This is a genomic window from Micromonospora saelicesensis, from assembly GCF_900091575.1.
Taxonomy (GTDB): Bacteria; Actinomycetota; Actinomycetes; order Mycobacteriales; family Micromonosporaceae; genus Micromonospora; species Micromonospora saelicesensis.
The window spans coordinates 1-55,956 of sequence record NZ_FMCR01000002.1 but is presented as its reverse complement, the minus strand read 5'-3'; the positions used below and the strand labels follow the sequence as shown (position 1 = coordinate 55,956).

Here is a 55,956-nt window from a genome sequence, read left to right as displayed (position 1 = left end):
CAGTCGTTCCCCCACGGCGACGGCGGCGAGATCCTCGGCCAACCGGGCCGCGTCGATGCCGCAGGAGAAACGGTGTTCGGTCACCGAGACCTGCTCGATGAGGCACGCGTCGGGGCGTACCTGCACCCAGCTCCACCCCTGTGCCGGCCCGTCCACCCAGCGGACGTGCAGCCCTCGCACGATCGGGTCGGCCACCTGCCCGGCCACGTACGCCTCGACCGCCGCAGCGCGGGTCAGCGCGCCGAGGTCGTTGACCGGCCCGGTACGCCCGTCCGGCAGCCGGCCCAGGATGTCCCGGAAGCCCACCGGCGCCGGTTCGGGCCCGGCGGCGGTGACCCCGCCCGCGGCGTAGGCGCGCGCGTCGATCACGTACTCGACCAGGCGGCGGCCATGCTCGGCGGCGCTCAACGTGGGCGTACCGATCCGCAGAACGGGCAGGCCGACGGCCGCGCTCACCGCGTCAGTGAGTCGCTCCACGCGCTGCTCCGCCGAGCCGGGAGACGGCACCGGGCCGATCTGCACGGCGACGACCGGACGGCCGGTGTCGGCGGCGTAGACAACGAAGTCGAAGCTGGCGCGGCTCGCCGAGGTCCACTGGCTGCCAGTGACACCGGGTGGGCGGCCCTGGACCAGATCAGTGAGCCGGCGTGCCGCCAGGACCCGATGGCCGGCGCGGCTGAGCAGCCCGTCACGTCCCGCCTCGGCGGGCATCGCCCGCAGCCAACCGGGGTCGTCGCTCCCGATGCTCGTCATCTGCCTGATCCATCCGCCGGTCGGTCGAGCCGGGCCGAGTCTAGGTGGTCGATCATGGCCCACCGACTTCCGATGTGACGGGGATCACAGCAGCGCCGATGTTCCAGGAATGGCCACCGGGTGTATCCAGCAACCGCCGGTACCGGACCGGCCCGGAGGTGACCATGTCGCGACAGCAGTTCGGCTTCCTCGCCGGGTTCCTCGCCGTGGCGGTCTGGGCGCTCGCCGGCGTCGGCGTGACCGCCCTGGCCGTCCTCGCCGGCCTGCTCGGCTGGCTGGTCGTCCGGGTGCTCGACGGCGACCTCGCGGTGACCGGTCTCGGCGACCGCCGCGCCGACGCTCGGCGGCGCCGGTGACCACCCGCCCGTCCGCGGGGACGAACCCCGGCACCGGACTGGCCGCCGGGACGACCGGTCCGGAGCGCCGCCCGGGCGACACCGCGGACGTCGCGCGGATCGCGGTGCAGGCGGCCAGCCTCGTGCCGGGCGTGTCCGTCGTCCGCCCGGCGGCGGTCCGCCTGGATGACCGGTCCGTCGGACTCGACCTGCACCTCATCACCTGGTACGGCCACAGCGTGCCGACGATCGCCGAGACGGTCCGGGCGGTGGTCACCGACCAGGTGGCCGCCCAGACCGGGCTCAGCGTGGCGGTGGTGACCGTCACCGTTGACGACCTGCTCGTCCCCGGCGTCGACTCCTCCGGCGTCGGCACCGCCACACCCGAGGACGGCTGAGATGCGCACCGCCAACCGGATCGCCTCGTTGCTGCTGGCCACCGCCCTCCTTCTCGGTGGCGCCGCGGCGGCCGTCCAGGCGTTGCTGCTCACCCTGCACCGACCGACACCGCTCGACACCAGCGGCTGGCTCGACGCGCTGAGCGGCACCCGGTGGCGCGACCCCACCGTCCGGGCCGTGGCCGGCGGGGCTCTCCTGCTGGGCCTGGCCATCCTCGTCGCCCAGCTGCGCCGCTGGACGCCGGTCCGCCTGCGCGCCGACGAGCGCGACGGCTGGTACCTGCACCGGCGCTGTGTGGAACGGCGGCTCGCTGACGCCGCCAGCGCGGTGCCGGGCGTCCGCCGCGCCCGGGTCCGGGTCCGTCGACGCGGCGGCCAGTGGCGCCCCCGGGTCCGCGCGACCGGCGACCCGGCGGCCCGGGCGGAGATCGAGTTCGCCGTGCACCAGGAGTTGCGCCACCTCACCGCACCCCGCCCCGCCCGGATCGACGTCCGGCTGCTGCCTCGGCGACGGCCGGCGTGACCAACGCCGGGCACCGACTGCTGTGGACCATCATCGCGCTGCTGCTGGTCGCGGGCGGCGCGGCGGCGCTGACGGCCAGCCTCGGCACGTTGCCCGGCGCTGACCCGGCGGCGGTGCTGCTCAGCGCCGAACTGGTCGACCGGTGGCGGGCGGCCGCGCCGTGGAACACCCTGGCCGCGGCTGTCGCCGGAGCGCTGTTCGCGCTGGCCGGGCAACGCCTGCTGACCCGGGAGCTGCGGGGCCCGGACGGCACGCTGCGCGGCACCCTGAGCCACCCCGGACGCCGGCCGGGCCGGACCCGGCTGGCCACCGACGTTCTCGCCGACGCACTGGCCCGTGACCTGACCGGCAACCCCGGGGTACGCCGGGCCCGGGTGGTGCTCACCGGCGCGCCACCGCACCCCGACGTGTGGATCCGGGTGGACCTCACCGCCGACGCGCCGACCGCCGGCGTACGCGAGCACGTACGCGCCGCGGTCCGCCGATTCGCGGCGACGACCGACTGCCAGCCCGCGCACCTCGACGTGACCGCCCGCATCGAGCCCGGCCGCCCCTGACCCGACGCCGCACCGAGGGGCATGATCGGTGTCGGCGGCGAACGGAGGTACGCGGGTGCGGGTGGTGTCGCTGGTGCCGTCCCTGACCGAGGCGGTGGCGCTGACCCTGCCGGGAGCGCTGGTCGGGGCCACCGACTGGTGCAGCCACCCGGCCGGGCTCGACGTGGCCCGGGTCGGCGGCAGCAAGTACCCCGATCTGGACCGGGTGCGCGCGCTACGTCCGGACGTGGTGCTGCTGAACGTCGAGGAGAACCGCCGGGCCGACGCGGAGGCGCTACGGGCGGCCGGCGTACCGGTGCGGGTCACCTATCCGCGGACCGTTCCCGGCGCGTTGACCGAGCTGGGCGACGTGCTGACCGAACTGGGCGCGCCGACGGAGCCGGCCTGGCTGCGGGCCGCCCGGCGGGCGTGGGCCACACCACCCCGGCTGACGACGACCCGCCGCGCGGTGGTGCCGGTCTGGCGTCGGCCGTGGGTGGTGCTCGGCGGCGACACGTTCGCCGGTGACGTGCTGCGCCGCCTCGGCGTGGTCAACGCCTACGACGAGCACCCCGAACGCTATCCCCGCCCGACCCTCACCGAACTACGCGAACGAGAGCCCGACCTGGTGGTGATGCCCGACGAGCCGTACCGCTTCACCGCCGACGACGGGCCGGAGGCCTTCCCCGGCGTACCGTGCGCCCTGCTCTCCGGGCGGCACCTCACCTGGTACGGCCCGTCCCTGGCCGAGGCGCCCGCGGTGCTCGCCGACCAGCTGTCCCGGCCGGTACTGGTCGGCTGACCCGGGCCGCCGCCCAGCGGTCGGGACGCGGCCCGGCGGCTCAGCCAGCGGCCCGGCGGCTCAGCCGTCGGTTCGGCGGCGGGCGGCCAGGGTGCTGGCGCCGATGGAGACCGTCAGGGTCAGCAGCACCACGGCCAGGGTCAACCAGACCGGCAGCTTGCCCACCGGCGTCTCGGCGAGAATCAGCTTCAGCCCGGCGAAGGCCAGTAGCAGCGCCAACCCGTACCGCAGGTAGCCGAAGTGGCGCAGCAGGCCGGCGAGGCAGAAGTAGAGGCTGCGCAGCCCCAGGACGGCGAACGCGGTGGCCGTCCAGACCAGGAAGGTGTTCGTGGTGATGGCAAGGATCGCCGCCACCGAGTCGATGGCGAAGACCACGTCGGTGGCCTCGATGGCGACGAGCGCGACCAGCAGCAACGTCGCCACCCGTCGACCGGCCACCCGGGCGGTGAACCGGTCGCCGTGGTAGCGGGCGTCGGTGGGCACCAGCCGCCGGAACAGCCGGACCACGACGTTGCGTTCCGGGTCGACGTCCGGCTTCCCGCGTACGGCCAGCCGCCAACCGGTCCAGATCAGGAACGCGCCCAGCACGAACCCGGCCCAGGCGAGCCGGTCCAGTAACTCGGCACCGGCGAAGATGAACAGCAACCGGAAGACGAGTGCCCCCACGACACCCCAGAACAGCACCTTGTGCTGATAGCCCGGCGGCACCTGGAAGTAGCCGAAGAGCAGCGCGAAGACGAACACGTTGTCCACCGAGAGCGCCTTCTCCAGCAGGTAGCCGGAGAAGTACGCGATGGCCGGGTCACCGCCGAGGCCCCACCAGACGACCAACCCGAACAGCAGACCCGCGCCGATCCAGACGGCGCTCCACAGCAGCGCCTCGCGGAGCTCGATGACGTGGTTGTCCCGGTGCAGGAGCACATCCACGGCGAGCAGCACCGCGATCACCGCGCCGACCGCCGCCCAGGCCCAGAGCGGGACCGCGACCGTCGCCTCAGCCACCGACGCCCTCCGCATCGACCACCGCGCACCGCCCGTCAACCAGGCCGGCGGCCCTTTCCGAGCCTAGGTGAACGCCCGACCCGGCATCGGGCGGTCCACCGAAGTCGGATCGGGCACCACTACGGCGACCTGGTGGTTCCCAGGGGCAACGGCTGAGGCTCTGGACGGGCGCCGCCCCTGCTCAGGCGACCGGCATCACCTGGCGGGGGTCGGAGATCGTGTCGTCGGCGTCGTAGGCGATCGCGTTGGTCACCCGCACGACACCACTGACCTGCCCCGCGAGTCGACCGGCGAGGTCGACGGCGGAGCGGCGGTCCAGCCGACCGGCCAGAGTCACGTCACCGTGGCGGACCTCGACCGTGACCAGTCCATCCCGCACGGCGAGCACCCGGCGGAGCACCTCCTGGACCACGTCCTCCCGAATCTCGGCGTCCGACCGCAGGTGCACCCGCAGCAGGTCGGCACGACTGACGATCCCGACCAGCCGGCCCAGGTCGTCCAGCACGGCAGCCGTTTGACCTGCTCGCGGTCCATCAGCCGGGCAGCGGCGGACAGCGTCGCCTCCGGATCGGTGGTGACCGCCGGCGCGGTCATCAGGTCGCCGGCCAGCAGGGCGGCGCTCTTGCCACGGGCACCGCGCCGACGGCGGCTCTCGAAGACCCGTCGCAGCGCCGGATCACCGGCGCGCTCGACCCGGTGCAGCAGATCAGCCTCGGACACCACCCCCAGCACCCGGCGGAAGTCGTCGATCACCGGCACCGCGCTGACACCGTGGCGCAACAGCACATCGACGATCTCCCGGTACGGGGTCTCGGCCACCACGGTCTCGACCTCCCGGGTCATCACGTCACCCACCTGCCAGGTCCTCATCACGACCTCCCTCTCCTGGTCCAACTCGGACGCTACGACCGAGCGCCGACGGTCGTCAGGGCCGCCGGACCGGATCGGAGGGGGTCGAACGTCCCGCCCGGTTGCGGTCTGTCGGCCCTGCCGCCGAGAACGCCGTGGGCGTCCACTGGAGATGCCACCGGGAAGCGCGGTGCGAAGCTGAGAAGGGACGTGGAGACCATGATCGCGACGATCGAGCGGGTCACCGCCGATAACACCGCTGCCAAGGCCGGCACCGCTCACGAACGGGCCGTCCGGTACATCCTGGCCGGCACCCGGCTGGCGCTCGGCTGGATCTTCCTCTGGGCCTTCATCGACAAGATGTTCGGCTTCGGGATGGCCACCGAGTCGAAGAACGCCTGGATCAACGGGGGCAGCCCCACCAAGGGATTCCTGACCTTCGGCGTGACGGGCCCGTTCAAGGATCTCTACGCCGGGATCGCCGGTGCCGCCTGGGCGGACTGGCTCTTCATGGTCGGCCTGGCCGGGATCGGTGTCGCGCTGCTGCTCGGCATCGGCATGCGGGTCGCCGCCGTGGCCGGTGGGCTGCTGCTGGTCATGATGTGGACCGCCGTTCTGCCTCCGGAGAACAACCCCTTCATGGACGACCACCTGATCTACGCGGCGGTGCTGGCGGTCCTGGCGCTGGTCAACGCCGGCGACACCTGGGGTCTCGGCCGGGTGTGGGCGAGACTGCCGATCGTCCGGCGGATGCCCTGGCTGCGGTGAACACCGCACACCCCCTGCGGCGGGCGTCACCAGCATCGGTGACGCCCGCCGCGTCGTCGTCCCACCGCCCGGGCCCGAAGGGCCACCGGGACCGTCGGTGCACGACCGGCGGACGGGGCCGCGGAGCAGGTTGCGGGTCCGCCGCACATCGGTGAGGGGTGATCCGGCAGGATCGACGGTGACCGGACACATCACCCAACACGGCAGGAGATCCCCGCATGACCCAGGCAGCAGGCGCCCAGTCGGGCAAGCCCGAGGTTGGTCCGATCGAGGGTGCACCGCCGGCCGACCTCGTGATCGAGGACATCACCGTGGGCGACGGCCCGCAGGCCGAGCCGGGCCAGTTGGTCAGCGTGCACTACGTCGGCGTGTCGCACTCCACCGGCGGCGAGTTCGACTCGTCCTGGAACCGGGGCGAGGCGTTCGACTTTCCGCTCGGCGGCGGCCAGGTCATCGCCGGCTGGGACCAGGGCGTCGTCGGCATGCGCGTCGGCGGTCGCCGTCGCCTGATCATCCCGCCGCACCTGGGGTACGGCGACCGGGGCGCCGGCGGCGTCATCAAGCCGGGCGAGACGCTGGTCTTCGTCGTCGACCTGCTCGGCGTGAGCTGACCGATTGTCGGGGTCGCCGGCCCACGTCGGCGGCCCCGCGTCCGGGTACGAGGGTGGGAGCCCACTCGCCGTCGGGGTCAGGCGGCCAGTTGCAGGTCCGTGGTTGCGACCACCGGGCGACGCGCGGCCTCCATCGGCGAGGTCAGCTCCAGAATCGGCATCACGCGGTGCAGGCCGCTGACGCGCAGCACCCGCGCCACCACCGGGCTCGGGTCGACCAGGACCAACTCGCCACCGCAGGCCCGCACGCGCAGATGCGCCGCGAGCAGCGTGCGAACGCCAGCGGCGGAGAGCAGCCGCAGCCCGGACATCTCCAGTTGAAGCACCGGGCGGGCCGGCGCGGACCACAGCGCGGACCGGAACGCGGCCACCGTGGCGATGTCGACCTCGCCGGCCACCCGCACGAGGACCATCTGGTCACCCACGCTGACCTGCACGTCCAGCCGGTCGCTGTGCTCTTCCATGCCCAGAAATCTAGCCGCCACCACCGACACTTTCGCCCCTCCGCGGAGTGATTCCGGGTACGCCCAGGGGCATACCCCGAGGCGCTCCACCTCCCTCTCGGGGTGGAGTCAGGGGCCCGCGCGGCGCGCCGCACGCGCTCGGAACCCGGGGGTCGGCCGGCATTCGGGTGGAGAATAGGCCGATGCTGATCCCCCGGCCCCGGCCGCCCCGGCTGATCCGCCCCGTCCGCGAGCCGGCGACCAGCCCTCCGGCGCTGGCCGGGCCATGGGCCCCCACCGACCGTCGGCTCGACGAGGCCGAGTTGCTACCCCTCCCCGCGGGCGCCATCGGCCCCGAGGACGTGCTGATCGACCGCTCCGGGCGGGTGATCAGTGGCGACGAGGACGGTCGGCTCTGGTGGTGGCCCGTCGACGCGCTGGCCGGCACCCCACCCCAACTGCTGGCCGAGACCGGGGGTCGTCCGCTCGGCATCGAGCTGGACCCGTCCGGTGAGGCCCTGGTGGTCTGCGACGCGTACCGCGGATTGCTGCGGGTCACCCCGGACGGCGCGGTACGCGAACTGACCGGAACGGCACCCCCGGTGCACCTGGCCAACAACGCGACGGTGGGCCGTGACGGCACCATCTACTTCACCGACAGCTCCGACCGGTTTCCCGTCTCGCACTGGAAGCGGGACCTGCTGGAGCACCGTCCCAACGGTCGGGTGCTGGCCCACCATCCGGGTAGCGGCCGCACCGAGGTGGTGACCGACGGGCTGTACTTCCCCAACGGAATCGCGCTGACCCCGGACGAGTCGGCGCTGATGCTGGTGGAGACCAGCACCCACCGCCTGCTGCGGGTCGAACTCGGCGGCGGTGTGCGGGTCCTCGCCGACCTGCCCGCGTACCCGGACAATCTTGCCTCGGTTGGCGACGGGACGTACTGGATCGCGCTGCCCAGCCCCCGGGTGCCGATCGCCGAACGGCTGCTGCCCCATCCGCGGCTGCGCCAGATCGCCGCCCTGCTGCCCGACGCGATGCAGCCGCAGCCACGCCGCTACGGGCTGGTAGCGCTGGTCGACGACGCGGGAACGGTCCGCCGGACACTGCACGGTCCGAACGGGCACTACTCGATGATCACCGGGGTACGCCAGCACGGCGACCACCTCTGGCTGGGCAGCCTGACCGGGTCCGGGGTGGCCCGCGTACCCCTGGGGTGATGGCGTGATGGCCGCGGGCGGCGACAGGGCCGGTCCGCCGTGGTGGCGGGCCGACCCTGTCCTGCCGTCAGTGGTGTCTCAGCGGCCGCTGACCGAGGGCGCAGGCGCGGGCGATCCGCCGGCCACCGCGCCCGGGTGCGCCGGGGCTACCGGCGCGGGCTTGAGCCCGGGCGGCACCGGCAGGGCGCTGCCCCGGGCGAACTCGTCCCAGCTCACGTTCCACGCGGTCCAGCCGTTGCCCGGCTGTAGCTCCACCTCGGTGCCCTTGACGGTGACCAGGTCGCCAACCTGCGTCACCCCCATCAACCAGTTGGCGGCGGTGGCGGAGACGTTCGCGCAACCGTGCGAGACGTTGGTGTTGCCCTGGTCCCCCTCCGACCAGGGGGCGGAGTGGATGAACTCGCCGCCCCAGGTGTAGCGCTGGGCGTCGTCGACGTCGACCACGTAGCCGCCGTCCGGCTCACCCCGGGTGTCGAAGGTGACCCGCTCGTGCTTCTCCATGATCACCATCTTGCCGCTGGAACTCGGCGTGCTCGGCTTGCCCAGGCTGACCGGGATCCGGCGGACCTGCTTGCCGTCGCGCAGCACGGTCATCTGCTTCGTGGCGTTGTCGATCTCCAGCGAGACCTGCCGTCCGATCTTGGAGGTCGCGGTCCGCTCGGCGTCGCCGACCAGTTTCTTTCCGATCGGCAGACCTTCCAGACCGGCCCGGACACTGATGGTGGTCCCCGGCTTCCAGAAATCGGGAGCCCGGTAATAGACCTGACTTCCATCCTCAAGCCACGACCAGGTGCCCGGTTGCGGTGGATTGGTCTTTACGAACAACCGCCGCTGGACATCCGCCCTGGCCTCTTTCGGAATTCCTGGGTCGAAAGCCACCGTTACCGGCATCGCCGTGCCGTACGTCCGATTGCCGTTGAAATAGAGTGTGCTGGTGATCTGCGGCTTGGTCGATTTGGCCATCGTCGTGAAGGTGGTGGTGCGGGTGGTGGTGGCACCGGAGTCACCGGTCGCGGTCACCTCGGCGGTGTAGGTCCGTCGTGGTTGCAGCGGGGCGCTCGGCACCCAGCCGGAGCCGTCCTCGCGCGGCTCGGCGTTGACCTGCTTGCCCTTGTCGTCGGTGAGGCGTACGCCGGTGACCCTCCCACCCTTGACCACCGTGCCCACCTCGGCGCTGACCGGGACGTCCCGGGCCTTGTCCCCCGGCGTCACAGCGAGTTCCGGTGGGGCGGCGTGCTTCTTGGCCGAGCCGGTCGCCGAACCCCGGTCGGCGGTGCACGCACCCAGGACGAGTGGTGCGGCTGCGATGGTTACCGCCAACAGCGTCAATCGCCGCCTAGACGTCATGTTTCAGTCCCCCCGTTTTCGACTTCCCTCCGCCATATTCTTGCCCGCCCGAGGGGACCATTCGCGGCATTCGGAAATAATCGGCGGCGCATTTATCGACGCATTTTCCGACAATGCTCCGCTTGGCCGGAACAGGGGTTCAACCGACCCTTGTCATGTGTTTTGCTCCGCTTGAGCGACGCAACGTCGACTGTCCGAATGGCGGGGTGGTGGCATCTGGGGGTGGGCTCGGCGCGCACCGACACAGGGCGTCGGCCGCGTGGGGAGGACCCGCTCCATGATCGACTCGACTTCATGGAAGTCGCGGCATCCGGGTCGCCCTAAAACCGCGACTTCCATGAACCCGAGTGGATCACCCCGCGTCGGGCCGGGCGGATCGGGCGGCGTGGTGGGCACGGGAAGTAGAAGGTCAGGCCGGGTGGCGCACCTCGTGGGCGGACTTTTGTCAGTTGAAGCGAAACTTCCGGCGAACGCGACAAAGCTTTGCCTTCGTCCGGAGGCAAGGGTAAGGTCTCGATCTAGATAGAGGGTTGCCCATTCGTCGATCAACTTGCCGCCACCTCTGCCGGGTCGCCGCGTTCCGCTCCCGATGGGTCCGGGCCGCACCCGCGCCGTCCCTCACCGTCCAGCCGGAGCCCGCCTCCGGCCGGTTCGGCACGCCCGGCGGACGGCAGTCAGGTCGACCGCCGCCGACGGCGTACCAGCCGTCAGGAAGGGACCACCACCATGGATCAACAACTCAACCGACCGGGGCCGACGCCGGCGTCCGAGCCGGTCAGCCGGCGTGGAGTGCTGCGCGCCGCGACCGTCTCCGCGGCCGCTGTTGGCGCCGCCGGTCTGCTCGGCGGCCCGGCCGTCGCCGCGCCCGCCGCTTCCACCGGGCAGGCCCAGGGCCGCCGCCGGGTGCCGGTGGACCGGATCAGCATTCAGCTCTACACGCTGCGTGATCAGCTCGCCGCCGACCTGCCCGGCACTCTGGACGCACTGCGTCGGATCGGCTACCGGCGAGTGGAGCACGCCGGTTTCGTCGGACGCACCGCCGCACAGTTCCGGGCCGCGCTCGACGAGGCCGGGCTGCGTTCCACCTCCGGCCACGTCGGCATCCCGCAGCCGTTCGACGCCGCCACCTGGGAGCAGGCTCTCGCCGACGCCAACGTGGTGGGCTGCAAGAAGATCGTCCACCCGTACTTCGGTCGGGACGCGAGCGGCCAGCCGATCCGGGACCCCGCCGTCTACCGGGCCCTGGCCCGGGACCTGAACCGCGCCGGTCGGCTCGCCGAACGCGCGGGGCTCGACTTCGGCTACCACAACCACCAGCTCGAGTTCGTGCCGCTGACCGGCGGCTCGACCGGGTTCGACATCCTCAGCTCACAGACCGATTCCCGGCTGGTCCACTTCGAGCTCGACCTCTACTGGACCTGGCGGGGCGCCCACGACCCGGTCGACGTGATCCGGGCCAACCGCGGTCGGATCCGCCAGGTGCACGTCAAGGACCTCGACGTCGAGGGTGGGTTCGCCGACCTCGGCGACGGTGTCATCGACTTCGGCCGCATCTTCGCCCACGAGCGGGAGGCCGGCATCGAGGAGTACATCGTGGAGCGTGACGACGCGGGCACTGCGCCGCGCTCCCCCGCCGACGCCCTGGACACCGCTCGCGTCGGCTTCGACTATCTCGCTTCACTTCGGTACTGAAACCACCCCGGGGGACTCACCTGATGAACAGGACCGCATTCGCGTCCGCCCTGCTGCTGGTGACGGCCGGTCTGGCCGTACCACCGTCGGCAGCGTCCGCAGCGCCGGCCGCGCCGCCGGACAGCAGCTTCCAGAAAGTGACACTAAACGACTTCCCGGGCGAGCCGATGAGCCTCGCCGTTCTGCCCGACCTGCGGGTGCTGCACACCTCCCGCACCGGTGAGGTCCGCATCCACGACCCGCGCACCGGGCTGAACACCCTCGCCGCCGACATTCCGGTGTACGAGCACGACGAGGAGGGGTTGCAGGGCGTCGCCATCGACCCGAACTTCGCCCAGAACAAGTGGGTGTACCTCTACTACTCGCCGCCGATGGACACTCCGGTGGACGACCCGGCGACCCCCGGCGTCAACGAGGGGGACGCGCCCGAGACCGGCACCGAGGCGGACTGGCAGCGGTTCAAGGGCGCGCTGCGGCTGTCCCGGTTCAAGCTGGACGGGATGAAGCTCAACCTCGCCAGCGAGCAGCAGATCATCGACGTGCCCACCGACCGGGGCATCTGCTGCCACGTCGGCGGCCAGATCGACTTCGACAGCAAGGGCAACCTGTACCTGTCGACCGGTGACGACACCAACCCGTTCGCCTCCGACGGCTACATCCCGATCGACGAGCGGGCCGACCGCCACCCGGCGTACGACGCCCAGCGCACCTCGGCCAACACCAACGACCTGCGCGGCAAGCTGCTGCGTATCAAGGTGAAGGCCGGTGGTGGTTACACGGTGCCGGCCGGCAACCTGTTCAAGGCCGGCACGGCGCAGACCCGCCCGGAGATCTACGCGATGGGGCTGCGCAACGCGTTCCGGTTCGCCGTCGACAGGCGCACCGACAACGTGTACGTGGGCGACTACTCCCCGGACGCCTCCAGCCCGAACCCGGAGCGCGGGCCGGCCGGGCACGGCCGGTGGATGCTCGTCGACAAGCCGGCGAACTACGGCTGGCCGTACTGCGTGACGCCGACGATCGCCTACCGCGACTACGACTTCGCCACCGGCGAGTCCGGCGCCAAGTTCAACTGCAAGCGCCCGGTCAACGACTCACCGCGCAACACCGGCAAGCGCGTGCTGCCGCCGGTCGAGCAGCCGGAGGTCTGGTACGCGGCCGCCCCCTCGGCCGAGTTCCCGCAGCTGGGCACCGGCGGCATCTCTCCGATGGGTGGCCCGGCGTACGACTACGACGGAACCAGCACGTCGCGCACTCGCTGGCCGGCCTACTACGACGGGGTCCCGCTGTTCTACGAGTGGTCCCGCGACTACATCAAGGAGTTCCGCCTCGACGAGGACGGCGACGTGACGGACATCCGTCCGGTGGCGCCGTCGCTGGTGGTGGACAACCCGATGGACATGGAGTTCGGCCCGGACGGCGCGCTCTACGTGCTGGAGTACGGCGACGGCTACTTCGCCGAGAACCCGGACGCGCAGCTGTCCCGGATCGACTTCGTCCGGGGCAACCGGACGCCGATCCCGAAGATCAGTGGCACCCCGACCGTTGGGCAGGCCCCGCTGACCGTCGCGTTCTCCAGCGCCGGCACGACCGACCCGGACGGTGACAAGCTCAGCTACGCGTGGGACTTCAACGCGGACGGCTCGGTGGACAGCACCGCTCCGAACGCGAGCTGGACGTTCCCGGAGAACGGCTCGTACATGCCGACGCTGAAGGTCACCGACCGCACCGGACGGTCCGCCTCGGCGTCCCTGCCGCTGGTGGTCGGGCCGACCGCGCCGATCGTCGAGTTCGTCACCCCGGAGGCCGGGCAGCCGTTCCAGTTCGGGCAGACGGTCGCGTACGAGGTGAAGGTCACCGACGACCTGCCGGTGGACTGCTCCCGGGTGAAGGTCACCTACGTGCTCGGGCACGATGAGCACGGGCACCCGCTCTCCACCTCGACGGGTTGCTCCGGGACCATTCCCACCTTCCTCGACGGTGGGCACAGCGGCGCGGACAACCTGACCGCGGTGTTCGTCGCGGAGTACACCGACGCCCCGACCGACCCGGGCGTACCCCCGCAGTCCGCTTCGGCGACGGTGGTGCTGGACCCGACCCCGGTGGCCGGTCTGGCCGGCTGATCAGTTCAACCACGACAGTGGCGGCGGCCGGATCACTCCGGCCGCCGCCGCACGTCGTTCAGCTCCACGTTCTCGCCGGCACCATCGCCGGGACGTCCAGACGGCGGCCGGTCAGCTCCAGTCGCTGTCCACGTGGTTGTCGCGCCACCGTCCGCCCACCGGCGGGGTGTCCAGTCGCATCCCCTCGTCGGCGTTGCCGGCCAGGTCGTTGTCCTCGACCCGGCAGTCAACGCAACTGCCCCGCTCGGTGATCCACAGCCCGTGCGTCTGGGTCGGGTTGTCGTGGTTGTCCCAGACCCGATTTCCCCGGATGGTGGCCGAGTCGAACGGCGCGTCGATGGTGATGCCGGCCCGCAGCTTCGGCGCGGCGGCCAGTTCGTACCCGCATCCCGGCGGTGGCACGTCCCCGCTCCACGCGCTGAACGCGTCCGGGCGGACCGGGGCGAGGGTGAGTTCGTCGCCGGTGTTGGAGGCCACCGTGGCCACGGCCTTTCCGACCCGTAGGACCTTGCCCCGGTGCCCGTCGTGCGGCCAGTTGGCCGACCGGTCCACCAGGCACCGCTCGCTGTAGTGGACGGCGTCGCCGGTACCGCCGGTGCCCTCGCCGTACTGCCGTCCGTTGTTGCGGATCCGGTTGTTCAGCAGCACCGCGTCGGTCATCTGGTGGTCGATGCGGATCGCGTCGAGGCCGTTGCCCCAGAACTCGTTGCTCTCGATCACCACGTCCCGCACCGAGCCCCGGTAGCCGCGCCCGAGGTCGTGGGAGTGGTAGCCGTGCCGGCCGTTGCCGCTGATCCGGTTGCCCCGGACGGTGTACGGGCCGGGGCTGTTGCCGATGCTGACCCCGTCGCGCAGGTTGCCGTCGATGACGCAGTCGGTGAGCAGCCCACCCCGGCCGGCCACGGACGAGGTGCCCTGCGACGACACGTCGAACCCGGCCTCCAGGTTGCCGGTCATCGTGCAGGCCGAGACGATCAGACCGTCGGCGCCCCAGTCGGAGATGCCGAAGCGGTTGCCCTGACTGTGGCAGCCGACGATGCGGTAACCGCGGGGCGGTTCCCAGTAGTCCTTCTGCAGTTCCAGGAAGATCCCGTTGGTGCCGTTGGCCAGGGCGGTGCAGTTGGCGATGGTCAGCCGCTCCACCGCTCCCCAGCCGCCGATGCCGATCCCGATTCCGGCGCCGCCCATCTGCTCGCCGTTGTCCAGTCGGCCACAGCCGACCACCACCACGCCGTCGATCAGGGAGTCCTGGAGGAAGTCGCAGCCCAGCCCGGTGGCCGCGGTGTGGTGGATGTAGAGGTTGCGGAACACGCCCCGCACCACGTACTGGAGGCCGAGGCCCTTGGCCAGGTAGTTGTACTCGGCCATGGCGACGCCGGAGCCGTCGATCTGGAAGTCGGAGAAGGTGCAGTCGGCGATGTGCCGGTCCCGGTCGGCGCCGTGCTGCACTGTGGTCCAGAACGCCAACGGGGTGGGGTCGGCCCGGTTGCCCTCGTTGCTGAGCATGAACCGGGTCGCCGCCGGGCCGGCCCCGATCAGTGACACACCGCTGCGCCACACCGTGCCCGCGTCCCGGATCGAGTAGATGCCCGGCGGGCAGTAGATGACCCGGGCCCGTCCGTCCGAGGCGTAGCCGGCGCCGAGGCGGTCCACGAGGGCGGCCAACGCCGGCTGGTCGTTGGTCGCGCCGTCACCGGTCAGCCCGTACTCCAGCGCGTCGCAGTACAGCGGCGCGCCGGCTGAGGCGGGCCGTCGTACCCGGACCGAGTTCAGTAGCAGCTCGTTCGCCACGGCCACGGGCGGGCTCCCTTCGACGCGTTCGGTGCGCTCCGGCGGGGCCGACTTCCCGGTGACGCCGCCGGGAAACCCTGGCCGGATGACACCGCCGGGGAACCCCGGACGTGCGCCGGCCCCGGCGCCACACGGGCAGCGCCGGGGCCGAGGGGGTACGCGTCAGACGGCGGCGATGAGCAGCGCCGGTCGCTCCACGCAGTCGGCGACGTGCCGCAGGAAGCCGCCGGCCACCCCGCCGTCGCAGACCCGGTGGTCGAAGGTGAGGCTGAGCTGGGTCACCTTGCGGACGGCGAGCTGCCCGTCGACCACCCACGGCTTGTCCACGATCCGCCCCACCCCGAGCAGGGCCGCCTCGGGGTGGTTGATGATCGGCGTGGAGCCGTCGACGCCGAACACCCCGTAGTTGTTCAGCGTGAAGGTGCCACCGGTCAGCCGGGCCGGAGGCAGGCTGCCGGCCCGCGCGGCGGCGGTCGTCGCCGCCAGTTCGGCGGCCAGCTCGGCGGTGGTGAGCCGCTGGGCGTCGCGCAGCACCGGCACCAGGAGCCCCCGGTCGGTCTGCGCGGCGATGCCGAGGTGCACCGCGGCGGACTGGACGATGCGCTGCGCCTCGGTGTCGACCCGGGAGTTGAGCTGCGGGAACCGGCGCAGCCCGCTGAGGCAGATCCGGGCCAGCAGGGCCAGGATGCTCACCGGCGCGTCGGGCGTCGCGGCGTTGATCGCGGCGCGGGTCTCCAGCAGCCCGGTGGCGTCCACGTCGACCCAGATGGTCACCTCCGGGATCTCCCGCCGGCTGCGGGAGAGCTTGTCGGCGATCACCTTGCGGACGCCGGTCAGCGGGACGATCACGTCACCGTCCCCGACCGGGGCCGACCCGACCTGCGGGTCCGGCACGGCGGCGAGCCGGGCGGCGGGCGCGGTCAGCGCGGCCTCCACGTCGGCGCGGCGGATCACGCCCCCGGGTCCGGTGCCTCGCACCGTGTCGAGGTCGACGCCGTGCTCGCGGGCCAGCCGCCGCACGATCGGCGAGATGACCAGGGCGGCGGTAGGCGGCGCCGGGTCGCCGGAAGCGGCACCGGCAGCCACCCCGATCGGGCCGACGTCGGCCGGTTCGGGGGCCACCGCCAGGCGGGGCCGGCGCCGACGGCGGGTGGCGGTGCCGTGGCCGGTGCCGTACCCGATCAGCACGTTGCCCGAGCCGGCGCGCTCCTCCTCGCGGTAGGTGGCGTGCCCGGCGGGCTCGTCCCCCCCGTCCAGCGGCGCGATGGTGATCAACGGCTGGCCGACCGGGCGTACCTCGCCGGCCGCGCCGTGCAGGGTGACCACCCGCCCGGCGTACGGGCAGGGCACGTCGACGACGGCCTTGGCGGTCTCCACCTCGACCACGCTCTGGTCGACGGTGACCACGTCACCCACGGCGACCCGCCACTCGACGATCTCGGCCTCGCTCAGCCCCTCGCCCAGGTCGGGCAGGAGGAAGACCTGCGTCCGTTCGACGGTGGTCATGCCGCCGCCCAACGCGCGTCCGGCTGGTCGTCCCACTGGAGGCGGGCCACCGCGTCGAGCACCCGGTCCACGCCGGGCAGGTGGGTGTGCTCCAGCATCGGCGCCGGGTACGGGATGTCCAGTCCGGCGACCCGCAGCACCGGGGCGTGCAGCGCGTGGAAGCAGCGCTCCTGCACCCGGGCGGCGATCTCCGCGCCGACGCCCGCGAAGCCGGGCGCCTCCTGGATCACCACGCACCGGCCGGTACGCCGGACCGAGGCGGTGATGGTCTCGTCGTCGAACGGCACGATGGTCCGCACGTCGACGACCTCAAGGTCCCACCCCTCCTCCCGGGCTGCCTCGGCGGCCTCCAACGCGACCGGCACCGCCGGCCCGTACGCCACCAGGGTGGCGTCGCGTCCGGGCCGGCGCACGACGGCCCGGCCGAACGGCTCGTTGCGGGTCGGCAGAGACGCCTCGGCGCTGGCGAAGTAGAGCTTCTTGGGCTCCATGAAGACCACCGGGTCGGGGTCCTCGATCGCCTCGCGCAGCAGCGAGTACGCGTCGTCGACGGTCGCCGGGGTGACCACCTTCAGCCCGGGGGTGTGCGCGTAGTACGCCTCGGACGAGTCGCAGTGGTGCTCGACCCCGCCGATCCCGCCCGCGTACGGCACGCGGATGACGATCGGCACGCTCAGCGCGCCCCGGGTGCGGTTGCGCAGCTTCGCCACGTGCGAGGCGATCTGCTCGAAGGCCGGGTACGCGAACGCGTCGAACTGCATCTCGACCACCGGGCGCAGGCCGGACATGGCCATACCGACGGCGAAGCCGACGATGCCGGCCTCGGCGAGGGGGGTGTCGAAGCAGCGGTTCTCGCCGAAGCGGGCCTGGAGGCCGTCGGTGATCCGGAAGACGCCGCCGAGCGCGCCGACGTCCTCACCGAAGACGACGACCCGGTCGTCGGCGGCGAGCGCGTCGGCGAGCGCGGTGTTGAGCGCCTTCGCCATGGTGGTGGCCATCAGGCGTCACCCTCCTCGGCGTGGGCGGCGGCCAGCTCGGCGCGGACCTGCTCACGCTGTTCGATCAGTTGCGGGGTGGGCTCGGCGTAGACGTGGTCGAAGAGGCTCAGCGGGTCGACAGTGGGCTGCTCGTTCATCCGGGTCCGCAGCTCCGCCGCGTACGCCTCGGCCTGCTCGGCGATCTCCGCGACCGCCGCGTCGTCGAGCACGCCGCGGGCGCGCAGGTAGGTCTCCAGCCGGGCGACCGGGTCCCGGTCGCGCCAGGCGTCGACCTCGGCGCCGTCGCGGTAGCGAGTGGCGTCGTCGGCGTTGGTGTGCGGCTCCATCCGGTAGGTGTGCGCCTCGACCAGGAACGGTCCCTTGCCGGCCCGGGCGTGGGCGACCGCGCGGGTGAGCACGGCGAGCACCGCGACCGGGTCGTTGCCGTCGACCTGCTCGCTGGGTACGCCGTAGCCGACGCCCTTGTAGGCCAGCGACGGCGCGGCGGTCTGCCGCGACAGCGGGACGCTGATGGCGTACTTGTTGTTCTGCACGAAGAAGACCACCGGCGCCTTGAACACGGCGGCGAAGTTGATCCCCTCGTGGAAGTCACCCTCGCTGGTGGCGCCGTCGCCGATGAAGGCCAGCGCCACGGTGTCGCGACCCTGGTACGCCTCGCCGTGCGCCAGCCCGGCGGCGTGCACGCACTGGGTGGCGAGGGGCGTGCACTGCGGTGCGGTGTGTACCTCGGTCGGGTCGTAGCCGCAGTGCCAGTCGCCGCGCAGCAGGGTGAGCACCTCGACCGGGTCGATGCCTCGGGCAACCAGCGCCATCGACTCGCGGTACGTGGGGAAGACCCAGTCGGTGTCGCGGACCGCGAGGACCGCGCCGACCTGGCACGCCTCCTGGCCCCGAGAGGACGGGTAGACGGCGAGCCGGCCCTGCTTGGTCAGGGCGGTCGCCTGGGTGTCGAAGCGGCGGCCGAGCACCATCCGGCGGTACAGCTCGCGCAGCACCTCGGCGGGTGGTTCGGGGTAGTCGGCGCGGGCGGGCAGCGGCGTGCCGTTCTCGGCGAGCAGGCGGACCGGCTCGGCGTCTGGCAGCAACGAGCGCGCCGGGTCGGGCGGGGTGACCGTTCGACGGGTGCGCGGGGATGCCCTGCGGACCGCCTGGGGAGTGGTCGTCACGGCGGAACCTCCTGGGACGTGTGGTGAGCCTATGCTTCCGCTTGTGGATGATTGACTCAAGATCGACACAGAAGGCGGGACGGTTGGCATGCGGAGGACCCATCAGTGAGCCAGGAGACCGCCGACGAAGCGAGCCGGGGCGCGGGAACGGGACGATCGGCCCGAGCCCTGGACGAGGTCGACCGGCGGATCCTCGACGAGCTGGTCCGCGACGGTCGGACGTCGGTGCGCACCCTCGCCGAACGGATCCACATCTCCCGCACCAACGCGTACGCGCGGGTGGAGCGGTTGCTGCGCGACGGGGTGATCACCGGGTTCCGGGCCCAGGTGGCGCCCGAGGCGGCCGGACTGGGCACCTCGGCGTACATCGCCCTGACCATCGAGCAGAACACCTGGCGGGAGGTGTCGGCCGAGCTGGCCCGGGTGCGCTACATCGAGCATGCCGCGCTGCTCGGCGGTGACCACGACGTGCTCGCGTTGGTGCGCGCCCCGGACAACGCCGCGCTGCGCGACGTGGTGCTGGGCCGGGTGCAGAGCATTCCCGGGGTGCTGTCCACCCGCACCTGGCTGGTCTTCGAGGAGTTCGACGGGCTCGGCAGCCCCTGGGCGTGACCGCCGGGCTCAGCGCTCCGGCGGGGCCTCCAGCCCGTCGCGGTCGGCCAGCTCCAGCAGTGGTTCCAGCGAGTGCCGGTCACCGTCCAGGCCGGCGTGCGGGTCGCCGCGCTCGGCGAACCGGGCCGGCATGCTGAGCACGTCGAAGTCCTCCGGTCGGACCTGGTCCAGCTCCGACCAGTCCAGCGGCGCGGAGACCAGCGCGGCCGGCGTCGGCCGGATCGAGTACGCCGAGGTCACCGTGTGGTCGCGGGCCATCTGGTTGTAGTCGACGAAGACCGGCCGGTCCCGTTGCTCGCGCCACCAGGTGGTGGTGACCAGGTCCGGCAGCCGGCGCTGCATCTCCCGGCCCAGCGCGAGCACCGCCCGACGGCAGTCACCGAAGCTCCACCGCGGCTCGATCGACAGGTAGACGTGCAGCCCTCGACCGCCGGTGGTCTTCGGGTAGCCGGTCATGCCCAGCTCGGCCAGGAACGCCCGCACCTCGTGCGCCACCGGCACTACCTGCTCGAAGCCGACGCCGGGCATCGGGTCCAGGTCGATGCGCAGCTGGTCGGGGCGTTCCACGTCGGCGGCCGTGACCGGCCACGGGTGGAACCGCAGGGTGCCCAGGTTGGCCGCCCAGATGACCACTGCCAACTCGCTCGGCGCGACCTCGTCTGCCGTACGGCCACTGGGGAAGGTGATGTGCGCGGTCCGCACCCACTCGGGCGCGCCGGCCGGCAGCCGCTTCTGGTAGAACGCGTCGCCCCGGTTGGTCTGCCGGGTGGCGATCGTCGCGCCCTCGAACACACCGCGCGGCCAGCGTTCCAGCATGGTCGGCCGATCCCGCAGCGCGCGCAGGATGCCGTCACCCACCGCCAGGAAGTAGCGGACCACGTCCAGCTTGGTCAGCCCACGCTCGGGAAAGTACGGCTTGTCGGGGCTCGAGACGCGGACCAGCCGCTCCCCCACCTGGATCTCCTCCGCCGCCGTGGCCACGCCACCGAGGGTACGACGCGCAGGCGCGCTCCACGGTCACCGAGCGGACACTGGTGCGGCGCGGCGCCGGTGGAGCTGCCCGTCGACGGTGAGGTCGCCGCGCTCGATCAGTCGATCAGCAGCACGCCGACCACGATCAGTGGCAGCCCGACGAAGAGGAAGATGCCGACCCCGGTGAGCACCCGCCCGCCGCCGGCAGTCTCGCGCTCCCCTGCGGCGCCGAAGATGGCGCGCGGGCCGAGCATGCCGATCCGACTCATCGTCAGGTCACCCGTCACACCGAGGAGCCCGCCTACCACTATCAACGCGATGCCCAGCCGGGTGGTGTACTCGCCGCCGGCGACCGCCACCCAGATCCCTGCCGCGACCGCGACCAGCACCCCGGCGATCACGAACAACAGAAGGGCTTCCCGCAGACCTCGCACGATAGTCATCGTCGACACATCCCCACCAGTCGCCCTGCCCACATTGTTCCGCATCGAACCGTCGTGGCGCTGCCCCGAAGCCGACAACTGTGGCTGGCGATTTAGTTATGTCAATCCCTTCTACGGTGGGGGTGGCGCGACGCCGACCGGACACGGTTACCGTCGGCGGTGCCCGGGTAGGGGGGCCGCATGGCGGAACTGGCAACCCTCTGGATCGTCCGACACGGCGAGAGCACCGCGAACGTCGCGGCGACGCACGCCGAGGCGTCGGGCGCGGAGCTGATCGACCTCACCCACCGCGACGCCGACGTGCCACTCTCCGCGACCGGAGAGGAGCAGGCTCGGGCGACCGGCCGTTGGCTGGCCGAGCTGCCGGACGCGAGGCGCCCCGACGTGGCGGTGGTCTCGCCGTACCTGCGCGCGGTGCAGACCTCGCGGCTGGCGCTGGCCGGCACCGACATCCCCGTCCACCGCGACGAGCGGCTGCGCGACCGGGAGCTGGGCATCCTCGACGGGCTGACCGGGCACGGGGTGCGCCAGCGCTACCCGGACGAGGCCGACCGCCGGGAGCGGTTGGGCAAGTTCTACTACCGGCCGCCGGGTGGGGAGTCCTGGACGGACGTGGCGTTGCGGCTGCGGACGCTGCTGGGCGACCTGCGCCGCGACCACGAGGGTTGCCGGGTGCTGCTCTTCGGCCACGACGCGCTGGTCTTCCTGCTTCGCTATCTGGTGGAGGGATTGACCGAGGACGAGCTGATGGCGCTCACCCGGCAGGACGTCATCGCCAACTGTTCGATCACCGAGTGGTCGGCGGACGGCGACGACCGCCTGGCCCTCACCGCCTTCAACGACGTCGCGCACCTGCGTCAGCAGGGCGCCCAGCCGACCAGGGAGGACGAGATCCATGCCGAGCCGGTCTGAGGTGAAGGTGATCACCCCGGCGTTGCTGCGGGACTGGGCGCTGCCGGTGCCGGTCGGTGGAAAGGAGAGCCGGGGAACGGTGCTGGTGGTCGGCGGTTCCCGCTTCACGCCGGGCGCGGTGCTGCTCGCCGGGGTGGCCGCGTTGCGCGCCGGTGCCGGGGTGCTCCAGCTCGCCGCCGCCGAGTCCACCGCCGCCGCGCTGAGCATCCAGGTGCCCGAGGCGCTGGTGATCGGTCTGCCGGAGACCACCGACGGCGCGGTGGCCGCCGACCGGGACGGCCAGCTCGGCGACCTGGTCGCGCAGGCCGACGTGGTGGCGGTCGGCCCCGGTCTGAAGGCGATCGACGAGACCAACCGCCTGCTGAGCCTGGTTCTGGAGGCGGCCCGTCCGGACACGTCGCTGGTGCTCGACGCGTACGCCCTCGGTGCGCTCAGCCACGCACCGGACCTGCTGGTCGGCTCGGGTCGGCCCGTGGTGCTCACCCCCAACGTCACCGAGGCCGGGCACCTGCTCGGACGGGAGCCGGGTGACGACCTGGACGCTGAGGCGGCCGAGTTGGCCGCGCGGTACGAGGCGGTCGTGTCGCTGTACGGGCACGTGGCCGCCCCGGACGGTCGGGGCTGGCGGGAGGAGAGCGGCGACGCCGGGTTGGGCACCTCCGGCAGCGGGGACGTGCTCGCCGGGTTGCTGGCGGGCCTGCTGTCGCGGGGTGCCGACCCCGCGCAGGCGGCCTGCTGGGGCTCGTTCGCGCACTCGGTGAGCGGGCAGCGGCTGATCCCCCGCTACGGCCGGATCGGCTTTCTGGCTCGGGAGTTGCTCGACGAGATCCCCCGCACCCTGGCGATGGTCTGAGGCGGTTTCACCTGTTTCCGCATTTCGGCGTCGGGGTACCGGAACCCCACCAGCCGAGACTTTTCAGGGAGGTCATACCGGTGTCGACCGATGCCATCGTCCTGCTCAAAGAGGACCACAAGGAAATGCGTCGCCTGTTCAAGGCCTTCCAGGACGCCGAGGAGGGGCCGGCGAGCCAACGGCAGAAGTTGGTGGACCAGATCCTGGAGGCACTGACCGTGCACACCTACCTGGAGAACGAGGTGATGTATCCGGAGGTCCGCCGGCTGCTGCCCGACCTGGAGGACGACATCCTCGAGTCGTACGAGGAACACCACGTCGCCGATGTGCTCTGCGCCGAGCTGGCCAGCATGAACGCCGACGACGAGCGGTTCAACGCCAAGACGACGGTGCTGATCGAGAACGTCACCCACCACGTCGAGGAGGAAGAGCAGGAGTGGTTCCCCAAGGTCCGCGACGCGCTGGGCCGCAAGCAGCTCCAGGAGATCGGCGAGAAGATGATCGCGCTGCGCGCGGACGCGCCGCGTACCCCCACCGCGCCGAAGGCGATCAAGAAGGCGCTCGATGCGGTGACGGCCTGAGGCACCCGCTCACACCGAAGGGCCCGGCACCATGCCGGGCCCTTCGTCGTGCACCACGGGTCAGCTGCCCGATCCCGGCTCGGCCATCCGGCGGTGCTGCTCGGACTTGAGCTTGTCCGGAATGATCTTGCCGGCGGCGGTCTGCACCTTGTTCATCAGCGAGCCGGCGGTGATCGTCTGATCACCCCTCATCATCGCCTCGAAGCCCTGCTCGGCGACCTTCGCCGGGTCGTCCTTCCTGCCCGAGCCCACCCGGGTGTCCTCCATGTCGGCCCGGTCGAAGAACTCCGTGTCGGTCGGCCCGGGCATCAGCGAGGTCACCGTGACGCCGGTGTCCTTCAGCTCGTTGCGCAGCGCCTCGGCGAAGGACTGCACGAACGACTTCGACGCGTTGTAGACCGCCTGGAACGGCCCCGGCATGGTGGAGGCGATCGACGAGGTGAAGAGGACCCGGCCCGTGCCCCGCTCGACCATCCCGGGCAGCAGCCGCTTCGCCAGGTGCACCGTCGAGCGCACGTTGAGGTCGACGATCTCCAACTCGTCGGCGAGGTCGGTGCCGCCGACGAAGGCGCCACCGGCGCCCCGACCGGCGTTGAGCGCCAGCGCGTCCAGCGGTCGTCCGGTCGCGGTGACGGCGGCCACCAGTTCCGTCACGCCCTGCTCGCGGGCCAGGTCGACGCGGACCGACCAGATCTGCGGGCCGCCGTCGCGGCGCAGCTTCTGCGCGGCCGTCTCGATGCCGTCGTCCTCGGCCGCGATGACCAGGTCGAAGCCGTGCTCGACGAACTGCGCCGCCAGCTCGTACCCGATCCCGCTGGAGGCCCCGGTCACCAGGGCGAGCGGCCGGTCGGAGGTGGGTGTGGTCATGTTCTCGACTCCTTCTGTGCGAACCCTGGCCGCACCCGTGACGGTGCGGTGGTCACCTACCGTGTGCCCCGCGACGCATCGCCCAATCACGTCGGCGGGGTCGCCTCCCGGAGGGCGGCCCGAACGGCCGGTTCCGGCCCGGTAGGATCCTCCCGGGCCGTTACTGGCGCGTGGGGATGGAGAACCATCGGGGAGCGGCCTCGTCACGTGGACGTTTGCCGAGCGCCTGGGCCTTCCCGCACGTCTGTTGGAGGTCGCATGTCCCGCAACGCCGAATCCACCGCATTCCGGAGTGCCCTTGAGGTGATCCGGGCTGTCGAGCCGCGGGTCGCCGACGCCATCGGCGCCGAGCTGACCGACCAGCGGGAGTCGCTCAAGCTGATCGCCAGCGAGAACTACGCCTCCCCGGCGACCCTGCTGGCCATGGGCAACTGGTTCAGCGACAAGTACGCCGAGGGCACCGTCGGCCGCCGCTTCTACGCCGGCTGCCAGAACGTCGACACCGTCGAGGCGCTCGCCGCCGAGCACGCCCGGGAGCTGTTCGGCGCCGCCCACGCGTACGTGCAGCCGCACTCGGGCATCGACGCCAACCTGGTCGCCTTCTGGGCCGTGCTGGCCGACCGGGTGGAGTCCCCCGCCCTGAAGAAGGCCCAGGTCCGCCAGGTCAACGACCTCACCGAGGCCGACTGGTTCGCGCTGCGCCGCGAGCTGGGCAACCAGCGGATGCTCGGCATGTCGCTGGACGCCGGCGGTCACCTCACCCACGGTTTCCGGCCGAACATCTCCGGCAAGATGTTCGACCAGCGCAGCTACGGCACCGACCCGACGACCGGCCTGATCGACTACGACCGGGTGGCCGAGGCCGCCCGCGAGTTCAAGCCGCTGATCCTGGTGGGCGGCTACTCGGCGTACCCCCGGAAGGTGAACTTCCGGATCCTGCGCGAGATCGCCGACTCGGTCGGCGCCACCTTCATGGTCGACATGGCGCACTTCGCGGGCCTGGTGGCCGGCAAGGTGTTCACCGGCGACTTCGACCCGGTGCCGCACGCGCACATCGTCACGACCACCACGCACAAGTCGTTGCGCGGCCCGCGCGGCGGCATGGTGCTCTGCCAGCCGGAGCTGGCCGACCAGGTGGACCGGGGCTGCCCGATGGTGCTCGGCGGTCCGCTGCCGCACGTGATGGCCGCCAAGGCGGTCGCACTCGCCGAGGCCCGCCGGCCCGACTTCGCCGACTACGCCCAGCGGATCGTCGACAACGCGCAGGCGCTCGCCGAGGGGCTGCTGAGCCGGGGCGCGACGCTGGTCACCGGCGGCACCGACAACCACCTGGTGCTGATCGACGTGTCCGGCTACGGCCTCACCGGCCGGCAGGCCGAGCAGGCCCTCCTCGACTCGGGCATCGTCACCAACCGCAACTCGGTCCCGCAGGACCCGAACGGCGCCTGGTACACGTCCGGCATCCGGGTCGGCACCCCGGCGCTGACCACCCGGGGCCTGGGCACCGCCGAGATGGACCAGACCGCCGAGCTGATCCACACCGTGCTGACCCAGACCACCGCCGGTGCCAACGCCGACGGCACCCCGTCGAAGGCCAAGTACACGCTGGACGCCGGCCTGGCCGACAAGATCGCCCGCCAGGCCACCGACCTGCTGGCCACGTACCCCCTCTACCCCGGCATCGACCTGAGCTGAACGGCGACGCCACTGACGGCAACGTCGCTCGTGGCACTTGCTCCAACCAGCGATATACCTCTGAGTCATAGTTATGACCCAGAGGTATATCGCTCACTGAGGTGAGTGCCGCGGCGGCGGGGCCGTCGCAGCGGGCAACCCTCAGGCCATCGGGCGCTTCAGGTGGTAGCGGTGGACCTCGGTGCTGCCCTGGACGTTGTTGACGTCCTCGGCGGCGGAGACCAGCTCCCACCCCTCCCGGCCGGCGCGGTTGAGGTGCGCGATGGCGGTGTCGCCGTAGGCGGTGATGTCCTTGCGTGACCCGTCCGGGGCGTACCAGACGAACGAGACGTGAAAATTGCGGCCCTGTCCCTGATAGCGGCGGACGAGCAGGGCGTACTCCCAGGCAACCATGCGGCTTATTATGACCGTCCAACCAGGACGGCGGCACGCGGGTCGTCGCGCATTGCCATCCGATGAACGCGGTGTGTCAACCCGCCCGGCGAGTCACCTCGTCGGTGATCAGCGCCGCGAGGCGATCCAGCCCGACGTCGATCTGCTCCGGTGTGACCGCGCTGACCGACAACCGCAACGCGTGGACCGGCGCTGTGTCGTCGTAGAAGTGCGCCATCGGCGTCCACAGCACCCCGTAGTCGCGCCCCGAGCGGTCCAGCAGCGCGTCGTCGACCGGGAACGGCACGGTCACCACCACGAAGAACCCGCCGGCCGGCACCGTCCACCGCACCGCGGGCCGGTCCGGCAGATCGGGCTGGTCGGGCAGAGCCGGAAAGCGCCGGGCGAGGCCGGCCACCAGGTGGCGCAGATTCCGGGTGTACGCGGACCGCTCCCGGGTGTTCGCGGCCACCAGGCTGCATCCGTGCTCCAGCAGCCGCCCCCCGATCACCGCCTGCGCAATGGGCGACGTGTTCACAGTGACCATGCTCTTGATCATGGCGAGTTGGTCGGCGAGCGGACCGACCCGGCCGCCCGGGCCGGCCACCCGCTGATCCGCGACGACGTACCCGACCCGCGCGCCGGGGAGCACGGTCTTGGCGAACGAGCCGAGGTAGACGACGCGCCGGCCGGTGTCCAACGCCTTCAGGGTGGGCGGGCGCGGCCCGTCGTCGCTGTGGAACAGACCGTACGGGTTGTCCTCCAGCAGCAGCAGATCCTCCTGCGTCGCCAGGTCCAGCAACCGTTGCCGGTGGGCGCTGTCGATGCTGACCCCGGAGGGGTTGGCGAAGTCCGGCATCAGGTAGCAGGCGCGCGGCCGCAGCCCCGCCGCCCGCGCCCGGTGCACCTGGGCGGCCAGGTCCGCCAGATCGACCCCGGCCGACCCGCCGGCGACCGGCCACACCGGCAGGTCCACCAGCCGGGCCGCCCCGGTCAGGCCGACGTAGGTCGGGGCGACCGCGAGCAGCACATCCGCCGGCCCGGCCCGCAACGCCCGCAGCACCAGGAACATGGCCTCCTGGCAGCCGACGGTCACCACCACGTCCTCCGGGTCGACGGTGATCCCCTCGTCGACCGCGAGGTTGCGGGCGATCAGGTGGTGCACGATGCCCTTGGTCCGGCCGTACTGGAGCAGCAGCCGCCGGGCCTGCTCGGGTCGGTGCCCCAGGTCGTCGACGAGGTGCCGGTGGAAGGTGTCCAGGTGCCGGTGCACCGCCGCGAGGTCGAAGAACTCCTCGTACGGCCGGCCGGCCGCGAGGGACACCGCCGCCGGGTAACGCTCGGACACCTCGTTGAGGAAGTTCATCGATGTCAGCGCCGGATCGCCCAGCGCGGGGTGCAGGTCGGCGACGGTCAGGTCGGCCGGTTCGGCGACGCTCATCCCTCAGCCCATCCCGAGGGTGCGCAGCTCGCCGGCCGACGGCACATCGGCGCAACCGGCCAGGGTGAGCGCGTCGGTCAGCTCGGCGACGAGCAGCCCCAACGCGTCCCGGGCGGCCGGTTCGCCACCGGCGGCGAGGGCCCAGAGCAGCGGCCGGCCGACCAGCACCCCGGCCGCACCCAACGCCAGCGCCCGCAGCACGTCGGTGCCGCACCGGATGCCGCTGTCCAGCAGCACCTGGCAGTCGCCCCCGACCGCGTCGACGACCTCCGGCAGCATGGTGACGCTCGCCGGTGAGCCGTCCAGTTGCCGCCCGCCGTGGTTGGAGACGACCACCGCGTCCGCGCCGGCTCGTACCGCCTCGGTCGCGTCGCGCGGGTCCAGCAGCCCCTTGACCACCAGCGGCAGGTCGACCTGCTCGCGCAGCCACGCCAGGTCCGCCCAGCGCAGCGCCGGCGCGAACGACGCGGCGGTGTGCGCGGCGATGGCGGACACCCCGGGGGCACCGGAGTGCGCCAGCGCGTCGCGACCGTCGGGGAGGTTCGCGGCGACCACCTCGGCCGGCAGCCGGAACGCGTTGCGCAGGTCCCGGGGACGGCGGCCGAGCACCGGGACGTCCACGGTGACCACCAGCGCCCGGCAGCCGGCCGTGACGACCCGGTCCAGCAGGTCGCGGACGAGCGCCCGGTCGCGCAGCCAGTAGAGCTGGAACCAGACGTCCGCGCCCGCCCCGGTGACCTGTTCGATGGGGGTGCTGGCCAGCGTGCTGGCCAGGTACGGGATCCCGGCCGCGCCGGCCGCCGCCGCCAGACCCAGCTCCCCGTCCGGGTGCACCAGCCGCTGGTACGCCATCGGCGCCACCCCGACCGGCATGGCGTACCGGCGGCCGAGCAGGTGGGTGCCGAGGTCGGCGGTGTCCACCCCGCGCAGCACGCGGGGCAGCACCGCGACCCGGTCCAGCGCGCGACGGTTCGCGGCGAGGGTCACCTCCGCCGCGCTGCCGCCGGCCAGGTAGTCCCACACGTCCGGCGGCAGCACGGCCCGGGCCCGTTCGGCGTAGTCGGCGAGCGACACGGCCGGCACGTCGGCCGACACCCGCTCACCCATCGCCCGACCCCGGGCCTGTCGCGGCATCCGGCTCGGCCGGCTCATCCACCCTGCCCGGCCCGGCCGGCAGCCCGAAACGCTCACGGAGGAAGGCCGCAGCGCTCTCCTGCGCGCGCCGACCGTCGGTGAAGGTGCCCGGCATGGCGAAGAACCCGTGGATCATGCCCGGGTGGTGCTCCAACCGGGTGGACACACCAGCGTCGCGCAGCCGCTCGGCGTACCGCTGCCCCTCGGCGCACAGGGGATCCAGTTCGGCGGTGATCACCAGTGCCGGCGGCAACCCGGACAGGTCGTCGGCGAGCAGCGGCGAGGCCAGCGGATCCTTGGCGTGCGCCGGGTCGGCCAGGTAGTGCGTCCGGTACCAGGCGACCGAATGGCGGTTGAACAGCGCCGGGTCGTCGTCCCCGGCCGGTTCGCCGCTCTGGTCGGTGTTCGGGTAGACCAGCAGCTGCGCGGCGAGCGGCGGCCCGTCCGTACGGCTGAGCAGGGTGACCGCGGCGGCCAGGTTTCCGCCGGCGCTGTCCCCACCCACCGCCAGCCGGGTCGGGTCGACACCCAACTCGTGGGCGTGCCGGGCGATCCACGAGGTGGCGGCGTGGCAGTCGTGCACCGCCGCCGGGAAGGGGTGCTCCGGGGCGAGGCGGTAGCCGACGGTGATCACCTGACAGGGCACGGCGTTGGCCAGGCGCCGGCAGATGCCGTCGGCGGTGTCGATGCTGCCGAGCGTCCAGCCGCCGCCGAAGAAGTACAGCACTGTGGGCAGCGGACCCGACCCGGTCGGCCGGTACACCCGCAGCGGTAGCTCCCCGGCGGGGCCGGGGATCCGCTCGTCGCGTACCTCGGTCACCGGCTCGACCGCGCCGCTGCCGGCACGGATCGCGGCCAGGTCCGCGGCGCGCGCCTCGGACAGGGTCTGTGCGTACAGCGGCGGGGTGCCGGCCGCGGCACGGGCCGCCCGGTAGGCCGCCACCTCCGGGTGCACTGCCATGTCGCTCCTATCCACCGGTGCTGACCAGCAATGTGTCGATCCCGCGCAGGAACAGGCTGCCGCTGTACGTCGGCGTCTCGGTGACCCTCAGCGCGGGGAACCGGGCGAACAGCCGGGGCAGCGCGAGGCGACCCTCCAACCGCGACACCGCCGCGCCGAGGCAGAAGTGCGGGCCCACCCCGAAGGCCAGCGACGGGGGGCCGGAACGGGTCGGGTCGAAGGTGTCCGGGGCCGGGAAGCGGGCCGCGTCCCGGTTGGCCGCCCCGATCATGATCAGCACGTTGTCGTCAGTGGCGACCGGCACGCCGTGCAGCACGGTGTCGGCCGGCGCGGCACGGGCCAGGAAGTGCACGGGGCTCGCCAACCGCAGCACCTCGTCGACGCAGCCCTGCGCCAGCGTGGCGTCGGTGGGCAGCGCCGCGACGGTCTGCGGGTGGGCCAGCAGTAACGGCAGCCCGTTGCTGAACATGTAGACCGTGGTGACGAAGCTGGCGTTGAACAGTACGATCAGGTTGCTGACCAACTCCTCCTCGGTCAGCTCCACCTCCCCGGAGTCGAGCGCCTCGACCAACGCGCTGAGCAGGTCGTCCCCGGGCACCCGGCGACGGTGCCCGAGCAGCTCCCGGTAGAAGGCCCGTAACTCCCGCGCGGCGGTGTTGGCCGCGGCCAGCCGCTGCGGGGTCTTCCCCGCCACGTCCAGGAACTCGTCGATCCACTCCACCCGCTCGCGGTACCACGGCAACTCGGCGGCCGGGATGCCGATGAACTCGGCCATCACCAGGGCCGGGATCGGGTACGCGAAGTCGGCCACGAAGTCGACGACGCCCTTCCCGGCGTCCGCCATCCGGTCCAGCAGTTCGTCGACCACCCGCAGGATCACCGGTTCCAGCGCGCCGAGCCGGCGCGGTGTGAAGGTGCGGGAGAAGACGTGCCGCATCCGGGTGTGATCGGGCGGGTTCACGAACATCATCGAGGTCTGGAAGGTCCGCAGGATCTCCTGCTCCTCCCAGCCCGGCGGCGGCTGTTTCGTCCATTCCGGATCGCGCAGCAGCCCGTCGACCAGGTCGTAGCCGACCGCGACGGCGGCCACCGTCCGGTGCTCGGCGCGCGCCGGCACCGCGCTGATCGGGCCGAGCCGGTGCAGGTCCGCGTACCACGGGTACGGGTCCTGTCTGCCCTCCTCGCTGTACAGGCCGGTGAGTATCTCGTCCACGTCCACGGCCAACTCCTCCCCCGCCGATGTCGGCGGCCGGGGGCAGCGGGGATCACCCGCCGCCCCCGGCCCATGTCACAGGTCGAGCAGCCGCAGCGGCACGGCGTCTGCCAGTGCCTGGTTGCCGGCGTCGTTCGGGTGGATGTGGTCCCCCGAGTCGTACGCGGGCAGCAGCTGGCTGGGACGTGCCGGGTCGCGCAGCACCCGGTCGAAGTCGAGCAGCCCGTCGAACTCCCGACTGCCGCGCAGGTACGTGTTCACCGCCTGGCGGGTGGCCTCCTTCTGCGGCGTCCACACGCCCGGCGCGCCGTGCCCCTCGTACGGCGTCAGCGTGGCCACCAGGCTGGTCAGCCCGCGCTGCTGGAGCTGCTGGTTGATCTGCCGCAGCGTGCCGATGATCGCCTCGGGTGTGTCGTTCGACATCCAGATGTCGTTGATGCCCAGGTGGGTGACGACGGTACGCACCCCGGTCTGGCCGAACACGTCCTCGTTGAGCCGGGCCGCCGCGTTCGGGCCGAGCTGGTAGTAGCCCGGGTAGTTGCCGTCGCCCGGCTCGGTGCCCTCGTGGTTGAGCCGGTTGCCGGCCAGGCTCAGGTTGAGCACGCCCGGGGTGCGCTTGTCCGGTCGATCGGCGAGCAGCCGGTCGGAGAGCAGGTCGGGCCAGCGCCGGTTGGCGTTGACGGTGCTGCCGTTGCCGTCACCGATGGAGTCGCTGAGCACGACCAGCGCGCCGGGGGTGCCCTTGCGCTGCACGTCGACGCCGGAGAGGAAGAACCAGCAGCAGGTCGGACGGGTGGTGAACCCGGTGCCCTCGGCCGCCCCGGTCAGATCCCCGGCGCCGATGAAGTTGGCCTGCTGGGACTGCCCGTGGAACGTGGTCGGGCCGGTCGGCGTCGGGAAGTGCACAGTGACCACCAGGTCGCTGTCGTCCGCGACCGGGAAGGCCAACGGGTCGCTGAGCAGTTCGGCGCCCCGGTTCATGGTCGCCGTGGTGGCACCGGTGAAGGTCAGCGGGCGTACCGACGCGGCGTCGATGTCGGAGAGGTCGTCGGGTGTCGCGGTGTTTGGCCGGGCGACGGTGGCGCGGCCGACACTGACCGCCTGCTCGCCGTAGAGGTTGCTCAGGCGGACCCGCAGCGCCGGGCCACCCACGGAGACGTGCACGATCATCCGGACGCTCTGGTCGTTGAGGCCGGTGTTTGTCAACCCGACCGAGTTGCCCCGGGTGACAGCGGTGGCCCAACTGCCCGCCCACTCGGCGCGGTCGGGTCGGCTGGCGGCGGTGCCGGACGGACCGGCGCTGGCGACGACGGCGGGTGCGCCGGCGACCAACAGCGCGGCCGCAGCGGCGATGACAGGCCATCTCTTCGGGGTTGCCGTTGCCATGGAACCTCCATCGTGTGGCAGCCCAGGGCCGTCCGCTGACGGCGCCCGCCTGGACGATGGTCCAGAAACCTAGCCGCCGCCGCTGACGGGCGTCAATCAACCTGATCGACGCGATCAAATGTCCGGCGGGCCGCTCGGACCGCCCGTCGGCACGGTTCCGACCAGCCGTTTCCCGCCTAGGCTTCCAGGCGGCGGCGGTGCGGTCGCCCAAGCGCGCCACCGTCGCGTCGTCACCGGGAACTGCCCCGGGGACCGCCGCTTTCTCGGATGGGGGCTGCCGGATGACTGACGGACCCGGGCACACCACTACCTACGTGCACAGGGTGTTGGACCTCTTCGCCGAATTCGGCGACCGGGAGGCGTTGGTCGGCGCCGATCGGCGACTCACCTACACCGAGGCAGCCGCGCGGGTCCGGGCGATGGCCGCGACGTTGACCCGGCACGGCGTACGGCCCGGGTCGGCGGTGCTGGTGACCGTCGCGAACGCGGTGGAGGGTCCGCTGCTGCAACTCGCCCTGCATCTGCTCGGCTGCCGGACCATGTGGGTCGCCCCGGTGACCGCGCGCCGGGAGGTCGACGAGTTCATCCGGTTGACCCGCCCGGACGCCCTGGTCTACGACGCCAGGGACCGGGCCAGTCTGGGCCCGGAGCTGGCCGCCGCGCTGCCCGGCACACCGGTCTGCTGTCTGGGGGCGGGCGGTGCCGGCCCCGACCTCACCGCCGACACCGACGTGGCGGAGCTGCCGGCGTCCGTGCCGGCGCCCGAGTCGTTCCTGCAGACCAGCGGCACCACCGGCAGCCCGAAGCTGGTGCACCACCGGGAGAGCTTCTACGCCCAGATCCTCGCCCTGGCCGCCGACTTCCGCGCCGCCGGGTTCCCGTTGCTGCGGCACCTGTCGCACTCTCCGATGTGGCTGGCCAGCGGGCAGATCACCACGCTGTTCAACCTGTTCACCGGCGGGGTGCTGTTCCTGCGCGACGACTGGGACCCGGTGGCCTTCGTGGACACCGTGCAACGGGAGCGGATCAACTCGACCTTCGTCACCCCGCCGATGCTCTACGAGGTGTTGGACCACCCGGCGCTGGTCGGCGCGGACTTCTCCGCCATGTTCATGTTCAACGTGGGCGCCGGGCCCGCCGCGCCCGCCCGGCTGCGCCAGGCCATCGCGCGGTTCGGTCCGGTGCTGCGCATCGTGTACGGCCTCAGCGAGGCCGTCGTGATCACCGCGCTGCCCGGGCTGACCGACGATCCGGAGCACCCGGAGCGGTTGCGCTCCTGCGGGCGGCCCTACGGTGACGTCCGCATCGAGATCCGCGACGACGACGGCGCGGTGCTGCCGACGGGCCGCGACGGCGAGGTGTGGGTGCGGACCCGACTGAGCTTCGCCGGCTACCACGGTCAGCCCGAGCTGACCGCGCAGACGCTCGTCGACGGGTGGGTGCGAACCCGCGACATCGGCCACCTCGACGACGACGGCTACCTCTACCTCGTCGACCGGGCACACGACATGATCGTCACGCATCGCCGGAACTGGGCGATCTTCTGCCGCCCCATTGAGGACGTGCTGGTCGGGCACCCCCAGGTACGGGCCGCCGCCGTGATCGGCGTGCCGGACGAGACGGTCGGCGAGGTGCCGTACGCGTACGTGGTGCTCGGGCCGGGCGCGACGGTCACCGGGGCGGAACTGATCGACCTGGTGACCGCCGAACTCAACGAGATGTGGGCGCCGGCCGCTGTCGAGTTCATCGACCGGCTGCCGATGAACCGGTCGATGAAGGTGGACAAGCGGGCGCTGCGCGCGCGGCACGCGGCCCGTCGGGCGGCGGCGGTCGGGGCGTGACCCCCCGCCGGCAACTGGTCGTCCTGGTCAGCGCGGACCTGATCTCCAACCTGGGCACCCGCATCTCGGTGGTGACCATTCCGTGGCTGGTGCTGGTGACCACCGGCAGCCCCACCAAGATGGGTCTGGTCGCGTTCGCCGAGACCCTGCCGTACCTGCTGTCCAGCGCGTTGGGCGCCCCGTGGGCGGACCGGATCGGCCTGCGCCGTACCTCGATCCTCTGCGACGCGGGCAGCGCGGTGGTGATGGTCGTCGTGGCGCTGACCCCGTGGTTGGGCTTCGTCCCGCTGGTAGCGCTCGTCGCGGTGGCCGGCGCGCTGCGGGGCATCGGGGACCGGGTGAAGCACGTGATGTTCCGACCGGCCGCGGAGGCCGCCGGAGTGCCGCTGATCCGGCTGACCTCCGCGTACGACGGGCTCAGCCGGGTGGTGACATTGTTCGGCGCCGCAGTGGGCGGCCTGCTGATCGCCGTCTTCGGGGTGACCGAGGCGATCCTCATCGACGCGGCCAGCTTCGGGGTCTGCGCGCTGCTCATCGGCGTCCTGGTCCGCCCGCCGGCCGTCCCGACGCAACCCACCCAGCCGGAAAGTTACCTGCGCGCCCTGCGGGGTGGCTTCAGTTACCTGGGCCGGGACCGGCCGCTGCTCGGCATGCTCGCCGTCATCTCGGCGCTGAACATGGTGGCCAACGCCAGCGTGGCCGTCTACATCCCGGTCTGGGTCGCCCGGGAGCTGCCCGGCCCGAGCGGTCTCGGCCTGGTGCTGGCGGCGTTCTCGGCGGGCGCGCTGCTGGGCAACCTGGTGTTCACCGCGCTCGGGCCCCGGCTGCCCCGGCGGCTGACGTTCCTGGTCGGCGCACTGGTCGCCGGCACGCCTCGGCTGGTGGCGCTGGCGATCAGCGACGAACTGCCGGTGGTGCTCGTGGTGACGTTCCTGTCCGGAATCGGCATCGCGGCGGTCAACCCGCTGCTCGGGGTGGCGCTCTACGAGCGGGTGCCGCCGGAGTTGCAGACCCGGGTGATCGGCATCGCCGGGTCGTTGGCGTTCGTCGGGTTGCCGGTCGGCGCGCTACTCGGCGGCTGGTCGGTGGACGCTCTGGGATTCACCCCGGCCCTGCTGACCATGGCGGCGGCGTGCCTGGTGGTCACCGCGTACCCGCTGGTGGCCCGCTCGTCCGAGTCGCAGACACAGTCCACCCCCGCCGTCACGCCCTGACGCGGATCGCCGCCACCCACAGCACCGAACAGGGGCCGACCGAGGGCTAGTCAGCGCCCGGCCGGGGCCGGGCTGGCATGTTCGGTGCGGCAGCGTGGGCACCGCAGTCGCGCCCCCGCGGCCGTTCGGGGCACCCGTAGCCGCTGACCGCAGCCGCAGGTCACCACCGGGGCCGACGCCCGTAGGTATTCGTCCCGCTCCCGGCGTGGCCACCGGCCGTGGCAGCGGGCGCACCACTTCGGCGGGTAGCTGTGGTAGTGCGCCAGGCCGAACGCGCCCGCGACCATCAGCGCGGCGGGAACCAACAGGCCGAGTGGCGCGAGCAGCGCGGTCGGCACTCCGCCGACGCCGTCGGAGACCAGCACGGCGACCACCGTGAGCACGACCACCGGCACACCGAGCAGTGTGAACCCGAAACCCCAGGCGAAGGCCAGCAGGGACGGCAGGAACATCCACATACCGCCCGGGGCCCAGCGGCGGACCCCGTACCCGCCGCAGCGCGGGCAGTTCGGCGAGGCGCGGTGCGGCACCGACCGCAGCGCCTTCGGCGCCAGCCACTGAACCAGAAGCTTGAGGATCTCCTCGACCAGTTTCGTCGCGAGGGCCTGCAGGAACGAACCGAGCATCGTCACTCCCCTCGCCGATGGGTTCTGCCGTCGGCCCACCACCCATCGTGGGCGCTGGGTGCCAACAGCCCACCCCAGCTCGCCGACGCCGCGTCGTCCACGACGCCAATCCGACAGTGCCCGCGCGTTGTTCGTCCGACGTTCGGTTGCTGGTCGCCCGGGCGTCGGCGGGGGCTGGCTAGCGTCGACCGTCGTCATCACACCTGGAGGCCACCGCGTATGACGTCGTCACCCACCCGCCGCCGCACGGCCGAGGTCACCGCCGTACGCCGGATCGGCGACAGCGCGCCGCACAGCGCGTTCACCGACCTCGTCCGGTATGCAGGGAGCTGGTTCTGCGCCTTCCGGGAGGCCCGCACCCACCTCAGCGACGACGGCGTGCTCCGGGTGCTGACCTCGACCGACGGTCGGTCCTGGACCTCCGCGGCCGTCATCGCGCAGGCCGGCACCGACCTGCGCGACCCGCGTTTCGTGGCGCGCCCCGACGGGCGGCTGCAACTGCTGGCGGCGGCCGCCACCGGCGCGGCCACCAGGACGTTCCAGACGGTGACCTGGCTCTCCACCGACGGGCACGCCTGGGGCGGTCCGACCCCGGTGGGCGAGCCGGGCGTCTGGGTGTGGCGGGCCGCCTGGCACGACGACGCGATGTACGGCGTCGGCTACGCCACCCGGGAGCCGAGGTTCGCCCGGCTCTACCGCAGCACTGACGGGGTGGACCTGCGGCAGTGGGTGCCGACGCTCTTCGAGGACGGGTACCCCAACGAGTCCGGTCTGGTCTTCGCCCCGGACGGCACCGCCCTCTGCCTGCTGCGGCGGGACGCGGGCACCGCGAGCGCGCAGCTCGGCAGGGCCGTGCCGCCGTACCGGGACTGGACCTGGACGGATCTGGGTGTCCAGGTGGGCGGGCCGACGCTGCTCCGGCTGCCGGACGGGCTGCTGCTGGCCGGGGTGCGGCTGCACGACGGCGAGGTCCGCACCGCGATCTGCGTCGTCGACCCGGACCGGAGCGAGCTGACCGAGCTGGTCGCGCTGCCGTCCGGTGGCGACACCAGCTACCCCGGCCTGGTCTGGCACGACGACCTGCTGTGGGTGAGCTACTACTCGTCGCACGAGGGGCGGACCTGTGTCTACCTGGCCGAGGTCAGCCTGACCGGCTGAGCCTGGCCCGGCAGCCCGGCGGTCGGCTAGCGTGCCGGCATGCCATCGACGCTCACCGAATCGACGGACCCGTACTGTCTGCGCCCCGGGGAGGCCACCGAACTGCTGCACGGGCACCAGTGGCGGCGGTTCGTGGCGCTGGGCGACAGCGTCGTGGAGGGCATGTGTGAGCCGACACCGGGCTACCCGGACGTGCAGTGGGTCGACCGGGTCGCCGCCGAGCTGACCGCCGTGCGCCCCGAGCTGGCGTACCGGAATCTGGGTCGACGCGGGCTGCGCGCGCACCAGGTGCGGGCCACCCAGCTCGCCCCGGCGCTGGCCTTCGCACCGGACCTGGCGCTGGTCGTCTGCGGCGGCAACGACGCCTTCCACCCGGCGTACGACGCGGAGGCGGTGGACGCCGAGCTGACCGCAATGATCATCGCGCTGCGTGACGTGGGCGCCGACGTGATCACAGTGGGCATGTTCGACGTCTCGCACAGCCCGGCGGTGCCCGCGCACCTCCGGCCCGGCCTGGGCGAGCGAATGCGCCGCCTGTCCGCCCACACGGCCACCCTCGCCGAACGCCTGAGAACAATCCACGTGCACCTGACCGACCATCCCCTGACGGCCGACCCCACCCTCTACAGCACCGACGGCCGCCACGGCAGCGCCCGCAGCGATGCAATAGCAACAGCCCAAACCCTCCGCACCCTCTCCCGCCGGCTCTCCTCGCCTCGGTGATCAAGAGGTTTGCGTCAGGAAGCTGGCCTCCCTTGACCGAAACCTCTTGATCACCGTGTAGGGCCGGGGTCAGTCGGTCAGGAGGATTCCGGTCAGGAGGACGCCGTGGGCCAGGTTGAGGACTCCGTCGCAGCCGGGGTAGCCGACCCTCGCCAGGCCGCCGGAGGCGTGACGGCCGAACAGGTACGGGGCCAGGGAATACGGGACGTCGGCGGTGACCGTCTCACCGGTCTCGATCTGGACGAAGTCCATCGACACCCGGTCGGTCGGCAGGTACTCCTGGAGGATGGCGCCGCCCTGGTCGACGGCGGCCCGCACACCGTCGGCCCAGTCCGCCGCGCTCAACTCCGGGCCGAGCAGCACACCGTGCCCGGCCGAACCGTCGGCCGGCTTCGCCACCAGCGTGGCCTGCTCGGCGAGGGCCCGGTCGAGCACCGCGGCGGTCAACGGCACCGTGTACGGCACGTGCCGGCGGATCAGTGCCTGGTCGTCGGCGGACAGCCCGTCCACGTCCTCCCACAGCCAACCGAACGTGGTCTTGTTGCCGAGCAGCCAGGCCGCCGCCGACACGAACATCGGTAGGGTGCCGGCGGCGAGGGCCACGGCCACCGCGTCCAGGCCGGCGGTCGGGGTGACCCGGTTGGGCACGAACAACCGGAACAGCGCGTCGACCGGTGCGCCGTCGACGACCAGACGGTTGTCGGCGTCCACTGTGGCGGTGGCGACCGGGGCGATGACCAGGTCGATGCCGAAGTCCCGGGCCCGTACGGCGAGGGGGTCGAGGATCCGGATGAACGCCTGCGGGTCGTCGAGGCCCGGGTAGTCACCGTCGAAGTCCATCAGCAGCGCCACCCGGGCGCCCTCAGGCAGTCGCAGTTCCTCGCGGATCGCCACGAACCGCTGGTCCAGCAGCGACGGCGCGGCCCGCACCGGCAGGTCGTCGAGGATGCCGTGCTCCCGGTAGAGGCCCGCGTACCGCTGGATGACGGTGTCGGCGTCGAACCCGCCACCGAGGCTGCTGTCGATGTTGTACTCGACGAACTTCGGCACCCCGGCGGAGAAGATCACGTCCGGGCGGTACGCGGCCAGCAGCGCCTCGGTCAGCGGCTCGGCCTCGTCCAGCAGTCGGGTCTCCCCCGCCGGTACGCCGAGCAGCCGCCGCAGCTCACCGGCGGTGCCGGCCCGCCGACGGCAGGCGTCGAGGATGAGCTGGGCGAGCCGGTCGCAGACCTCGTTGAGTTCCCGCCAGGCGTCGGCGGTGAGCACCGGGGGGCGGGCCAACCGCCACTGCTTGTTGTAGGTGGCCCGGCCGTGGAAGACCTGCTCCCAGGCCTCCGCCCCACTGGCCACCATGGCCCGACGGGCCGGCTCCGGAAGGTCGGTCCACGCCCGATCGGCCACCGGCCACGGATAGTTTGGGTCGATCATGAGCCGTCCTTCATCGTCAGGTGGATGGCGGTGGCGAGCTGATCGCGGCCGGGCTGGACGGCCCGATCCAGTGCGGGGGCGAACGGCAGCACCGCCCCGTCCGGGCGGGTGACCCGGCGCGGCGGGGCGAGCAGCCGGACCCGCTCCACCACGCTCGCGATGATCTCGGCGGCCATCCCGCAGGAACGGTTGGCGTCGTCGAGCACCACGAGGCGTCCGGTGCGGGCCACCGACTCGGTGAGACCGTCGATGTCGAACGGGTACAGGGTGCGCGGGTCGAACACCTCCACCGAGACCTGGTCGGCCAACTCCTCGGCGACGGCGAGCGCGTCGTGCACCAGGTGCCCGATCGCGACCACTGTCACGTCGTCGCCGAAGCGGTGGATCCGACCTCGACCCAGCGGCACCGGCGCCAGGTCGTCGACGTCGTCGCGTACGTCCATCGCGCCGGCCGGCGCGAACACCACCACCGGGTCGTCGTGGCGGATCGCGGTGACCAGCAGCCCGTACGCGTCGGCCGGGGTGGCCGGCACGACGGTGACCACGCCGACGTGGGCGAAGAGGCTGTACGGGTGGTCGGAGTGCTGCCCGGCCCACCCGGTACGCGAGCCGGACCCGGGGACCAGGTAGGTGACGGGGACGCGGCACTGCCCGCCGGTCATCAGCGGGAACTTGTGCGCGTGGTTGACGATCTGCTCGAAGACCAGGAACAGCAGCGACGGGATCTGGAACTCGATCACCGGCCGCAGCCCGGCCAGCGCCGCCCCGGTGGCGAAGCTGGTGAACGCCTGCTCGGACAGGGGGGTGTCGCGGACCCGTTCGGTGCCGAAGCGCTTGGCCAGCCCGGTGGTCACCAGCGACGCCCCGACCTGGACGTCCTCCCCGAGCAGGAACACCGCCTCGTCGCGGGCCAACTCGTCGCCGAGGGCCCGGGTCAGTGCCCGGCGGTACGACAGTCGGGGCACCTCAGCCACCTCCGGTGCGGGCGGTCAGGCCGCTGGCGTACAGGTAGGTCAACGCGTCGGCCGGGTCGGGTTCCGGGCTGCTCAGGGCGAACCGCACCGCCGCGTCGACTGTCGCCTCGACCTCGACGTCCACGGCGGCGCGGTCGGTGTCGGTGAGGCGTTCGCCCTGGATGCGCACCGGGTCCCGGGCCCGACCACGAATCACCTCGTCGGGTGGGCGGTAGTCGTCGAGGCGTACCGCGTGTTCGAAGGTGTGGTGGACGTCGAAGCGGTAGGTCCGGGCCTCGATCAGCTCGGGGCCGCCGCCGGCGCGCATCCGGTCGACGGCGGCGCGCGCGGCGACGCGTACCGTCTCGGGGTCCTGGCCGTCGACCTGGACGGCCGGGATGCCGAAAGCGGCGGCCCGGCCGGCGATGCTGCCGGCCACCGCGCCGGCGACCGGCATGGTGGTGGCGTAACCGTTGTTCTCGCAGACGAACAGCACCGGCACCCGCCAGAGCGCGGCCAGGTTGAACGCCTCCAGCAGCATCCCCTCGTTGACCGCGCCGTCGCCGAAGAAGCTCACCCCGACGGTGTCGCGGCCCCGGCGGCGGTGGGCCCAGACCGCGCCCGTGATGATCGCCCCGGAGGCGCCGACGATCGCGTTGGCGCCGAGTACGCCGATGCTCAGGTCGGCGGCGTGCATCGAACCGCCCCGGCCAGCGTTGAGGCCGGTGACCCGGCCGCACAGCTCGGCGAGCATCCGGGCCGGGTCGGCCCCGCGGGCCAGGACGTGCCCGTGGCCGCGGTGGGTGCCGGCGAGCACGTCGTCGGCGTCCAGGGCGGCGCAGACGCCGGCGGCGATCCCCTCCTGACCGAGGTACGGGTGGATGCCGCCGACGATCTGCCCGCCGTGGACCAGCTCCACCGCCCGTTCCTCGAACCGGCGGATCAGCCGGACCGTGCGGTAGAGCCCGACCGGGTCGGCGTCGGTCACGCGGGCCCCTTGATGGCGGCCAGGATGTCGTCCCAGAGTCGGGCCCGGGCGGCGAGGGCGGTGTTGACAGTGTCGGCGCACTCCTGCCACTTGCTGTCGTCGTCGCCGCACAGGTCGGCGAGCATCTGCATGGCCATCGGGGTGTGCTGTTCGCCGTCGACCTCGATGTGCCGGTGCAGGTAGTCGACGAAGGTGTGCAGCCGGTTGCTGTGCTCGTTGACCGAGACGACCTGGGTGAACATGTCCGGGATCAGGTCCTCCCGGCCGAACGCGAAGGCCGCCGCCTGGCAGTGCACCGGGGTGGACTCGATGATCTGCCAGGTGGTCGCGGCGAACCTCGCCGACGCGGCCGGCACCCCGGCCTCGGCGAGCGCCTCGGTGACCGGTCGGCCGGCGCGCAGCAGGTCGACCAGCGCGTTCACCGCCGTGGTGTCCGCGCCGGCCTCGACCATGCCCTGCACGTACAGCTCGAAGTGGCTGATGTAGCCGCCGCCCAGCTCGTCGCTCTCCTCGACCATGACGATGTCGTTGATGAGGCGGCGGCTGCCGGTCGGGCCGGTCGGAATCCACGGCACTGTGACGCAGGTCAGTTGCCGTTGCAGCGACTTCAGCAGGGACATGAAGTCCCAGACCGCGAAGACGTGGTGCTGCATGAAGGTGACCAGCGCCTCGTGGGTGTCGAGGTTGGCGTAGAGCGGGTGCTTGACCACGGCGTCGCGCCGGTCGGTCACCGCCTGCTCCAACCGCTCGATGCCCGGGTGGGTCCTACCCCAGTCGTACCGTGACATGTCAGCCTCCCTGCTGGGCGCGGTGGCGCCAGATGACCGGGCAGTAGTCGGGGTCCGCGTAGTCCGGCCGCCCGTCGTGGGTGCGGCGGACCAGCACGTCGTGGTTGTACGCGGCGAGCGTGCCGTCGGAGAGCGGATACTCCCGCCAGGCGTTGTCGCCGTCCTGCAGGTGCAGCGAGATCGCCTGTCGGGGGCGACCGCTGACGTTGGGGCCGCTGCCGTGGTAGGTGCGGCAGTGGTGGAAGCTCACGTGTCCCTTGGGGATCACCATCGGGATCTTGCGGATCTCCGCGCCGTTGTACGCGGCGTTCTCGGCCAGCATCTCCTCCAGCTGGCTGCGGTCCCGGTCGGCGAAGTGCCGCACCACCGTGTCGTCGGCGCCGATCTCCTTCCACCGGTGCGAACCGTCGACCATCGTGATGGTGCCCATCTCCTCTCCGCAGTCATGGAAGGGGATGAACGCGGTGAGCATCTTCTCCGACGACGAGGACGCCCAGTAGTGCTTGTCGAAGTGCCAGGGCACGATGTTGCTCGGCTCACCGGAGATCGGCGGCTTGTAGATCAGCGTGGACTGGAAGACCCGGATCTCGTCGGCCTGGGCGAGCCGGGCGGCGACCGCGCCGAGCAGCGGCTTGCGCAGGATCGCGCCGAGCCCGTCGTGCTCGTGGTGGACGTAGTCGTTGTGCCGCTGCACCGGGCCCAAGGACTGCTCCCAGTAGGCCAGCTTCGGTGGACGTACCGGCAGTCGCCGGTCCCGCTCCCCGTCGTAGTAGCGCCGCGCGGCGGCGGCGAGGGCGTCCACCTCGTCGTCGGTGAACACCTTTTTCGACAGGTACCAGCCGTGCTCGGCGTAGTGCCGCACGTCGGCGTCGGACGGCAGCAGCGCTTGTTCCTCGGCGGTCAGCGCGGGTTCGAACTCGGTAGCGGTCATGCCCCCACCCCCTGTGGTGTGGCCGCCACGGCGGCCAGTTCCCGTTCCTTGGCCTCGTAGAGCGCCTTGATGTTGCCGCTGCCGAAGCCCCGCGCGCCGCGTCGCTCGATCAGCTCCAGGAAGAGCGTGCGACGCACGTGCATCGACTCGGCGAAGATCTGCAAGAGCTGGCCGTCGTGGTCGGAGTCGACGAGCACACCCAGCTCGCGCAGCCGGTGCAGCGGGGCGTCGATTCGACCGACCCGCGCCTCCAGGGCGTCGTAGTAGCTGGCGGGGGTGCCGGCGAAGCGCACGCCGCGCCGGCCCAGCGCCTCGACCGCGCCGACGATGTCGTCGGTGCGCAGCCCCAGGTGCTGCACTCCCCCACCGGCGTGCTGGTCGAGGAACGCGTCGATCTGCCCGGGCCGCCGGGTGCGGTCCGGTTCGAGCAGCACCACTGTGACCCGCCCGGACGGGCTCTGGACCACCTTGGAGTTCATTCCCTGCCCGTCGACCTCGATGTGCTCCTCGAAGATCTGCGCGAAGTCGAGCAGCGCCTCGAAGTGCCGGACCGTCTCGTCGAGTTGGCCGGGCGGCACGCAGACCGCCAGGTGGTCGATCTCGGCGAGCACCGGCGGGTGACCGTCCTTGGTGGACACCGCAGCGGTGATGGCGCCGGGCAGGAACTCGCCCCCCTCGCCCCGGCGCTGCACCAGCCGGTGCCGCACGTCGGCGAAGCCGTCCACCTCGGCGATCACCACCTCGGCGTCCGCGCCGGTGCGGGTGGTCGGCGGCGTCACCCCGGTCGCGCCCCGACCCAGCAGCTCGGCGTACGCGGCCGACACGTCGTCGACCTCGACCGCGACGACCCCGATGCCGTCACCGTGGCGTTGCACGTACCGCGACGCCGGATGCTCGGCGCTCAACCCGGAGGTGAGCAGCAACCGGATGTCGCCGTGGCAGAGCAGCAGCGAGCGCTGCCCCGCCAGCCCGGTCTCCGGACCACCCTGGCCACAGATCTCGAAGCCGACGGCGGTGCTGAAGTAGAAGGCCGCCTGTCGGGCGTCCCCCACGTAGAGTTCGATGTGGTCGATACCACGGATGTCCATGTCCCCTGAAACCCTTCCCACCCGATTCCCCCTGTGTTGCCGTCCGGGCACACCCCGCCCGGGATGCCGCCTCGATCACCCCCTCGGCTCGGCGACGCGGGCCAGCAGCAGGCTCACGTTCTGTCCGCCGAACCCGAACGAGTTGGTGACCGCGTACTCCAGGTCGGCCTTGCGGGGCGTGCCGCGGATGTGATCCGCCGGGCAGGCCGGATCCGGATCGTCGAGGTGGTACGTCGGCGGCAGCAGCCCCCGACCGAGCGCCAACGCGGTGGCCGCCGCCTCCAGCACCCCGGAGGCACCGAGCAGGTGACCGGTGAGCGCCTTGGTGGAGCTGACCGGCACACCGCCGACGCCGAAGACGTCGGCCAGGGCGGTGGTCTCCGCGATGTCCCCGAGCTTCGTGCCGGTGCCGTGCGCGTTGACGTAACCGACCGCCGCCGCCGGGACACCGGCGCTGCGCAGCGCCCGGCGGATGCACGCCGCCGCGCCGGCGCCGTCCGGGCGGGGGGCGGTCGGGTGGTAGGCGTCCGTCGTCGCGCCGTGGCCGGCCACCTCGGCGTACCCGGCGACTCCGCGCGCCGCTGCGTGCTCGGCGCGTTCGAGCACCAACAGCGCGGCACCCTCGGAGAGGACGAACCCGCTGCGGGAGGTGTCGAACGGCCGACTCGCCCGGCCCGGGTCGGTGCCGGCGCGCGCCAGGGCCCGCGCATTGCCGAAGGTGTCGGCGAAGGTCGGGAAGAGCGGCGCCTCGCTGGCCCCGCAGAGCACCACGTCGACCTCTCCGGTCGCGATGAGCCGCACCCCGTCGGCGACCGCCTGGGCGCCGGAGGCGCAGGCGGTACCGACCGACGAGCTGTAGCCGCGGATGCCGTGCGCGATGGCGATCCGCGCCGCCGGCATGTTCGGCAGGATCCCGGTGAGCAGGTACGGACTGACCGCCGCCCGGCCCCGGGCCGCCCGGGCCAGCACCTGCGACTCCAGTGTGGCCATCCCGCCGACCCCACCGACGATCACACCGATCCGGTCGGGGTCGACGTCGCGGCCCACCTCGATGCCGGCGTCGGCGACAGCGTCGGCGGCGGCGAGCAGGGCGAGGACGACGATCCGGTCCAACACCCGGGTCTCCGGCCCGGACGCCACCGTCCGCGGGTCGATGTCGGGCAGCAGGCCGGCAACGTCCAGCGACTCCCTGACCGGGTGCCCCTCGGGCGGGCGGGTCAGCCCGGACCGGCCGGTGGCCAGCGCGTCGAAGGTCTCCTCGACGCCCCGCCCGACCGGGGTGAACAGACCCATCCCCGTGATCAACGCGGTCACGAGCTGGCCTCGGTGAGGTAGCGCTCGCGCAGGACCACCTTGCGGACCTTGCCGGTCACTGTGACCGGGATGTCGGCGGAGCGCACCGGCACGACCCGGCGCAGCGTGGCGCCGACGTCCGGGCCGAGGGCGTCGCGGACCCGCTCGGTGCGGTCCTCGGCCTCGTCGGCGCCGGCGGCCAACTCCAGCAGCACGTCGGTGACGACCGCGCCGGCCTCGGCGACGATCACCACAGTGCAGTCGGTGACGTCCGGGCAGGCGGCGAGGATCCGCTCCTCGGACAGCGCGGTGTAGAAGCGCCGCCCGTCGCCGGCGTCGACCGAGTCCACCGCCCGGTCCAGGTGGTAGTAGCGGCCGTCGGTGTCGGCGCGGACCAGGTCACCGGTGAGGTACCAGCCGCGCTGGCGGAAGCGGTAGGTGGTGACCGAGTCGTTCCAGTAGCCCCGGAACAGCGACGGCGAGTCGATGCCCAGGAAACCCACCTCGCCGACCGGCACCGGCTCGCCGTCGGCGTCGAGCACCGCGACCTTGGCGAACCGGTACGGGCGTCCGATGCAGCGGCCGTACCGGTCGGTGTCGGCGCGGTGGGTGATGTGGAACATCGAGTGCCCCATCTCGCTGGAGCCCAGCCCGTCGATGAAGACCGAACCGGGCACCTTCGCCACCCCGTCGCGGGTGATGGTGTCGCGCCAACCGACCGCGACCAGGCGGCGGATGTGCGGCTCGTGCGAGGCGTCGCCGGTGTTGAACCACAGTCGCACCGAGTCCAGGTCGTACCCGGACAGGTCGAAGCGGGCCAGTTCCGCCCAGGTGACCGAGAAACCGAACACCCCGTCGGGGCGCCAGCGTTGGATGGCGTCGAGCACCCGCTCGCCGCCCTGCTCGGAGAGCAGGAACATCTGCGCGCGGTTGCCCAGCGCCTGGTTGACCATCAGCACCGTGGCGGTGTGCGGTGCGGGCAGCGCGTTGAGGATCCGGGTCGTGCCCTGCGCCTGCGGCATGGTGAGCAGGTGCCGGGTGGCCGCGAAGAGGCTGGCGTGCGAGTGCAGCACCGCCTTGGGCACCCCGGTCGTCCCGGAGGTGTGGGTGATCACGATCGGGTCGTCCGGGTGGTGCCGGTAGTGCGCCGGGGCCGTGGCCGGGTCACCCGTGCCGGCCTGCGCGGGGGTGCCGAGCACGGGTACGCCCAGGTCGTGCCCGACCAGCAACGCGGTGTGCGCGTCGTCGGCCAGCACGCCGACGCCCCGCAGGCGACGGATGTACTCGGCGGCGATCTCCGGGCGGAGTTTGCCGTTCATCAGCGCCGGGATCGCCCCGAGCCGGGCCAGCGCCAGGAAGCTGAGCACCATGTCGGCCGCGGTGGAGGCCCAGACGGCGACCGGGTCGCGGGGGCGTACCCCTTGTTCGTGCAGCCAGGCGGCGCGGGCGGCGACCCGCTCGTCGAGCCGCCCCAGCGTCAGCGGCGTCTCGGCGGGGTGGCCGTCGACGGCGGTGTCGAAGGTCAGGCCCGGCCCGTCCGGGTCGGCGCCGTGCGCCAGCACCCGGGCCAGGACGTTGCCCGCACCCAGCTCGGTGTCGGCGGCGAGTGCGCCGCGCAGTCCCCGTGTCCTCATGGTCGTGCTCCTCCCCCCAGCAGCACCGCGACCGCCTCGGTCGGCCCGTCGGGTGCCTGTTCGATCAGGATCAGCAACACCTCGTCGGCGTCGCCGTCGTCGCGCAGCAGGTCGGCCTCGGCGACACCGTCGGTGTACGGGTCGCCGGTCGGGCTGAGGCAGACCACCGGGCCGCGCAGGTCCCAGCGGGCCGCGAGGTGCCCGGCGACGCTGTTGGGCACGGATTGGAAGAAGAACAGTGGGCCGATCCGCCCGCCGGCCTCGACGGTGGCCCGTACGTGCCGGGCGCTGGCGAGATCACCGCTCGCGCTGACCAGCACGATCCCCGTCCGCACCCCGGCGGGCACTCCCGCCGACCCGTACCCCCGTCGCAGACACCGTTCCGCGACGGCCACCACCACCGGCGCGAAGTCCGAGTGCACAAACCCCGGCACTCCCGCCGCCGCGCCGCCGCCGTCCCCACCCTCAGGCCAGAAGGCCCGAGCCCTCTCCCCGGCCCTCTCCTCCGGCGATCTTGCGGTTTCGGTCGTCGCTTTGGATGGTTGGTCGGATTCGTCGGGGCAGAAAGTGCAAGATCGCGGGGAGTTGGGGGCGGTCATCCGACGCCGACCAGGAGAGCGGTGTTGGCGCCGCCGAAGGCGGCGTTGAGGGTCAGGGCGTGGGTGGCTTCCGTCTTCTGGGGACCGTTTGTCACCACGTTCAGGGGGCAGGCGTCGTCGGGGCCCAGCCAGCCGGCGTTGACCGGCAGTTCACCGTGGCGCAGCGCGAGCGCGGTGACCACCAGTTCGAGCAGCCCGGACGCCTCCAGCGCGTGCCCGTGCACCGACTTCGTGGAGCTGACCGGGACCCGGGTGGCGTGCGCACCGAGGGCCCGACGCAGCGCGGCGGCCTCGGCGGCGTCGCTCTGCGCGGTACCGGTGGCGTTGGCGTTGACGTAGCCGACGGACTCCGGTGGCAGCCCGGCCCGGCGCAGCGCGCCGCCGACCGCGCGGGCCAGCCCGTTGCCGCCGGGCTCCGGCTGGCAGGGATGGAACGCGTCACCGGCCCGCCCCCAGCCGACCACTGTGGCCACCGGCTCGACACCGCGCCGTCGGACGGTGCTCGATTCCAGCACCACCGCCGCCACGCCGTCACCCAGCAGCAACCCCCGGCGGCCGGCACTGAACGGGCGGACCGCCCCGTCCACCGCGAGGGCGCGACCGGCGTCGAAGAGCGCGAACTGGTCCGGCTCCACCAGGTAGCCGGCCGCGACCACCACCCGCTCGACATCACCCCGGCTGATCCGGGCGGCGGCGTCGGCCACCGCCGTGCTCGCCGACACGCAGGCGCTGGTGTAGACCCGGGTGTGACCCGAGAGTCCACAACGGGCGGCGAGCTGACCGGCGAGCACGGCTGGCGCCGGACCCGGGGCCGGGCCGCCGTGCACGGCGAGCAGCAGGGCGCACCCGGTGCGCTGCGCGCGGTCCAGACCGGCCGCCCGGCAGGCCGCGTCGATCGCGACGGCCAACTCGTCGGTGAGCGTAGCGACCTCGGACAGGGTGGCCGCCACGGTTACCCGGCGGGCGGCGGTGTCGAATCGGCCCACCGGTCCGAACGCCGGCACCCCGGCCAGCACACCGGCGAGCTGCGCGTCGGCGCCCCGCCCGAGGGCGCTGACCGCGTGCACACCGGTGAGCTGGGCGACGCGCGCCTCAACCATCTGCGGAGGCGGTCAGCGACGCCCGGAACACCACCAGGGCGTCGTCGACGGTGCGGATGCCGGCCAGTTCGTCGTCGGTGAGGTCGAGCCGACTTTCGTAGCGCTGCTCGACGAGGTGCACCAGCCAGGCAAGCTCCATCGAGCCGATCCGGTCGGACACCTCGGCAGCCGGTTTCGCGGTGAGTTCGGCGAGCATGGTCATCAGGTCAGCTCGCCCCAGATCGGGCTGACCGCTCATCAGCCTTTGTCGCTCGTCGCCTCGGTGACGCGATTGGCGACCATGGTGGTGAACTCGCCGACCGTCATGAGGGCCAACTGCTCCGACTCGTCGTCGGCGAACGTCACGCCGTACCGGTCCTCGACCCGCACGGACAGGTCGGCCAGAGCGAGCGACTCCAGGTCGACGCCGGAAGGGCCGAGCGTGGTGTCGTCGTCGAGCCCCTCGACGTCGTAGTTCATGTCGGCGAGCTGCTCGACGACAAAGGCGCGGACCTCGGCTCTCATGGATACCCTCTCTGCGTGGCTCAGTTGACGGTGTCCGGTCGGGACACCGCCTACGTGTGGGTCGGCCGGGACACCGGCGGTCAGCCGGATCCGGCCGCTGTGCTGCTGCGGCGGGCGGGTGCTCTGCTGCTCGGTCGTACTGAGACCGCTGTGGTGCTGACGCACGACCGCGAGGGACGGCCGGTCGTGCGGGTCGACGAGGTGACCGGGTCGGTCGAGGTGGCGGTCAGCGTCAGCCGCACCGCCGGGCTGGTGGCGGTCGCCGCCCGTCGGGCCGGCGCGGTCGGGGTGGACGTGGAGCGGATCCGCCCGCTGCCGGCGCTCGCGCTGGCCCACCGCTGGTTCCCTCCCGCCGAGCTGGCCTGGTTGCGCGATCGGCCCGAGGCCGGCCGGACGGTGGACTTCCTGCGGCTGTGGACCGCCAAGGAGGCGGTCGGTAAGGCGCTCGGGCGGGGGTTGCGCGACGGTGGGCTGCGCCGGTTGATGCCGACGCCGGGGCTGCCGTTGCGGCCGCTGCCCGGCGACGAACTTTTGCGGGTCGGTCACCCGCGGCTGGGCGGGGGCCTCGTCCTGGCGGTCGCCGTGCAGGCGAGCGCGCAGGTCGACGTCGAGGTGGTGCAGCGGCCCGGTCACGAGGTGACCGCCGAGCGCAGCGCGTCGGTCGAGCGGACCAGCTTGCCGGTGGTGGTACGGGGCAACTGATCGAGCAGGTGCAGCGCCCGGGGCCGTTTGTAGCCGGCCAGCCGCTCGGCGAGGAGCTTGTCCAGCGTCTCCTCCGACAGCGGGCCGTCGGGTTGGACGTACGCGGTGATGCCGTCGTCCCAGACCACCACCGCGGCGGCAACCCCGGTCAGCTCGGCGACGGTGGCCTCCACCTCGGTCAGGTCGACCTTCATCCCGCCGACGGAGACCTGCGAGTCGAGTCGACCGCGCACCGTGACCAGGCCGGTGTCCTGATCGACGCTGCCGGCGTCGCGGGTGCGCAGCCAGCCGTCGGACCAGCGGGTCGGGTCGCTCAGGCCGACGTACGGCGACGCCGGGCAGGACACCCACAGCTCACCGCCGGACTCGCGGACCTCGATCCCGGGCGCGGGGGCGATCGACGGCCGGTGCGACCCGTACAGATCGGTGCCGATCACCCCGACCTCGGTCATCCCATACATGTTGCCCAGCGGCACCCCGTACCGATCGGTGAACGCCCGGGCGACGGCGGCCGGCACCAGCTCGCCCCCTGTGGTCATCCGCCGCAGCTGCGGCAGCGGACCGTTCGGGCGGGTGGAGGCGAGCAGTCCGATGTGGAACGGCACACCGAGCACGGTGGCCGGCGTGGTGCCGGCGCCGATCGCGGCCAGCACGGCGTCGCCGCTGAGCCGCTCCGGCGGCACCAGCTCGACCCCGGCGTGCAGCCCGTAGAGCAGGCCGCCGACAAGGCCGAGCACGTGCACCATCGAGGGCAGCAGGATGATCCGCTCGCCGGGCAGCGCCACCCCGTCGATCCGGGTGTAGCGGTGCACCTCGGCGACCAGGTCGGCAGCGGTGCGGCCGATCACCTTGGACGGGCCGGTGGAGCCGGAGCTGAGCTGGATCACGGCGTGGCGGCTGACCGCCGGGCGGTCGGCGTAGCGGGTGACGCCCTCGGTGACGTCGACGAAGATCTTCAGCGCTCCGCCACCGGTCCGCACCGGAGCGACCACCACCTGCGGGGTCAACCGGGCCAGCGCCCGGTCCACCTCGTGGTCGGTGAGCCGGTGGTCGAGCAGGATCGCCTGCCCTCCGGCGCGCCAGGTGGCAAGCAGGTTCACCACGTACGCCAGCGACGGTGGCAACCGCAGCGCGGCAGCGCCACCGGGGCGCAGTCCGGCGGTGGTCAACCGGTCCTGTGCGTCGGTCACCAGCCGGTGCAGGGTGGCCCGGTCGACGGGTTCGGGCAGACGGAGACAAATGTCGGTCGGGTGGCCGGCGAAAAGGACTTCGTCCACCCAGCCGGGGTCGGTCGCCGTAGGATCTTCTGCCGTCACTGCCGTTCACCGCCCAGCATGAAAGAGGGCGAATCCGCCCATCACGTACGCTTGTCGGGGTGCTGCGGGGAACCATACGACGCCCACAAGGCCATTGCTAGATGCGAATGGATGGATCAAAAGCAGCGGCCAGCCGGATTGCCGACAGCCCGTTCGGCGGACAGGATCGGGCGGGCGATTTGGCAGAGCGTCACCGAGGTATGACCCCTCGTACAACCGTCGCTCGGCCCCAGCCGGACGGCCGATGGCGTCGCGCTCACCGGTGCCCCGGCCGGTCGAAGCGGTACGGACCCGCGGCGGTGGGGTTAGCCGGAGCACCACCGGGGGGCTTTCCGGAGTGATGGCCCCCCGGGCCGACGACCATAGTGGAGCCCATGCGGACTCTTGCTGTGGCAGCGGCAGTGACGTTGCTGGTGGCGACGGGTGCCACCACGACACCGAGTGACCTCCGGCGTGACGTCGAGGCGCTGCGGACGAGTGGTGTGACAGGTGTCCTGGCCCGCCTGGAGTCCAGGACGGGCGCGCAGGTTGTCCGCTCCGGCCGGGACGTTGCGCACGACCCAAACCTCCGGATCGGGAGTACCACCAAGACGTTCACCGCGGTCGTGGTGCTGCAACTCGTCGGCGAAGGGAGGCTCACGCTGGACGATCAGGTCGACACGTGGCTGCCGGGTGCGGTGGCCGGTCGGCCGATCTCGGTGCGGCAGCTCTTGCAGCACACCAGTGGGCTGTACGACTACTCGTCCGACCTGATCTGGAACTACGCCACGCCCGAGTCCTACCGGCGGGAGCGGGACAGGCCGTACGCGCCCGAGCAGCTCGTGGCGATCGCCGTGGGCCACCCGCAAGGCGGCACCACCTGGTCGTACTCGAACACCAACTACGTCCTCGCCGGCATGCTGATCGAGGCGGTCACCGGGCGGAGTTGGGAACGCGAGGTGGACGCCCGCATCACGGGGCCGCTGGGCCTGCGGCGCACCCGCACCGGATTCTTGCGCGACCTTCCCGCGCCGCACGCCACGAACTACATGCAGTTCACCCGAGGTGGTCCGCTGGTGGACACGACGATCGCGATCCGCGGGTTGGACAGCGGCGCGGACGGATCGATGACCAGCACGGCGTCCGACCTCAACCGGTTCCTGGCCGCCCTGGCCGGAGGCCGCCTGCTGCGGCCGGCGCAGCAGGCGCAGATGCGCACGCTGGTCGCGACGGCGGATTCCCCTGCCGGTTCCGGGTACGGGTTGGGCATCTTCTGGATCCCGCTGTCCTGTGGTGGTGGCTACTGGCGACACGGCGGCACCGGTTTCGGATACCAGGTGGAGCCGGCGTTCACCGACGACGGGCGTCGGTTGACGGTGTCGATCTTCACCAACACCGGGGACCCCGAACTGGCCGCGAACCGCCAGGACCTGCTCAACGACCTGGTCGATAACGCCTTCTGCTAGGCCGTGTCCTCACACTCGTAGCGACGACCCACGCAACACCAGGCCTCTTCGAGGACACCAGCTAGCCGGGTTTGATGCTGGCGAGTTGGACCAGCAGCTGAACCAGCCGGTACGCCTCGGCGACGTCGACGGCGTGGAAGGCGACCGTCCGGCCGCCGCCGACTCGGGTCACGCCCGGCACCAGGACTGCGAGGTCGACCATGTACGGGCCGTACAGGTCGACCTCGACGTCCAACGGCCCGGCCATCTTCGCCGGCAAAATCGAGGCGCGCCGGGCGATCGCGTCGGCGGCAGCGTGGCGTAGCCGCTCCCGGGCCTCCTGCGGATGCACTGCCACCGCGGCGGCCTGACCCAGGGTCTGCTTGACGGCGACGGTGACCGCCGAGGGCACCAGCTCACTGAATTCCGCGCAGGCGGTGTCGTCCCCGCTGAGCAGGACGACGGGCGCGTCCAGGTGCCCCGCCATGGCGACGTTGAGGCCGATCTCGCCCAACGACCGGCCGGCCACCCGCACGTCGAGGACGGCGTCACTTATCGTGTGGGCCAGCACGGCGGGCCCGGCACCGGCCCGAGCGTGATAGCCGATCAGCAGAACGGCATCCGTCTGCTCGTCCAGCCCCGCCAGCATGCCCAGCGGGCGGGGTTTACCGCGCACGAGGTGAGCACGCCGGTCGAGGTCCTCCGGCACGATGTTCCGAAACGTTCCGTGTGCGTCGGCGACCCACACCACCGCGTCGGGTTCGGCATCGAGGACCCCGGCGATCACCGCATTAGCCTCGGCCGTCATCAACGCCCGGCCCCGCTCGTAGTCGTACCGATCCGGATTCGTCTCGGTGGGATGCACGATCCCCGAGATGCCTTCCAGGTCCACCGAGATCAGTGCCTTCATGGCTCCAGGACCCTACGCACTCCTGACGCAAAGGACGACCTCGCCCTCGGTGCGGGCGGCTGACGCGCGCGGCTCGGCCCTTCGCCGATGACCTGCCGACCTTCGGATGGCGCGCTGCGGGCGCCCGAGGACAGCCGCAGGGTGACCCGCGAGCGCGGTAGGAAGCCCTGACTCGTGGTGTCGGGTGTTTGTCTCGGTGGGTTGTGTATTGACGATGGGTGGTTGGGTGTAGCGGCGTGTTGTCGGGAGGGGAGTTCGATGCGGCTGCGGGTTGTGTTGAGTGCGCTGTCGGTCGTGGTGGCAGCGGCTCTCGGGGTCGTGACGAATGCCTTTTCGAGCGGGTGGGCGTGGCCGTGGGGGATCGCTCTCTCTGCGCTGGTTGTGCTCTTGATCGGGGTGCAGCTCGGATTGGCCTTGTTGGATCGTGGCCCTTCAGGGCAGCAAGGTGAGTCACCGCCCTCGGTGACGGTGACCGGAGATCGTTCGGTCGGGACGGTTACCGGGGGCACGGTTGTGACTGGCGACAGCAACGTCGTGGCGCCGCTCCTCGAAAAAGCCGATGACGGCGTGGCGGGGCCGCCACGAGAGCGTCGCAGGTGACTGGGGCCGTCAATCCGGGTCCGGCGTTGCGGGGCAACGTTGAGGTGTCCGGCGACCGGTCGGTGGGATCGGCGGTCAACAGCGTTGTGGTAACCGGGGATCACAGTGTGGTGCTTCACGTCGGTGGGCAGCAGGTTGCCGAGGTTCCCATTCCGTCCAGCCTCGCTGTGGCTGAACGGCTGCTGTTCGGTCCCGCGCTTGAAGTGAACTCGGTGTTGGTGGGTTCGTGGTTGCGCCCAGATGCCGGGGTGATCGGGTCCGAGCCACGTCGTGAGGTTGACGTGCTGGTGGACTGGTGCTTGTCGGGTCAGGGCCCGTTGGTGCGGTTGGTCTGTGGGACGGGTGGGCAGGGCAAGACGCACCTGGCGGGGCGGGTGTGTGAGCGGTTGCGGACGCAGGGCTGGTTGGCCGGGTTGGTGCGGTTGCCATCGCCGAACTGGCGGGCGGTTCGATTGGGGGACCTGGCTGACGGCGGAACAGCGGGACAACGTGCTCGGAGGGAGTTGCATCGGGTCCCAGAGATCACGGCTGCGGTACGGGCAGCGGCCCGGCTACAGGCGCCGATGCTGTTGGTGGTTGATTACGCGGAGAACGTCGGCCCGGTGGTGGCGGAGTTGTTGGACACCATCGCGGAGGCGGGTGCGGCGGAGTGGGTGCGGTTGTTGTTGCTGGCCCGCACAGACGCGGATTGGTTCCGCGAGCTGGCGGTGGATCATCCGTTGCATGACTGGGTGCATCCGACACCGCTGCGGCTGGGTGCGTTGTCGGTCGGCTGGGATGCCGACCGCGTGCGGCAGGTGTGGACACAGGCGATCGATCGTTTCACCGAGCGCGCCCGGCAGCATGGGTTCGGAGTATCTGCAGGTGTGGCACCGGTGATGCGGCCCGGGCAGCGGTTTCCGACCACGTTGGACCTGTATGCCACCGCGTTGCTGGCGGTGTTGGATGCCGCTGAGGGGCCGCGTCGTGGTGATCCGGGTGACCGGGACGCGTTGGCGGGGGTGTTGCGGCATGAGCAGCGCCAGGTGTCCGCGGCGTTGCGCGCGTCGGGTCTGCGGCTGGATGAGACAGGGCAGGCGTGGGCGCTGGCCGCTGTGACGTTGACGGCCCCGGCCACGGAGGCAGAGGCCGTCGAGGTTGTAGCCCGGGTACGTGCGCTCGATGGCGTGAGCGACCGGTCGCGTCTGATGCGCGTGTTGTGCCGGTTGTATCCGGACGGGTCGAGGGAGCGGGTGTGGCAGGCACCGACGCCTGACCGGTTGGCTGATGTTCACCTGCTTGATCTCGCTGGCGCGTCGGCCAGCCGGGGGCAGTGGGTCGATGACCTGGCGGCGCTGTGCGGTACAGAAGATGGGCGGGCCGCAGGACATGCGACCATCGTTCTACATCGTTGTTTGTCAACGCCGGACTCCGCTGGCTTGCGGCGGGATTCTCTGGCGTTGGTACGCGATGGGCTCGCGGCGCTGGTAAGCCGATTCCCGACTGGTTTTGTGCCCGCCTTGGTGGTAGTGGATCCGGCCGGTTTCGACGCGGAGATCATCAGCGCGGTGACGAGCAGCGGCGGAGAGCCAGGGTTGACCATCGAGCGGATGATGGAGCTGGATTCGCTACTGCGTCAGTTGGGATTTGCGACCACCCGGACCGCTATTGCGGTCGCTGTGTCACAGCGGCTCGTAGCGGTCACTACGCCCAACGCGGCGGAGAGTGATCCTCGGGTTCTGAATCGGTACGCAGGCGAGCTAAACAACCTATCGGTCCGGTTGGGTGCGTTGGGTCGGCGTGATGAGGGCCTAGCCGCGATCGAAGAAGCCACCGCGATTCGCCGCCGACT

55 protein-coding genes, 1 pseudogene and 1 riboswitch (1 of these 57 only partly in view) are annotated in these 55,956 nt (G+C 72.0%); of the genes and pseudogenes, 22 read left to right on the top strand and 34 right to left on the bottom strand.

What is annotated here, in order from left to right; translation table 11 throughout:
* Positions 1-753, bottom strand: the 5' portion of a protein-coding gene (locus GA0070561_RS08140) for a PDDEXK family nuclease (protein WP_091397754.1). 123 nt of this gene lie to the left of the window's left edge; only the first 753 of its 876 coding nucleotides appear in the window; its start codon is at positions 751-753; its stop codon lies off the left edge, out of view.
* Positions 754-851: 98 nt separating this feature from the next.
* Between GA0070561_RS08140 and GA0070561_RS33510 the strand changes: the two genes are divergently transcribed.
* From GA0070561_RS33510 to GA0070561_RS08120, 5 genes are read left to right on the top strand one after another with little or no spacing between them, the layout of a single operon-like run.
* Positions 852-1,109: a hypothetical protein gene (locus tag GA0070561_RS33510; protein ID WP_167362356.1), complete on the top strand. Its 258-nt coding sequence runs from the start codon at positions 852-854 to the stop codon at positions 1,107-1,109.
* A complete protein-coding gene (locus tag GA0070561_RS33505) occupies positions 1,106-1,486 on the top strand; it encodes an Asp23/Gls24 family envelope stress response protein (protein WP_167362355.1) in 381 nt (126 codons plus the stop codon). The genes GA0070561_RS33510 and GA0070561_RS33505 overlap by 4 nt, the downstream gene beginning before the upstream one ends.
* 1 nt (position 1,487) lies before the next feature.
* Positions 1,488-2,009, top strand: a complete 522-nt coding sequence (locus GA0070561_RS08130; protein WP_091397748.1) for a DUF6286 domain-containing protein — start codon at positions 1,488-1,490, stop codon at positions 2,007-2,009.
* A complete protein-coding gene (locus tag GA0070561_RS08125; RefSeq protein WP_091397745.1) occupies positions 2,006-2,566 on the top strand; it encodes a hypothetical protein in 561 nt (186 codons plus the stop codon). The genes GA0070561_RS08130 and GA0070561_RS08125 overlap by 4 nt, the downstream gene beginning before the upstream one ends.
* A gap of 55 nt (positions 2,567-2,621) precedes the next feature.
* Positions 2,622-3,347 carry a helical backbone metal receptor gene (locus GA0070561_RS08120; RefSeq protein ID WP_091397742.1) on the top strand — a complete coding sequence of 242 codons (726 nt, stop codon included), beginning with the start codon at positions 2,622-2,624 and terminating at the stop codon, positions 3,345-3,347.
* Between the two features lie 60 nt (positions 3,348-3,407).
* On the opposite strand, the gene GA0070561_RS08115 is transcribed toward GA0070561_RS08120, so the two are convergent.
* The 3 genes from GA0070561_RS08115 to GA0070561_RS08110 form a co-directional block, all read right to left on the bottom strand.
* Positions 3,408-4,364, bottom strand: coding sequence for a TerC/Alx family metal homeostasis membrane protein (locus GA0070561_RS08115; RefSeq protein WP_091397740.1), 957 nt, complete (start codon positions 4,362-4,364; stop codon positions 3,408-3,410).
* Between the two features lie 166 nt (positions 4,365-4,530).
* Entirely contained in the window at positions 4,531-4,728 is a 198-nt protein-coding gene (locus tag GA0070561_RS34110; RefSeq protein WP_244166115.1) for a BON domain-containing protein, read from the bottom strand.
* On the bottom strand, positions 4,683-5,219 hold the full coding sequence (locus GA0070561_RS08110) for a CBS domain-containing protein (protein ID WP_244166114.1): 537 nt from the start codon (positions 5,217-5,219) through the stop codon (positions 4,683-4,685). Before GA0070561_RS08110 ends, GA0070561_RS34110 begins: the two co-directional genes overlap by 46 nt.
* Positions 5,220-5,408: 189 nt before the next feature.
* Here GA0070561_RS08110 and GA0070561_RS08105 point away from each other — a divergent pair, with 189 nt between their 5' ends.
* Positions 5,409-5,966: a DoxX family membrane protein gene (locus tag GA0070561_RS08105; RefSeq protein WP_091397737.1), complete on the top strand. Its 558-nt coding sequence runs from the start codon at positions 5,409-5,411 to the stop codon at positions 5,964-5,966.
* Between the two features lie 218 nt (positions 5,967-6,184).
* Positions 6,185-6,577, top strand: a complete 393-nt coding sequence (locus tag GA0070561_RS08100) for an FKBP-type peptidyl-prolyl cis-trans isomerase (protein WP_091397734.1) — start codon at positions 6,185-6,187, stop codon at positions 6,575-6,577.
* Between the two features lie 77 nt (positions 6,578-6,654).
* Here GA0070561_RS08100 and GA0070561_RS08095 read toward each other — a convergent pair whose 3' ends face one another.
* A complete protein-coding gene (locus tag GA0070561_RS08095) occupies positions 6,655-7,041 on the bottom strand; it encodes an STAS domain-containing protein (RefSeq protein ID WP_091397731.1) in 387 nt (128 codons plus the stop codon).
* 182 nt (positions 7,042-7,223) lie between these two features.
* Here GA0070561_RS08095 and GA0070561_RS08090 point away from each other — a divergent pair, with 182 nt between their 5' ends.
* A complete protein-coding gene (locus GA0070561_RS08090) occupies positions 7,224-8,240 on the top strand; it encodes an SMP-30/gluconolactonase/LRE family protein (RefSeq protein ID WP_091397728.1) in 1,017 nt (338 codons plus the stop codon).
* Positions 8,241-8,318: 78 nt separating this feature from the next.
* Here GA0070561_RS08090 and GA0070561_RS08085 read toward each other — a convergent pair whose 3' ends face one another.
* Positions 8,319-9,587: a L,D-transpeptidase gene (locus GA0070561_RS08085; RefSeq protein WP_091397725.1), complete on the bottom strand. Its 1,269-nt coding sequence runs from the start codon at positions 9,585-9,587 to the stop codon at positions 8,319-8,321.
* 726 nt (positions 9,588-10,313) lie between these two features.
* Between GA0070561_RS08085 and GA0070561_RS08080 the strand changes: the two genes are divergently transcribed.
* Both GA0070561_RS08080 and GA0070561_RS08075 read left to right on the top strand, forming a co-directional pair.
* Complete coding sequence (locus GA0070561_RS08080; protein WP_091397722.1) at positions 10,314-11,279, top strand: sugar phosphate isomerase/epimerase family protein; 966 nt, start codon at positions 10,314-10,316, stop codon at positions 11,277-11,279.
* A gap of 23 nt (positions 11,280-11,302) precedes the next feature.
* Positions 11,303-13,402: a PQQ-dependent sugar dehydrogenase gene (locus GA0070561_RS08075; protein ID WP_091397719.1), complete on the top strand. Its 2,100-nt coding sequence runs from the start codon at positions 11,303-11,305 to the stop codon at positions 13,400-13,402.
* A gap of 111 nt (positions 13,403-13,513) precedes the next feature.
* On the opposite strand, the gene GA0070561_RS08070 is transcribed toward GA0070561_RS08075, so the two are convergent.
* The 4 genes from GA0070561_RS08070 to pdhA form a co-directional block, all read right to left on the bottom strand.
* On the bottom strand, positions 13,514-15,193 hold the full coding sequence (locus tag GA0070561_RS08070) for a right-handed parallel beta-helix repeat-containing protein (RefSeq protein ID WP_091400026.1): 1,680 nt from the start codon (positions 15,191-15,193) through the stop codon (positions 13,514-13,516).
* Positions 15,194-15,355: 162 nt separating this feature from the next.
* Positions 15,356-16,699 carry a dihydrolipoamide acetyltransferase family protein gene (locus GA0070561_RS08065; RefSeq protein ID WP_425255890.1) on the bottom strand — a complete coding sequence of 448 codons (1,344 nt, stop codon included), beginning with the start codon at positions 16,697-16,699 and terminating at the stop codon, positions 15,356-15,358.
* On the bottom strand, positions 16,696-17,700 hold the full coding sequence (locus GA0070561_RS08060) for an alpha-ketoacid dehydrogenase subunit beta (RefSeq protein ID WP_181539337.1): 1,005 nt from the start codon (positions 17,698-17,700) through the stop codon (positions 16,696-16,698). The genes GA0070561_RS08065 and GA0070561_RS08060 overlap by 4 nt, the downstream gene beginning before the upstream one ends.
* Positions 17,697-18,863 (bottom strand): pyruvate dehydrogenase (acetyl-transferring) E1 component subunit alpha, encoded by a 1,167-nt coding sequence (pdhA, locus tag GA0070561_RS08055; protein ID WP_373861509.1) that lies wholly within the window; start codon positions 18,861-18,863, stop codon positions 17,697-17,699. The genes GA0070561_RS08060 and pdhA overlap by 4 nt, the downstream gene beginning before the upstream one ends.
* A 105-nt stretch (positions 18,864-18,968) precedes the next feature.
* Here pdhA and GA0070561_RS08050 point away from each other — a divergent pair, with 105 nt between their 5' ends.
* Positions 18,969-19,475 (top strand): Lrp/AsnC family transcriptional regulator, encoded by a 507-nt coding sequence (locus GA0070561_RS08050; RefSeq protein WP_091397703.1) that lies wholly within the window; start codon positions 18,969-18,971, stop codon positions 19,473-19,475.
* A 9-nt stretch (positions 19,476-19,484) separates the two neighbouring features.
* On the opposite strand, the gene GA0070561_RS08045 is transcribed toward GA0070561_RS08050, so the two are convergent.
* Together GA0070561_RS08045 and GA0070561_RS08040 are read right to left on the bottom strand one after the other, a co-directional pair.
* Positions 19,485-20,456: a DNA polymerase domain-containing protein gene (locus tag GA0070561_RS08045; protein ID WP_091397700.1), complete on the bottom strand. Its 972-nt coding sequence runs from the start codon at positions 20,454-20,456 to the stop codon at positions 19,485-19,487.
* 107 nt (positions 20,457-20,563) lie between these two features.
* Positions 20,564-20,890, bottom strand: coding sequence for a hypothetical protein (locus GA0070561_RS08040; RefSeq protein WP_091397696.1), 327 nt, complete (start codon positions 20,888-20,890; stop codon positions 20,564-20,566).
* A 180-nt stretch (positions 20,891-21,070) separates the two neighbouring features.
* On the opposite strand from GA0070561_RS08040, the gene GA0070561_RS08035 reads away from it, so the two are divergent.
* The 3 genes from GA0070561_RS08035 to GA0070561_RS08025 all read left to right on the top strand — a co-directional run bounded on the left by GA0070561_RS08035 (position 21,071) and on the right by GA0070561_RS08025 (position 23,236).
* A complete protein-coding gene (locus tag GA0070561_RS08035) occupies positions 21,071-21,802 on the top strand; it encodes a histidine phosphatase family protein (protein ID WP_091397693.1) in 732 nt (243 codons plus the stop codon).
* Positions 21,786-22,655 carry an NAD(P)H-hydrate dehydratase gene (locus tag GA0070561_RS08030; RefSeq protein ID WP_091397691.1) on the top strand — a complete coding sequence of 290 codons (870 nt, stop codon included), beginning with the start codon at positions 21,786-21,788 and terminating at the stop codon, positions 22,653-22,655. Before GA0070561_RS08035 ends, GA0070561_RS08030 begins: the two co-directional genes overlap by 17 nt.
* A gap of 80 nt (positions 22,656-22,735) precedes the next feature.
* Positions 22,736-23,236 carry a hemerythrin domain-containing protein gene (locus GA0070561_RS08025; protein WP_091397687.1) on the top strand — a complete coding sequence of 167 codons (501 nt, stop codon included), beginning with the start codon at positions 22,736-22,738 and terminating at the stop codon, positions 23,234-23,236.
* Positions 23,237-23,296: 60 nt separating this feature from the next.
* On the opposite strand, the gene GA0070561_RS08020 is transcribed toward GA0070561_RS08025, so the two are convergent.
* Positions 23,297-24,103: an SDR family NAD(P)-dependent oxidoreductase gene (locus tag GA0070561_RS08020; protein WP_091397685.1), complete on the bottom strand. Its 807-nt coding sequence runs from the start codon at positions 24,101-24,103 to the stop codon at positions 23,297-23,299.
* Positions 24,104-24,252: 149 nt separating this feature from the next.
* A riboswitch (ZMP/ZTP riboswitch) is annotated at positions 24,253-24,342 on the top strand.
* A gap of 19 nt (positions 24,343-24,361) precedes the next feature.
* On the opposite strand from GA0070561_RS08020, the gene GA0070561_RS08015 reads away from it, so the two are divergent.
* Positions 24,362-25,798 (top strand): glycine hydroxymethyltransferase, encoded by a 1,437-nt coding sequence (locus tag GA0070561_RS08015; RefSeq protein WP_091397682.1) that lies wholly within the window; start codon positions 24,362-24,364, stop codon positions 25,796-25,798.
* Positions 25,799-25,939: 141 nt separating this feature from the next.
* On the opposite strand, the gene GA0070561_RS08010 is transcribed toward GA0070561_RS08015, so the two are convergent.
* The 6 genes from GA0070561_RS08010 to GA0070561_RS07985 form a co-directional block, all read right to left on the bottom strand.
* Positions 25,940-26,200: a hypothetical protein gene (locus GA0070561_RS08010; protein WP_091397680.1), complete on the bottom strand. Its 261-nt coding sequence runs from the start codon at positions 26,198-26,200 to the stop codon at positions 25,940-25,942.
* A 67-nt stretch (positions 26,201-26,267) separates the two neighbouring features.
* Positions 26,268-27,611, bottom strand: coding sequence for an aminotransferase-like domain-containing protein (locus tag GA0070561_RS08005; protein WP_091397677.1), 1,344 nt, complete (start codon positions 27,609-27,611; stop codon positions 26,268-26,270).
* 3 nt (positions 27,612-27,614) lie between these two features.
* Positions 27,615-28,718 (bottom strand): alpha-hydroxy acid oxidase, encoded by a 1,104-nt coding sequence (locus GA0070561_RS08000; protein ID WP_091400023.1) that lies wholly within the window; start codon positions 28,716-28,718, stop codon positions 27,615-27,617.
* Entirely contained in the window at positions 28,711-29,706 is a 996-nt protein-coding gene (locus tag GA0070561_RS07995) for an alpha/beta hydrolase (RefSeq protein ID WP_091397673.1), read from the bottom strand. The genes GA0070561_RS08000 and GA0070561_RS07995 overlap by 8 nt, the downstream gene beginning before the upstream one ends.
* 7 nt (positions 29,707-29,713) lie before the next feature.
* A complete protein-coding gene (locus GA0070561_RS07990) occupies positions 29,714-30,925 on the bottom strand; it encodes a cytochrome P450 (protein ID WP_091397670.1) in 1,212 nt (403 codons plus the stop codon).
* Between the two features lie 69 nt (positions 30,926-30,994).
* A complete protein-coding gene (locus GA0070561_RS07985; protein WP_091400021.1) occupies positions 30,995-32,272 on the bottom strand; it encodes an SGNH/GDSL hydrolase family protein in 1,278 nt (425 codons plus the stop codon).
* A gap of 314 nt (positions 32,273-32,586) precedes the next feature.
* Between GA0070561_RS07985 and GA0070561_RS07980 the strand changes: the two genes are divergently transcribed.
* Both GA0070561_RS07980 and GA0070561_RS07975 read left to right on the top strand, forming a co-directional pair.
* Complete coding sequence (locus GA0070561_RS07980; protein WP_091397666.1) at positions 32,587-34,146, top strand: AMP-binding protein; 1,560 nt, start codon at positions 32,587-32,589, stop codon at positions 34,144-34,146.
* The gene (locus GA0070561_RS07975; protein ID WP_091397662.1) at positions 34,143-35,360 is read left to right on the top strand and encodes an MFS transporter; all 1,218 of its coding nucleotides are present in this window, start codon (positions 34,143-34,145) and stop codon (positions 35,358-35,360) included. The genes GA0070561_RS07980 and GA0070561_RS07975 overlap by 4 nt, the downstream gene beginning before the upstream one ends.
* A 50-nt stretch (positions 35,361-35,410) precedes the next feature.
* Here the strand turns inward: GA0070561_RS07975 and GA0070561_RS07970 are convergent, their stop codons facing one another.
* Positions 35,411-35,986, bottom strand: a complete 576-nt coding sequence (locus tag GA0070561_RS07970) for a hypothetical protein (RefSeq protein ID WP_112670893.1) — start codon at positions 35,984-35,986, stop codon at positions 35,411-35,413.
* A 219-nt stretch (positions 35,987-36,205) separates the two neighbouring features.
* Between GA0070561_RS07970 and GA0070561_RS07965 the strand changes: the two genes are divergently transcribed.
* Positions 36,206-37,144, top strand: a complete 939-nt coding sequence (locus tag GA0070561_RS07965) for a hypothetical protein (protein ID WP_091397656.1) — start codon at positions 36,206-36,208, stop codon at positions 37,142-37,144.
* Positions 37,145-37,183: 39 nt separating this feature from the next.
* The gene (locus GA0070561_RS07960; protein WP_091397653.1) at positions 37,184-37,867 is read left to right on the top strand and encodes an SGNH/GDSL hydrolase family protein; all 684 of its coding nucleotides are present in this window, start codon (positions 37,184-37,186) and stop codon (positions 37,865-37,867) included.
* Positions 37,868-37,936: 69 nt separating this feature from the next.
* Here GA0070561_RS07960 and GA0070561_RS07955 read toward each other — a convergent pair whose 3' ends face one another.
* The 12 genes from GA0070561_RS07955 to GA0070561_RS07900 form a co-directional block, all read right to left on the bottom strand.
* Positions 37,937-39,295, bottom strand: coding sequence for a hypothetical protein (locus GA0070561_RS07955; protein ID WP_167362354.1), 1,359 nt, complete (start codon positions 39,293-39,295; stop codon positions 37,937-37,939).
* Positions 39,292-40,260: an alpha-ketoacid dehydrogenase subunit beta gene (locus GA0070561_RS07950; RefSeq protein ID WP_091397650.1), complete on the bottom strand. Its 969-nt coding sequence runs from the start codon at positions 40,258-40,260 to the stop codon at positions 39,292-39,294. The genes GA0070561_RS07955 and GA0070561_RS07950 overlap by 4 nt, the downstream gene beginning before the upstream one ends.
* 1 nt (position 40,261) lies before the next feature.
* Positions 40,262-41,236 (bottom strand): thiamine pyrophosphate-dependent dehydrogenase E1 component subunit alpha, encoded by a 975-nt coding sequence (locus GA0070561_RS07945; RefSeq protein WP_091397647.1) that lies wholly within the window; start codon positions 41,234-41,236, stop codon positions 40,262-40,264.
* Positions 41,233-42,024 carry a DUF3050 domain-containing protein gene (locus tag GA0070561_RS07940; RefSeq protein ID WP_091397644.1) on the bottom strand — a complete coding sequence of 264 codons (792 nt, stop codon included), beginning with the start codon at positions 42,022-42,024 and terminating at the stop codon, positions 41,233-41,235. Before GA0070561_RS07940 ends, GA0070561_RS07945 begins: the two co-directional genes overlap by 4 nt.
* Position 42,025: 1 nt before the next feature.
* Positions 42,026-42,955, bottom strand: a complete 930-nt coding sequence (locus tag GA0070561_RS07935; RefSeq protein WP_091397642.1) for a phytanoyl-CoA dioxygenase family protein — start codon at positions 42,953-42,955, stop codon at positions 42,026-42,028.
* Complete coding sequence (gene hppD, locus GA0070561_RS07930; protein ID WP_091397639.1) at positions 42,952-44,043, bottom strand: 4-hydroxyphenylpyruvate dioxygenase; 1,092 nt, start codon at positions 44,041-44,043, stop codon at positions 42,952-42,954. Before hppD ends, GA0070561_RS07935 begins: the two co-directional genes overlap by 4 nt.
* A gap of 75 nt (positions 44,044-44,118) precedes the next feature.
* Positions 44,119-45,357: a beta-ketoacyl-[acyl-carrier-protein] synthase family protein gene (locus tag GA0070561_RS07925; RefSeq protein WP_091397636.1), complete on the bottom strand. Its 1,239-nt coding sequence runs from the start codon at positions 45,355-45,357 to the stop codon at positions 44,119-44,121.
* The gene (locus tag GA0070561_RS07920; RefSeq protein WP_091397633.1) at positions 45,354-46,970 is read right to left on the bottom strand and encodes a class I adenylate-forming enzyme family protein; all 1,617 of its coding nucleotides are present in this window, start codon (positions 46,968-46,970) and stop codon (positions 45,354-45,356) included. Before GA0070561_RS07920 ends, GA0070561_RS07925 begins: the two co-directional genes overlap by 4 nt.
* A complete protein-coding gene (locus GA0070561_RS07915) occupies positions 46,967-47,404 on the bottom strand; it encodes a beta-ketoacyl synthase chain length factor (RefSeq protein WP_091397630.1) in 438 nt (145 codons plus the stop codon). Before GA0070561_RS07915 ends, GA0070561_RS07920 begins: the two co-directional genes overlap by 4 nt.
* A gap of 161 nt (positions 47,405-47,565) precedes the next feature.
* Positions 47,566-48,669 (bottom strand): beta-ketoacyl-[acyl-carrier-protein] synthase family protein, encoded by a 1,104-nt coding sequence (locus GA0070561_RS07910; RefSeq protein ID WP_091397627.1) that lies wholly within the window; start codon positions 48,667-48,669, stop codon positions 47,566-47,568.
* Positions 48,662-48,907, bottom strand: a complete 246-nt coding sequence (locus GA0070561_RS07905) for a hypothetical protein (RefSeq protein ID WP_091397624.1) — start codon at positions 48,905-48,907, stop codon at positions 48,662-48,664. Before GA0070561_RS07905 ends, GA0070561_RS07910 begins: the two co-directional genes overlap by 8 nt.
* The gene (locus tag GA0070561_RS07900; RefSeq protein ID WP_091397621.1) at positions 48,907-49,173 is read right to left on the bottom strand and encodes an acyl carrier protein; all 267 of its coding nucleotides are present in this window, start codon (positions 49,171-49,173) and stop codon (positions 48,907-48,909) included. The genes GA0070561_RS07905 and GA0070561_RS07900 overlap by 1 nt, the downstream gene beginning before the upstream one ends.
* A gap of 15 nt (positions 49,174-49,188) precedes the next feature.
* Between GA0070561_RS07900 and GA0070561_RS07895 the strand changes: the two genes are divergently transcribed.
* Positions 49,189-49,875 carry a 4'-phosphopantetheinyl transferase family protein gene (locus tag GA0070561_RS07895; RefSeq protein ID WP_244166113.1) on the top strand — a complete coding sequence of 229 codons (687 nt, stop codon included), beginning with the start codon at positions 49,189-49,191 and terminating at the stop codon, positions 49,873-49,875.
* Here GA0070561_RS07895 and GA0070561_RS07890 read toward each other — a convergent pair.
* Positions 49,803-51,152 (bottom strand): class I adenylate-forming enzyme family protein, encoded by a 1,350-nt coding sequence (locus GA0070561_RS07890; RefSeq protein WP_208603707.1) that lies wholly within the window; start codon positions 51,150-51,152, stop codon positions 49,803-49,805. The two genes, GA0070561_RS07895 and GA0070561_RS07890, sit on opposite strands and share 73 nt — an antisense overlap.
* Positions 51,153-51,565: 413 nt before the next feature.
* Here GA0070561_RS07890 and GA0070561_RS07885 point away from each other — a divergent pair, with 413 nt between their 5' ends.
* A complete protein-coding gene (locus tag GA0070561_RS07885; protein WP_091397615.1) occupies positions 51,566-52,636 on the top strand; it encodes a serine hydrolase domain-containing protein in 1,071 nt (356 codons plus the stop codon).
* 61 nt (positions 52,637-52,697) lie between these two features.
* Here the strand turns inward: GA0070561_RS07885 and GA0070561_RS07880 are convergent, their stop codons facing one another.
* Positions 52,698-53,525 carry a M55 family metallopeptidase gene (locus tag GA0070561_RS07880; protein WP_091397612.1) on the bottom strand — a complete coding sequence of 276 codons (828 nt, stop codon included), beginning with the start codon at positions 53,523-53,525 and terminating at the stop codon, positions 52,698-52,700.
* 707 nt (positions 53,526-54,232) lie between these two features.
* Between GA0070561_RS07880 and GA0070561_RS07875 the strand changes: the two are divergent.
* A pseudogene (locus GA0070561_RS07875) lies at positions 54,233-55,956 on the top strand (hypothetical protein); the annotation flags it as partial.

Coding starts and splice junctions, on each gene's coding strand:
- GA0070561_RS07885 (WP_091397615.1), top strand. CDS start 51,566: ATGCGGACTCTTGCTGTGGCAGCGGCAGTGACGTTGCTGGTGGCGACG.
- GA0070561_RS08035 (WP_091397693.1), top strand. CDS start 21,071: ATGGCGGAACTGGCAACCCTCTGGATCGTCCGACACGGCGAGAGCACC.
- GA0070561_RS08085 (WP_091397725.1), bottom strand. CDS start 9,587: ATGACGTCTAGGCGGCGATTGACGCTGTTGGCGGTAACCATCGCAGCC.
- GA0070561_RS07935 (WP_091397642.1), bottom strand. CDS start 42,955: ATGACCGCTACCGAGTTCGAACCCGCGCTGACCGCCGAGGAACAAGCG.
- GA0070561_RS08040 (WP_091397696.1), bottom strand. CDS start 20,890: ATGACTATCGTGCGAGGTCTGCGGGAAGCCCTTCTGTTGTTCGTGATC.
- GA0070561_RS07970 (WP_112670893.1), bottom strand. CDS start 35,986: ATGCTCGGTTCGTTCCTGCAGGCCCTCGCGACGAAACTGGTCGAGGAG.
- GA0070561_RS33510 (WP_167362356.1), top strand. CDS start 852: ATGTTCCAGGAATGGCCACCGGGTGTATCCAGCAACCGCCGGTACCGG.
- GA0070561_RS07955 (WP_167362354.1), bottom strand. CDS start 39,295: ATGATCGACCCAAACTATCCGTGGCCGGTGGCCGATCGGGCGTGGACC.
- GA0070561_RS07980 (WP_091397666.1), top strand. CDS start 32,587: ATGACTGACGGACCCGGGCACACCACTACCTACGTGCACAGGGTGTTG.
- GA0070561_RS07920 (WP_091397633.1), bottom strand. CDS start 46,970: ATGAGGACACGGGGACTGCGCGGCGCACTCGCCGCCGACACCGAGCTG.
- GA0070561_RS08090 (WP_091397728.1), top strand. CDS start 7,224: ATGCTGATCCCCCGGCCCCGGCCGCCCCGGCTGATCCGCCCCGTCCGC.
- GA0070561_RS08000 (WP_091400023.1), bottom strand. CDS start 28,718: ATGGGTGAGCGGGTGTCGGCCGACGTGCCGGCCGTGTCGCTCGCCGAC.
- GA0070561_RS07905 (WP_091397624.1), bottom strand. CDS start 48,907: ATGAGCGGTCAGCCCGATCTGGGGCGAGCTGACCTGATGACCATGCTC.
- GA0070561_RS08015 (WP_091397682.1), top strand. CDS start 24,362: ATGTCCCGCAACGCCGAATCCACCGCATTCCGGAGTGCCCTTGAGGTG.
- GA0070561_RS08110 (WP_244166114.1), bottom strand. CDS start 5,219: ATGAGGACCTGGCAGGTGGGTGACGTGATGACCCGGGAGGTCGAGACC.
- GA0070561_RS07900 (WP_091397621.1), bottom strand. CDS start 49,173: ATGAGAGCCGAGGTCCGCGCCTTTGTCGTCGAGCAGCTCGCCGACATG.
- GA0070561_RS08075 (WP_091397719.1), top strand. CDS start 11,303: ATGAACAGGACCGCATTCGCGTCCGCCCTGCTGCTGGTGACGGCCGGT.
- GA0070561_RS08130 (WP_091397748.1), top strand. CDS start 1,488: ATGCGCACCGCCAACCGGATCGCCTCGTTGCTGCTGGCCACCGCCCTC.
- GA0070561_RS07910 (WP_091397627.1), bottom strand. CDS start 48,669: ATGGTTGAGGCGCGCGTCGCCCAGCTCACCGGTGTGCACGCGGTCAGC.
- GA0070561_RS08095 (WP_091397731.1), bottom strand. CDS start 7,041: ATGGAAGAGCACAGCGACCGGCTGGACGTGCAGGTCAGCGTGGGTGAC.
- GA0070561_RS08080 (WP_091397722.1), top strand. CDS start 10,314: ATGGATCAACAACTCAACCGACCGGGGCCGACGCCGGCGTCCGAGCCG.
- GA0070561_RS07940 (WP_091397644.1), bottom strand. CDS start 42,024: ATGTCACGGTACGACTGGGGTAGGACCCACCCGGGCATCGAGCGGTTG.
- GA0070561_RS07995 (WP_091397673.1), bottom strand. CDS start 29,706: ATGGCAGTGCACCCGGAGGTGGCGGCCTACCGGGCGGCCCGTGCCGCG.
- GA0070561_RS07880 (WP_091397612.1), bottom strand. CDS start 53,525: ATGAAGGCACTGATCTCGGTGGACCTGGAAGGCATCTCGGGGATCGTG.
- GA0070561_RS08005 (WP_091397677.1), bottom strand. CDS start 27,611: ATGAGCGTCGCCGAACCGGCCGACCTGACCGTCGCCGACCTGCACCCC.
- GA0070561_RS08115 (WP_091397740.1), bottom strand. CDS start 4,364: ATGCGGAGGGCGTCGGTGGCTGAGGCGACGGTCGCGGTCCCGCTCTGG.
- GA0070561_RS08100 (WP_091397734.1), top strand. CDS start 6,185: ATGACCCAGGCAGCAGGCGCCCAGTCGGGCAAGCCCGAGGTTGGTCCG.
- GA0070561_RS07960 (WP_091397653.1), top strand. CDS start 37,184: ATGCCATCGACGCTCACCGAATCGACGGACCCGTACTGTCTGCGCCCC.
- GA0070561_RS08030 (WP_091397691.1), top strand. CDS start 21,786: ATGCCGAGCCGGTCTGAGGTGAAGGTGATCACCCCGGCGTTGCTGCGG.
- hppD (WP_091397639.1), bottom strand. CDS start 44,043: ATGGACATCCGTGGTATCGACCACATCGAACTCTACGTGGGGGACGCC.
- GA0070561_RS08020 (WP_091397685.1), bottom strand. CDS start 24,103: ATGACCACACCCACCTCCGACCGGCCGCTCGCCCTGGTGACCGGGGCC.
- GA0070561_RS08065 (WP_425255890.1), bottom strand. CDS start 16,699: ATGACCACCGTCGAACGGACGCAGGTCTTCCTCCTGCCCGACCTGGGC.
- GA0070561_RS07965 (WP_091397656.1), top strand. CDS start 36,206: ATGACGTCGTCACCCACCCGCCGCCGCACGGCCGAGGTCACCGCCGTA.